This window comes from Pseudonocardia sp. NPDC049154, from assembly GCF_040648315.1.
Taxonomy (GTDB): Bacteria; Actinomycetota; Actinomycetes; order Mycobacteriales; family Pseudonocardiaceae; genus Pseudonocardia.
This window is the reverse complement of the sequence record NZ_JBEZDN010000001.1, coordinates 283,072-340,742: the sequence shown is the minus strand read 5'-3', so window position 1 is coordinate 340,742 and position 57,671 is coordinate 283,072. Positions and strand designations below refer to the sequence as shown.

Sequence of the window (57,671 nt, the reverse complement as noted above, 5' to 3'; positions counted from 1 at the left end):
CCTCCACAGGTTCGGGGGTCCTCACCAGTTCGAGCTCACTGCCCTGTAGCGAAACTCTCGTGCTCGGCCGCCGGCCGACTCCCGCAGCACCGCTGCCGCAGGCGGCCGGCCGGGGCGTTGGCCGGGCACATCCTGCGTTCTTCAATGCTTGGTGTAGATGTCTCCTCCACGGAACTCGATCCGCCCCCTCGGCGATCCGGAGAGGAAATCGACGTGGATCGAAATGACCCTACCGGAATACCAGTTCATCATTTCTGGCAACTCCTTCGTGTACCAGACCGCCTCTCCCAGGAAGCCGACCTCGTCCTGGTAGGACGGTGTGTCGCCGTTGCCGAAGTCGCGCCCGGAGTCCACCAGCCTGACGAGGTCGATGCGAGCATTCTCGTTGCATTCGGCGCGGAGTCCGAACCCGATCACTTGCTCCACGCGTTTTGACAGCCAGCCCGCTGCTGGCACCGGCAGGTGAATCCAATTGTGGGTCCCGGCCTCTTGGATGAGGATGGTGCCTATTGTGTTACGGCGGATCTCCGCCGCTGAGTTCGGCCATTCGAGTACCGCGGCTACCCCGTGAGCAGACCAAATCGCTGTGGCCTTCTTCAATGCTGTCACTGCAACCCGCCTCCTGTGAGCGGTTCCCGTCCCCGTGTGCCGATCGAGCGATGAGGCTGGATTCCTTGTGAATCGGCAACGAGCGGCTCTTCACGCCTGATCCGAGTAGGTCGGCACCATGCATCGCCAATAGATTCTGACGCCCTCGAGTGGACTTCCACTCGCATCCCTGGCTCGGAGGTTGATGTGGACGTCGTCATTGCCGCCAGGTTGGTTGGCGATTCCAACCTTGGCAGTGACGAAGCATGGAATGGAGCGAGGTGTCGCAATGACGTTGAGCGGACTCTCATAGCGAAGCACGGTGCCCCCCGCAACGACCGGCTTGTCAAGGCAATGAAATGCGTTCAAGCTGACCGCCACCAGCCCGTCCACTCCGGTGACGCTGGAACCCGCGACGTCGAGGATGAATCTCGTGGAACACGAACTACCGAAGAAGTTCTGGTTGGTGACCTTACCTTCCTCAGCAAAGTACGCCGCGATCCTCACGCTGACCCGTTCGATGCCGACGTCATCGGCGTCGGAGTCGGTGAGTATATCCCCTGGAATCGCATCCAGGTCCGACGCGAAGCGCTCCACAAGTTCATCACGGTCCACCACGGGTGCCTCCTCGATGCCTGTCGGGAGACGACAATCAACCCCCGACCAGTGGACGGTCAGCGTGGCAATCCCCGGATCGCAGGTCAACATGTTCTCTGCGGCAAATCGGCGCCGAATCGCCGAGCGGTAGATCCAGTCTAGCCGCTCACAAGCCACATCACGTTCATCACTCGGAACGCCGGTCGAGGTCCATTTGGATCTCGAGGTCCCACTCGCGCGCGACGGCGTCTCCTCAATGACGACTTCGGCGGACCGCTCGCCGGTCACGGGTCTGGAGCCCGCCTTTCCGCGCTTCCTTTTACGACCTTGCCGAGCCGACTTCAACGCGTTCAGTACGCCCCGTCGCCCCGCACGACCGTCCCGACGGTCCGGACCAGGATCTTCAGGTCGAGGGCGGGGGACCAGGTGTCGACGTAGCGTGCGTCGAGCGAGATCGACTCGTCCCACGACAGGTCGCTGCGCCCCGATACCTGCCAGAGCCCCGTCATGCCCGGCTTGACCATCAGCCGACGACGGGCGGTGGCGCAGTAGAGGTCGACCTCGCGCTGCAAAGCGGGCCGGGGCCCGACGAGCGCCATGGTGCCGCCGATGACGTTGAACAGGTGGGGGAGCTCGTCGACCGAGTACTTCCGTAGCATCGCCCCGATCCGCGTGATCCGCGGGTCGCGAGCGATCTTGACCAGCGGCCCGGCGGCCTCGTTGGCGGCCTGTGTGGCCCGACAGGGGTAACCGGTGATATTTCGGGGCCCGAGGCGAGGACTACCTTCGCTCCGTAAGGTCGACAACATCAACATGCGGCGCCGAATCCGGATGGTAGAGCTGGCGCGTGAGGTCCTGGACGGCTCGTTGTTGGGCAAGCGTGTGGCGGTGCTCGGGGCGGCATTTAAGCCGGAGAGCGACGACATCCGGGACTCACCGGCGCTGAACGTGGCCGCTCAGCTGCAGCTCCAGGGCGCGAATGTCGTGCTGACGGACCCGGCCGCGATCGAGAACTGCAAGAAGCAGTGGCCGCAGATCGACTACGCCGACACCCCGGAGGAAGCGGCCAAGGGCGCTGACGCGGTGCTGCTGCTGACCGAGTGGAAGCAGTTCCGCGAGCTGGACCCGGTGGCGTTCGGCAAGGTCGTCAGGCAGAAGCGTGTGCTCGACGGGCGCAACGCGCTCGACCGGGACAAGTGGGAAGCCGCGGGGTGGAGCTATCGGGCCCTCGGACGTCGTCATTCCGCCTGAGCTGGATGACGCCAGCGATGCCACCGAGGGGGAACAGCAGCAACGCGCCCTAGCACTCCACGACGGCTCACCCGGCCGTCGCGTCGAGTGCGGAGGCGCAGATGGCCCACCCCTCCGAGTCCTGCCGGCCCGTCCCGAGCCGTCCCCGTGACCTCGGGCGACTCGAGCCCGATCGTCGGCTGCGTTTCGCGCCCGGCGCGACCCTCGCGCGTTGGTGGCGCGAGCTGACCCTGCTAGGCGGGCTCGGCGTGCTCTGGTCCGAGTTCGGGTGGGTCGCGCCCGTCGCCGCCCTCGGAGCCGTCGCGCTGTCCTTCCTCTCCAGGCCGGCGCGCGAGCGGGTGGCGGGGGAGGTGCTCGCGCTCGTCGTGCTGCACCGGGTGCGGGTCGGGTGCGTGTGGGCCGGGTTGGAGAACCGGTCCGGCAACCTCCCTCTGCTGGTCAACGCTCGGCCGTGCGGCGAGGCTGTCGTTGTCACTGCCTTCTGCCGACTGGGGACGAGGCCTGAGGACTTCGCCGCGGCGTCCGAGGTGATCGCGGAGGCGTGCGGGGCGCTGAAGGTGATCGTCGCGCGGGACTCGCCGCGGCGGGAGCGGATGCTGATCGTGGCCGTGCGCCCGCGGTGGGGGTGGCCCGGGAGGTAGATGTCGGGCGATCGCCCGACACCGCGCCCGTCGGACGTCTGTCCACACTCTTTCTGCGGATCGCGAGGGGTTGGGGTCCTCCCCGCCCGTAGGACGGAGTGCGCGGCAAGGCGAACGGTCGGCGCGGGCGGCGCGGTGGACGCCCCGGACACCTGCGGGGAGGCGTCCGTGAACGTGCACGAGCGAGAGCGGGAACCGGAACGGTGGTGCCGATGCCTCCTGTGTCGCATCGGCGACGAGGAGGCGGTCGCGGTGCTGCGGGGGTGCGGGGCGAGCGGGCCGGGCTGGGACGGGGTGGCCGAGCACCTCGCCCGCTACGCCCTGGCCACCCTGCACCAGCAGTTCCTGCGGCACACCCTGGTCACGGAGGCCAACGTCCACCGCAGGCGCGCCGGGCTGCACCCGTTGTGGCTCACGCCGGAGGACGGGGAGATGCTCCGCACCGACGGCGCCCAGCGGACAGAGCTGTTCGACGCCACCGTGGCGCACGCGCTGGCCCGCTTCAAGCGGCACGACGTCGTCGGCGGGCGGTGGCGGCCCGGCGGGCGGGCCGTGCCCGGCTACCTCGTGACCCGGTGCTACTTCGTCCTCGGTGAGCAGCTCACGGCCTGGCGTCGCGGGCGCGACCGGGCCGCGCTGACCTTGGCCGCCGAGGTGCAGAAGGCGCGCGAGCAGGCCCGGCTCACCGAGGTCGACCTCGTCGACGCCCTGCGCGACCAACCCACCGGTCGTCTCGACCCGCTCCTGCGCACCATGCCGGACACCCTGCGCGCTGCCGTCGACCACCGGCTCGCCCACGACGGGGCCGGCTGGGCCGACGCGGCACGCGCGCTGCAGGTCAGCCCCAAGGTCATCGAGAACCAGCTGTACCGCTGGAAGCGGCGGTACGGCCGGCGCAGCAAAGGGGAGAGCTGATGAACGCGTTCGACACCCCCGGTCAGGAGGGCGATGATCGCGTGTTCCCGATCCGGCCGCCGGAGGACGGGGCGTGGGCGGAACGCCACGTCGAGGAGCTGGCCGCGGCCCTCCCCGCCGCGGACGTCGCCGACGTCATGCGGCGCCTCCGCGCCCTCGACGTCCAGGAGGACCTCGACGAGGTCGCCCCGGCCGGGGCCGGGGCCGGCGCCGACTGGCAGCGCGAGCTCGGCGCGCTGCTGGAGTGGACCGGGCGGGACGAGGAGTGGCTGCGCCGCGCGCTCACGGCGAGCGGGCAGGTCGACGAGCCGGTGCACCGGCTGCTGAGCGGCGACGTCACCGTCCGCGTCGGGCTGGCCGAGCGGGTCGTCACCCTGCTCGGCGGGAAATGGGAGGACGACGGCTACCGCGCGCTCTTCGAGGCGGCCCGCGCCGAGAGCACGGGGGAGCCGGGGCCCGCGCGCACGCGGCAGCTCTCCGGGCTCACCGGCGCCGACCCGGTGACCGTCGCGGCCGAGATCGTGCCGCCCGTCGAGGAGCTCCCGGTCCTGCACGGGCGCGGCGAGCTCGTCGACGAGCTGCTGGCCCAGGCGTGGCCGCTCGGCGGGCCGGCGCTCGTCCTGGTCGGCGAGGCCGGTCTCGGCAAGACGACCACGGCCCGCGCGGTGGCCGCGCGCCTCGGCGGGAGCAACCGCGCGATCTGCGTGACCGCCCACGACCTCGACGACGTCTGCGACGGGCTGCGCCGGGTCGCCCGCCTCCTCGGCGCGCCCACCCGCCGGCTCGACCTCGCCCTGCGGCCCGTCGACCCGGCCGTGCGGGCCGAGGCGCTCTGGACCCTGCTCGACGACGCCGACGACCCCTGGGTGGTCCTGCTCGACGACGCCGGACCGGACGCGGTGGGCCACCCGGCCTGGGCCCGGCGCAGCCCCGCCGGAACGGTGCTGGTGACCTCCCGGCACGGCGACGCCGAGAGCTGGGGTGAGCACGTCGTCGTCCACCGTGTGCGGGGGCTCGACCCGCGGTCGGGAGCGAGGATCGTCCTCGATCGGCTCCCCACGCCCGCCCGCAGCGGTTGGGCAGAGCCGGCGCAGCGCCTGTCCTCGCTGCTCGGGGGCCTGCCGCTGGCCCTGCGGGGTGCGGGCGAGGCCGCGGCGTCGGGTGGCACCGCGCGGTTGGAGGAGATGCTCGCCGACCTGGACCTGGGTGCGCTGCCGGGCGGCGACGCCGTCGCGGCCACCTTCGAGGTCTGCCTCGACGCGGTGCCGGGCGGAATCCGGGACCGGGCCGAGGGCCTGCTCGGGGTGCTCGCCCGGTTCCACCCGGACGAGCCCCTGCCCGCGGCCGTCGTGCCCGGGGACCCCGAGGCGCTCGACGCGCTCGTGCGGGTGGGCCTGCTCGACCGTCGTCAGGCGGCCGACGGAACCACCGTGGTGCAGCTGCACCACGGGTTCGCGGAACTGGCCCGCCGGAACGCGCCGTCGCGGTCGCACGCCCACGCCGTCGTCGCGCTGACGGTTGCCGCGGAGGCGCTCGACCCCGGGCTGCCGGGGGACTGGCCTGCGGCGATGCGCCTGCACCCGCACACCGAGGAGCTGCTCGACACGCTGCCGCCCGACGCATCCGACTCTGCGCATGCTGCTGTACTCACCCTCGTCGACAGGGTGGCCGGGCGACTCATCCGTGCGGACGGGAGCCCGCTCGCCCTGGCGCTGCTCGACCAGGCTCTCGCCCTCAGCGAGACCCTCGGCGACGACCATCCCGCTCGGCTCGACGCGCGGCAGACGCGGGCTTGGTCGGTCGCGGCCGTCGAGGACGACCTCGCGCGGGCGGAGGTGCTGATCCGCCGGGTGGTCGCGGCCAAGGTCCGGGTACACGGGCGCGGGCACGCCTCGACGCTCTCGGCCCGGGACCTCCTCGGCTGGGTGCTCGCGGAGCAGCGCGAGCTCGACGCGGCCGCGCGCCGGCTGATCGGGGTGCTCGTGGAGCGGACCGAGCTGCTCGGCCCCCTCCACCGCGACACGCTCGCCACGCGCCACCGGCTGGCCTGGGTGACGGGCATGGCCGGCAACCCGGTCGAGGCGGAGGAGGAGCTGCGCGCGCTCGTGCGGCTGCGGGAGGAGCTGCACGGCACCCGCGCGCACCTCGACGTGCACAACTCGTGCTACCGGCTCGGCTGCCTGCTGGCGCAGGACGCGTTCGGCCCGGCCGGCTTGGAGGAGGCTCACGCGCTGTTCGCCTCGCTCCGCAACGAGTTGGAGGAAACCCTCGGCGCGACGCATTCGATGACGTTGATGGTCCGGGTGCGGGAGGCCTGGGTCGCGATGCGGCAGCTGCGCTTCGACGAAGCCGTCGACGCCTACTCCGACCTTCTCACCGACCAGGAGAAGGTGCTCGGGGTCGACCATCCCCGCACGCTGCGCACCCGGCACACCCTCGCCCGGCTCACCCTGGCGCTCGGCGACGCGCGCAAGGCCGAGGAGGACCTGCGGGGGGTGGTGCGGACGCGGCGGACTGCGCTCGGCCCGGACCACCCGCACACCATGGACAGCCGTCACTATCGTGCGTGGGCGCTGCTCCGCGACGGGCGTGTCCGGGCTGCGGACCGCGAACTCCGGGCGTTGCTCGCGGACCGGCGGCGCGTGATGGGCGAGGACGACAGGGCCACGATCAGCACCCGTTACCTGCTGGCCCGGGTGGTGACCCAGCGAGGCCACCTCACCGACGCTCGGCAGCGCTTCGCCGAACTCGAGCCACACGCGACTGCCCTGTTCGGCCGACAGGACCGGCTCGTCCTGGAGATCCGACACGGAGCCGCCGTCGTCGAGGCGCTCCGCGGACGGCTCGGCTTCGCAGAAGCAGCATTGCGGGACGTCCACACGGTGCGGGACCGGGTGTTCGGTCATGACGATCCGGACACCCTGGCCACGCGCGAACAGCTCGTGTGGCTCGCGGGTACGGCGGGGCGGGTCGACGAGGCTCTCGCCGACTGCGACGCGGTGCTCGCGGACACCGTGCGGGTCCTCGGCGAACGCCATCCGCGCGCACTCGCGCTGGTGCACAAGCGGATCTGGTTGCTGGGCCTCGCGGGACGTCGCGGCGAGGCGTTCGCCGAACGGCATCGCTTCGCCGAGCTCCTCCGGGACACCGGAGTCGGCGCCGGCACGGACCGCGCACGGTGCGCAACCGTGACCGCCTGGCTGCTGAGACTCGACGGGAAGCTCGACGAGGCCGAGCGCGAGTCACAGGCCGCCGTCGAGCTGCAGACCAGCATCATCGGGCCGCACGAGGTCGACACCATGCGCAGCCTCGACGCACTCGGCCTCGTCTATCTCCAGCAACAGCGGCTGCGAGCTGCGGAGACGGTGTTTCGTGACGTTCTCGACCGACGCGTCCGCGAACTGGGGGCCGATCACCTCGACACCCTCGTCGCAAGGGAACACCTCGCCCGGGTCCTCGTCCGCCGCGGAGAGCGCGAGTCAGCCGCCGCCGAGCTGGCGCGAGTCCGGGCAGGCGTACGCGGGGTGGACCCGGAACACCCGCTTGTGAGGAGGTTGCCGCAGGTGGGGTGGGGGAGGTGAGGGGGCCCGCGGCTGCGTGCTCAGCGAGGAGATCGGGAGCGGGCGGTTCGGTCCGAAGCCGGGGTCGCCCTCCACCATCTGATCAACGACACCCTGCTGTAGTGGAAGGTGCCGTCGGCGGGTGTGACGAGCCTGATCGACACCTACTTCCCCACGACGAATTGGCACGCCGCTGGCACGGGCACTCGACGGCAGTCTCGGCCTGTACCCGGCTCAGTACGGCGAACTGCGGCGCGGCACGGGATGCCGACCTGCTCCTGGCGGCGTCGAACCCGATCACCCCACCAACACGGCCCACGGCGAGATTTCCCATTCCCACACCGGCGTAGCGCGCCCCGGCTCCCACACCCTGACCACGTGGTCCCCGCCGCCTTGACTGATCACCCGACCCCCGTCCGTCCAGCCGACGATCTGCGACCCCCAGAACTCCTGCGCGCTGGCCCAGGACTGGGCGGGCGTGCCGCCGTCGAGGGCGTAGGTGAGCACGTGCGTCTCGTCGGAGGAGGCGATCGAGCCGGAGGACGGGGACCAGACGACGTTCGGCTCGTAGGTGTCCCGCGTCAGGAACTGGTCGACGAGTTCGCCGCTGCCCGCGTCGAAGAGCCGGGCGATGTCCCCACCCGACGTGACGATCCGCCGTCCGTCCGGCGACCACGCGACGTCCACCGCATAGGCGGTCTGCCCGGCGAACACCCTGGCAGTGGCGGGATCGGCGTCCCGCCGGATCGTCACCAGCCGAGGGGCCTCGTAGAAGGTGACCGCGAGGCGCTGCCCGTCCGGCGACCAGCTCAGCGCGGTCGCGGCGCTTTTGTGCGGGAACTCGTGCACAGCACCGAGCCCCTGCCGCGAGAGGTCGACGACGATCGCGCCGTCGTAGTAGAGGCAGGCCACCGCCAGGGCGTCGGAGGTCGGTGACCAGGCGATCGTCTCCGTGCCCGTGATGAACAGCGGCTGAGAGCCGACGAGGCGCCCGGAGTCCGCGTCCCACACCCGCAGGGCGCCCGCGTCGTCGACGGCGGCGAGCAGCGCGCCGTCGGGTGACCAGGTGAGCTCGTTGACCCGGAAGGTGCCCTGGAAGCCGGGGAGCCTGCGCACCTCCGCGAGATCCGCCGCGGCCCGGACGACGACGGAGCCGTCGTCACCGCCGACGGCCAGGAACCGTCCGTCGGGGGACCACACCAGACGGTCCGCGGGGGCCTCGCCCGCCGGGTACTCGTACGTCGCCTCGGTGACACCGGTTGTCGCGTTCCAGACGTGGAGGGCCGATGAGGCCCACAGCCCGCCCCGGACCAGCGCTGCGACGCGGCGGCCGTCGGCGGAGGCCGCCACGTGGTCGAGCCGCCCGACGTCGCCCGCCACCTCTTTCGCGAGGCGCAGACCGAACGGGAACAGCAGTGCGACGACGATCGCGGTCACCACGATCCGCCGCCACCGCCGCGTCCGGGGCGGGGGGCGGACGGAGTCGGTCGTGTAGGGATGGAAGGCCGCCTCGAAGCGGGGGATGAGCTCGGTCCGGACCGAGTGGGCGTCGGTCACGGCGACGGCGTGGCGGTAGGTCAGCTCGCGGAGGGTGTCCGGCAGCTCCACAGGGCCGGGGAGTGCGGCCCCGTCGACCAGGACCGGGACGACGTCGAGCGCGGCGCCGAGCGCCGTCTCGACCTCGAGGCGGACCGGGTCGTCCGGCGCCTCGAGGCGGAGTCTGCCGAACTCGTCCGTGACCCGCGTCCAGCTCCTGCCGATGATCACGAAAGCGGCATCGCACCGGGCGATGACGCGCGCGATCTCCCGCCGGAAGTCTCGGCCGGGGTGGATCGTGTGGACGTCCATGAACACGTTCCGGGCGTGGTAGCGCTCGCTGAGCGCCGCGTAGACGGCGGCGGTGGCGGCCGCACTGTCCGAGCGGCGGTAGCTCAGGAAGATCCGCGGGCGCCGACGGAGCTGGACCAGGCTGCCGAGCCACAGCACCACCAGCGCGGTCAGGACACCGACGGCCGCGCCCATTGCCAGGCCCACCATCTCCTCGCCGCGGGACACCGCACCGAAGCCCAGCCCGAGCAGGGCGAGCATCGCCGGGTTCCACGCGAGGACCGCGGTCGGGGTGAACCGTCCCCGCAGCCAGGTGGCCTGGACGACCACGAACAGGCCCGCGCCGGCGAGGAGGAACGAGATCAGCCCCTCGGAGTCGCCGCCGGCCATGCCCTGGAAGAAGAGGTAGTAGAAGACCGCCAGGAAGACGGGGACGACCAGCAGCAGCCGTACGCGCGTCGTCAGCACGCCCGTCCTCCTTGACCAGCCACTGGTTCACGTCGTCGGCCAGCACGGCGTCCGCGCTGGAATGGCTGAGGAACACCCTTGCCACAGCACCTCCCCGGACTGGGGGAACGGCGTTCGACCGAGCGCATCGGCGGATCGACCCAGGTACGGCAACGCCATCCGTACGTCGTCGGCTGACGCCACTCGAACGAGCGTGCCGCGACCCGTTGTGATACCGCGGACACACGATCCGCAGCAGCCTCGGGACGTGCTTCTCGGACGTGCGGTCGCTCAGTCGCTCGTCACGTCGTCGAACGTCAGGAGTCGGACGCCGAAGAAGGCGATGTCGGTCCAGATCTCGGGCGGGAGGAAGCGGCTGCCGTTCGAGCGGCGCACGACCACATGCTCGTCGTTGACGGCGATGGCGTCGGCGGGACCGTCGGGGCTCTACGACGGTCGCCCACCGTGCGCCGCTCAGGAGTTCTACGAGCCCTGCTCGCGCAGAGTCACGTCGAATCCTGAACCCGAAGGCGTGAGGGCGACCGCATAGGTGGCGCCGGCATAGGCGTTCAGGGTGCCTTTCCCGCCGAGGTCCACGATCTTGCCGTTCACGAGTTGCATTGTCACGGACAGTTCGTAATCGACAGGGCCCGAAGGAGCCGTGACCGGTAGCGTGGCCGTGGGCGACGAGGTGTCGACATTGAGCGTGCCGACGTTCCTGCCCTGGGAGAAGACAGTGCAGGCTTCGGCGATCTCCACAGTGGGATCCAGGGTGTTCACGATCTGGAAACTCACGTCGGCGGGACTCGTGGATCCCGATGTCTGTGAGCCGGCTCCGCCACTGCTCGTTCCGGCACTGTTCGCGGCGATCACGACCACCACGACAACCACGAGGACTGCTGCGGCGATGAGGCCCGCCAGCAGCCCCCGACGTCGGCGGGGCGGCGGCGGAGTCGCCGGGAGAGTCGGCCCTGCGGCACCGCCGGCGCCCATGGCCGAAGCCGGGGGCGGTGGGCCGGGTGGCGGGTACTGCGGAGGCGGGGGAGGCGGCGGGTACCGGTGACTTCGCTGCTCGGCACTGCGTCCGCCGTCGGGGGGCGAGGTCTGGTCGCTCATCCTTCGCACCTTCTTCTGTGTGCCGAGTCGGGCTTCGTCAGAAATCTGGATCCTCGATGACGACCCCGAAGTCGGAGGCGTACAAGGTCCAGTCACCGTCGAACCATCTGAACTGGTGGCGTCGTGACGGATCCGGGTACCAGCCCGGAGGTGCGGCGGCCGATTCCTCGCGCGGCGTTCCGGATGGGAGGCGGGCCTGTGGTCCGGGGCCCGACGACTTGTTGTCGATCGGCCCGACGGCCCGCTCCCGCTGCAGCAGCTCCTCGACCGCCTGCCACGTCGAGTAGTAGAGATCGCGGCGCTGCCGCAGGGCCTCGAGCAACTCCAGGGCAGCGTCGTGTTCCCGAAGTCGGGCGAGCGCGACGCGAAGCATCGCGACGAGGGCGAGCTGCTCCTCCACTGTCAGGCTCTGCGCCCGGACCCGATCCGCGAGTCCCGAGAGGTAGGACACCGGGACGGGAGGTGGGCTCGGCGCGGGGTCGGGCAGAGGGGGCGCCGCCGGGAGTGCAGCCAGCGCGCCGGCGAGGTGGAAGCCGGTCAGCGGGCCGACCTGCGTGTAGTCGATGAGCTGGAGTGGCGCGAGGTCAGGCGGAAGCAGGTCTGTCATGATCGGGGCCACCAGGATCGGAAGGAGCGGCTTGCCCAGCTTCCTCGCATACTCTCTTTCCCTGGCTGCCGCTTCCGATTCGAGAAGAGCCGGCGAAACTGCGGCGATCATCAGATCGCACGCACGTATCCGAGCGAGGATCTCGTCCCACCAAGCCTGCCCACCGTCCAACTTGCGATCGATCCAGATCTGGTAGTGGAGAGCCTCCAAGCCTTGTTCGAGAGCGTGAACGGCCTCTTGGTCCGCACGCGCGTACGAGAGGAAGGCCAGACGATTCCTGATCTTCGACTGCTCGGAAGTCGCCCCCGTCGTCATCACGCCTCTCCTCGATCCGCACAGCCGCCTTTCGCGATGTTGCTGATAGCAGCTTCCCTGCTTCGGTCGAGACGTCCGCTTGGGCGCCACCGGACAGCCTCAGGCGATTCCTGTCTCGCCGATAGGGCACCTCGTCCTTCTTGGCGCGGCTGAACCGACCACGTCGTCCCCGGGCGCGGTGGGACCACGAAGCTCCCGGTGGACGGGCGATCGACGACATCCACGCGTCTGACCAGGAGCTTCGTGCGTTCGCTATCCACCGAGGCGAAGGTCGAGCCAGTTGTGCCCCGGCACGACCTCGAAGGTGGCGCGGGCCGGCGCCCGGCCTTCGGCTGCCGCCTCCATCGTGTACCGCCCTGCCACCGGCAGTCCCACCGAGAACGTCCCGTCGGGACCGCTCAGAGCGGCGATGTCGGGGACGGGGACCGGTGCGTCGACCACGTACACCCGGGCGGCGGCGACCGGGTGTCCGTCGTCGTCCCGCACGACACCGGCGACGACCGGCGTCGGTGTCGCCACGGCGCGTTCAGGCCTTCCAGTTGGCGATGTTGGTGGCCACCGGAGACGTGACGCGGGTACCGGAGTTGGTGGTCTGTCCGCCGTAGGCGTGGACGGCGACGCCGTAGCGGCTGCCGTTCACCAGCCGCCACACCGGCGCCCCGCTCTGGCCACCGGCGGTGTCGATGTCGTAGAACACCTTCCGGGGCCCGACGCTGGCCACCTTGTTGGCCTGGAACCACATCGTGCCCGCGGGCTTGTCGCCGGGGTAGCCCGCGATGTTGACCGTGCTCGCCGTGAGGTCGGCATCGTTGAGGACCTGGTAACCGAACCAACCCACGGTACTGCCGAGGTCGGTGTTGAGGATGATGGCTCCGTAGTCGAAGTTCTGGTCGCCGCTGCCGGTCCAGCCCGTCACCGAGCGGAACGAGCTGCTCGTCAGCGTCCCGTACGGCAGGCTCGTACCGTTGCGCCCGGCCATCACCTGGATGCTCTTCACCCAGCCGTCACGGCCCGGCACGCCACTGTTCTTGATGTGGACCACGTGGCCTGCGGTCAACAGGGTGTGCGGGCCGACGAACCAGCCCGTCCCGATCCACATGGAGTTGTCGGCGGCAGTGATGAGCAACGACGCGATGGCCCGCCACGGGTAGACACCGGTGTTCGTGATCTGCGTGCGGTCATCCGGCCCGTGGACGGTCTCCTCGGGCGGGGGAGGCGGGCCGAACGACGCCTCCCCGATGTCGGTGAGGTGGGAGATCGGGAGGCTGAACGCGATCTCCAGATCGTCGGAGAGCGCGACCGGCCGATGGCCGGGTACGTCTTCGATCCCGGTTCCCGCGGCCGCCTGGTACGCGTCGACGCCGGCCGACGACGGCACCGTCAACTCCTCGTCCACTTCGTCGGCAACCTCGGACTGGTTCGACACCGGGGTGTGTGGCCCCGTTGCAACCACGATCTCGTCGTCGAGAATTGACATGTCCCCTCCATTTCGTTGCAGGGTGCCGAGTAGGGTCAGGCGCTTCGTGAGAGTCGGAACGGGTGCTCCGTGATACGTGTTCGCAGGACCGCGCTGCGTCTGCGGACCGGTGCCGTGGCGGAGTGTCACGATTGTCGACGGATCCATCGCCCGAGAACGGCGGAAGACGGCTCCGAGCCTTTCGTGATCGCGAAAAGTTGCGCGATCACCAGGGCGAACGCCGGTGAGGTGCCTGGCGGGTGAGTGTCGGGTTCGTGACCGGCGAGGCGCAATACGTATATGTACGTAGGCGTTCGAACGGCTACGTCGACGTCTCCGCGGCGAATGATTCCGACGTTTCCCGAGACGCCGGGAATACGATCGACAATAGAGCCGGGTTCCTGGTCTCCGTCTTGCGGCGGTCCTTCCCGACCACGCGGAGCTGACTGCGCACCTCTCAGCACCTTCGGGCGGCCAGCCAGGTCGATAGCGACGAGCCGCGAGGAAGCGCCGCACCCGCCAGGTTTTCGTGCTCCAGGACGCCACGACCGGTGCTCGGATCGTGCTGGAGCCCGACCTGCCGGCGCACGCCTACGAGCAACTGCTCGCCTATGACCTGTCATCGGTCCGACGGGGTCCGCTCCACTACGACCGGTACTCGTCCTGGTGGCGCTCGGAGCTCGACGAGGCCGGTCTCTAGATCGGCCGGACGGCGGACCGGCAGCAAGGGGGACCACCTCTCGCCTGCTCCTCAGACCGGCCACAGGTCACCGACGAAGTCCCCGAGGCCGTTGCTGTAACCCTCGGCGTTCGACTGCACCAGAGCCTGGGTGAGGCGTGGAGTCGTGTTCAAGAGGTCCTGGGCGAGGGTCGCGTACCCGCTCTCGAACTCGATCGAGGTCCCCTGGCAGTCCACGCCGATGTCCGTTCCCAGGAGGGTCCACGTGTCTTCGCCCGTCCCCGGGAGGTACCCCCTGAGCAGCTCTGTGTCCGCGTCGCGTGCGGCACCGCATTCGCTCGAGGACAGGCGCAGGAAGGCCGACACCGCCTGGCGGTGCTCGGTCCACGCGGCATCGATCGGCGTGCTCGCGAAGTAGGCCTGGACCACGCTGCTGATGGACGTGCTGCCCGCGGCCCACTCGGTCTTGCTCTCGAAGAGCGCCCGGCCGTAGGCGACGTCGGCCTCGGCGCGGCTGTCGTGGTTCGCCGCCGGGTCACGGAGGCTCCGCCCCTCGGGGAAGCAGGTCGCGAGCCGCGCTGTGCAGTCGGTGATCGCGACGGCCTTCGTCACGGTGGTGTTGATCTGCGAGACCAACTCCTTCTTCAGGGCCAGCTCGCCGGCCCGGTCCGCCCACTGCTTGGTGGCCGCCGGGACGACCAGGCTGGCGATCAGAAAGCCGAGGACCGTGAGCAGGCTGCGCCGGCGAACAAGGGCCGACCAGCGCCTCTGGGCCGGACGGGAAGCGGGCGGGACCGCGCGGTCAGGGTCCGCGGACGGCGCGCCGACCGGACGGGGGGCCGGCACACCAGTGTCGCCGGCCGGTCGGGTTCGCAGGTCCGAAGGGCCAGGCCGATGTGCTCGCGGAGCAGGACCGGTCCGGGAGCCGGCAGGGTCGATGCGAGTGGGCACACCAGCCATGACGCCTCCAAGGGGATTCGAGGGCCGGATGCCTCTGCCCTCCGACCGTCGCTGCACAAGGAGAACTCTGCGGGCCCCGCGCAGTTCGCGGAATCCCGGCGCAAGGCGGTCTTGCTTCGTGGTCGACCTCGTGGTAGCCGAGCACCGCTCGGTAACAGCGTGCTGTCTCTCCGCGAGCATCTCGCCGCAGGTCGTCGACGCGGAGGATCGGACGGAGTGGACGCCGAACACCCGGCGGAGGGCACCCCACCGGCTGCCCCCGAGGCGGGCGCGGGCTCGCGGATCGGGCCGTACCTCCTGGAGACCTTGATCGGTGAGGGCGGCATGGGCACGGTGTATCGGGCCTACGACACCCGACGGCAGCGCACCGTCGCCCTGAAGCTCATGACACCGCAGGTTGCCGCGGACCCCACCTACCGAGCCAGGTTCCGGCGGGAGGCCGAGACCGCGGCGCGGTTGACGAGCCCGCACATCGTGCCGATCCATGACTACGGGGAGATCGACGGTCGGCTCTTCCTGGACATGCAGCTGGTGCCGGGTGAAGACCTCGGCTCCCTGCTCGCCGATGGTCCCCTGCCACCGGAGAGCGCCGTGAACATCGTCGAGCAGCTCGCCTCGGCGCTCGACGACGCCCACGCAGCAGGCCTCGTGCACCGGGACGTGAAGCCGGCCAACGTCCTCGTCGTCCCTCGCCGCGGTTCACGCCGTGACCATGCCTATCTCGGGGACTTCGGGCTCGCGCACGCCGTGGATCGGCCAGCCGGCTCGGTACGGACCCGGACCGGCACCTTCATCGGGACGCTGGACTATGCCGCTCCCGAGCGGATCAGCGGAGAGCCCGTGGACCACCGGGCGGACGTCTACGCGCTGGGTTGCCTGTTCTACGAGATGCTCGCCGGTCGGCGGCCCTTCGTGGAGGAGGACACGCTCGCCCTCGTCACCGCCCACCTCACCGCCGTACCACCCAGGGCCGCCGACGTCGGTGCTGCGGTGGGTCCCGAGGTGGACGCCGTGATCGCGCGGGCGATGGCCAAGGACCCGCGTGACCGCTTCGCCTCGGCCGGCGAGATGGCGGAGGCCGCGAGACGAGCGCTGGCCCAGCCGGCCGGGAAAGCCGAGGCCGTCGCGTCCTCGCCCGCCCGTGCCCGCCGGCGTCGGCCCGCTCGATGGATGTGGATCGCCGTGGCCACGACGGTGGTCCTGGTCGCGACGACCGTGGTGGTGCTCCAGCTCCGTGCCCCACGGGCCGGAGCAGGTGCTCCGGCGCTGCAGGTGCTCCCGACGACGACCGTCGCTCCTCCGCCGCCGCTCGGGTTGTCCTTGGCAGGTCCGACGTCCGTGCCCGTCGGAGAGAAGGGCGTCTATACGCTGGAGGGCGATGTCGGTCGCGTGGTTCGCTGCGAGTGGACGGACCCCAACGGCGAGACCTTCCCGAACTGCAACCCGTTGACCGTCAGCTACCACGCGCCGGGTGAGTACGTCGTGCGCCTCGTCGCGACGACGGACGACGGTCGGTCGCGAACCCTCTCGCTGAACGTGCGGTCCGCGGGCTGATCGCCGGACGTCAAGCCGGTGCTACGTCCTCGACGGGCAGGTAACCGTGGGCGACGAGCGTGTGGAGGATCTCGGGATCGGCGGCCCCGACCGAGGAGTCCGGCATGCCGAGCGCCACGGCCCGCGCCCTGGCGGCGCGGAGGTTGTCCGCGATCGACGAGCGCCCCAGGCGCCCCAGGCTCGCGCTCGCCTGTTTGAGGAGCAGCGGTGGTTGGAGGGAGGGCGGCCAGGCCAGTTGCACGGCGAAGACCGCTCGAAGGACCTCGATCTGACGCTCGGTGAGGGGGAGCGGGAGATCGCTGGTCTCCGTGCTGCCAGCAGTCCGCGGCGGTCGGCGCCGGGGAGGAAGCTGCTCACCCGACTCCAGGAGCACCCAGTGGATCCAGCCGGGGCTGCCGATGAGGCGCACAGCGACCCGGGGCCAACGGATCTCGAGAGCCCGACCCCGGTCCGCCGCCGTCTGCTCGCGCGGCCGGAGCCCGTAGGCATGGACGACGCATCCGTTGCCGTTGAGGAGCTCGATGTGCCACACGCCGTCCGCCACCAGGACCCGCAGGGCCACCCGGGACACGGCTCCGTCCGCGGGATCGAGACCGATGGGCACATCGGCCTCGCGGCCGGCCGTGACGGGGACCCCGGGGGCGACGGGGACCCGGAGCGGCACGTCGACTGACTGCGTGCGCCGGGCGGACACGGGCTCCGAGAACACCCCGATGCTCCAACCCGGCTCCGACGAGGCCCTCACGTTCGGTGATCCCGCACGAGGGTCGTCCGATGCGTGGAGGTCGGAGTCGTCATCGCAGGCAGCGCAGGTCGTCGGGCGCGGACCCGTGCGTCACGGTCGCCCACTCCTCTGCGGTGAGGTCCCGACCGGCGGCGGCGCAGGCTGTGCGGATCCAGCCCTCCGGAGAGACGTCGAGACGTTGGATCTCGCCGTTCGACCCGGGCGAGGCGATGAACAGGGTGGCCCCGTCCGGACCGAATGCGACGGCGCTCATTCGGCTGTCCTGGGAGGGGCCGAGGTCGAGGGCCCCGACCTCGATGCCGCTCAGCGCGTCCGTCAGCAGCACTCGGTCGTCGACGGTGACCTGCGCCAGGAAGGACCCGTTGCCGGCAGGTCGGGTGCGCTCGGCCGCGGCCCCGTTCGCCGGGTACGCGGCGAGCACCTCGTGCCCGGCGGCTTCACGAACCTCGAGGACGCCGTCGGCGCGCCGGACGATCAGATGCGGCCCCGCATACGTCGCATCGACGACGCCCTCGGCGACCTTCGCCGCGCGACCGGTGGCGAGCGCCTCGGCCCAGAGCACGCCGTTCTGCACGAACGCGGCATGTGAGCCGTCTTGGGCGAGGGACGCCGTCGGCCCTGCCAGTGCGTCCGGGTCGGCCCGGAACCCGCCGGGCGCTGCGATCGACGATCGGACCGTTCCGGTCAGTGGCTCGCGGACGAGTACCGCACCGTCGAGGCCGACGTCGTAGACCAGCCCGTCCGGCGCCGGCGCCAGGCCGAGCCGGTCCTCCCGGAGCGGCTGCCAGAGACGGGGCGCGCCGGTCGCCCGGTCGTACGCCGCGACCTCGGTGCCCAAGGAGTAGCGCCGCATCACGACGAGAGCCTGGGCGTCGCCGTCGCTCAGCCAGAGCGCGTCGGTCGACTCGAGCTCGCCGTCGGGCGTCGTGAGCCTCTGCGGGCGGACCCCGGCGCTCTCCGCGTGCACGATGAGGGAGAAGGGCTGGCCGCCGGTCACGAGAGCCCGGCCGTCGTCCCGCACGGCTGCCTTCATGGGCGGGCAGGCGTTGCAGGGCCAGGGAAGCTCGTACTGCGGCCCGATGTGGTGCGACGCGATCCGGTTCGTCCTCGAGAGGTCCAGCGTGAGGACGCGATCGCCTGCGGCGCCGACGAGGAGGTTCGGGCCCACGAACCTCAGCTGCGTGAGCCGGCCGGTCCCCTCGAGCCGCAGGGCCGCGGAAGCGGGGGGTGGCGTGGTGCCGACGTCGGCGATGTACAGGGCTCCGCCGTCGGACACGGCGAGCTTGGTGCCGTCGGGCGCGAGGGCGAGCGAGTCACGCCGGGAACCGGGGACGTGTGCAGTCCGCGTGGGGGACTCGGGGATCTCGCCTTCGGCCGTCTGCCACACCGGGATCTCCTCGCTCCCGTTGCTGAAGGTGAACCACGAGCCGCCGGGCGACAGCGTCTCTGCCTGGGAGTGGTTGCCGATGGATGGCATGAACCCGCGGACGACGCTACCGCCGTCATGCCGTTCCCAGTGCGCGGCGGTGCTGTACATCGACACCTCGGAGTCACCGGTCGCCGTCATCCCGGCCCAGGGCTCGTTCGACGGTTCGGCCCGGACCCCACCGGACTGCGTCTCGGCGGTCACGAGGAACCCCCGCTGCTCCTCGACCCCGTACTCGTTGCCGGTGTGGAACCGCACGACGCGGCCCGAGGGCGAGACAGCTGTCGCGCGCCCGTGGGTTCCCGGCGGGATGTCGACCACGCGGTTCTCATCCCCCACCCGGTACGACGCGCTGCCGGCCGTGATCATGCTGATCACGCGGCCGTCGTCGCTGATGCCCACTCCGGTGACAGGGCCACCCGGCGAGGCCACGGTCTCCTGCTGGCCACCGGCCCAGCGCACGACATCGCCGGACCTGGTCCCGGCCACCACGGCCGAGCCGTCGGCCGAGGCGGCGAGTGCAGTGACCTCACCTCCGGCGTAGTGGACGTTGCTGAGCTGGGACGTGGCCGTCACGGCATGGAACAGGGCTGCCGCTGTGCGCGGGCCGGGCTCCGTGCGGTAAGCCTCCACGGCCAGGAGCTGTGCCGCCGCGAGATCGGTGGACAACGCGGCGGACGACGCCGTCGCGAGCAGCCCGGCGGTCGTCGAACGGGTCTGCTGGTTCAGGAGCACCGACGCGATCAGGGCCGCGGCGAGCAGCGCCGCGCCCGTCGTGCCGGCGATGCCCACATGACGGCGCGTGCGGCGCTGCTGCCGGACGTGCATCCCGATCATGCGGTCCTTCGGGACGTTCCGCATCGTCGCGGCGACGCTCGCGACCGCATCGTCGAGCTTCTCGCCACGGCTCGGCACGCCCCGTAGGTCGATCCAGAACGGTTCCGCGCGGTAGGTGTCGGCGAGGGCGGGCGGAAGGGCGGTGCTGCGGGCGGTGTCCCACGAGCCCGATTCCGCGGACCACACCAGCTCTCCGTCGAGGAGGACGAGAAGCGGCGGGCGATCCGGCTTCTCCTTCTTCCACCAGGAGATCTCCCGCTCGACCCAGGGCGACGCCGCTGCGGCGGGCGAGGCCAGGACCACCAGCCAGCTCGACGCGGCCATCGCCTCGGCGATCGTGTCCCACAGCGCCGGCGCAGCCCCCATGGCCGTCTTGTCCCGGTAGATGTGCAGCCCCCGTGCCTTCCACCAGGGTTTCGCGAAGCGTTCGAGCCGACCCTGCAGCGCCGCGACGACCTCGTCCGTGGCCTCGTCGTGGGCGTAGGAGAAGAAGCCGTCGTAGGTGCTGAGCAAGCCGTGGTCCGACGTCGGCCGGTTGCTCCCGCCTCCGTCACCTGCTGTGCTGCCGGTGCGCGCCACGGGAGACCCCACCACGACGATCGTCTCCAACTCGTGCAGGAACTCGGTGCATCGAGCCGCCCACCAGCGACGTCGGGTCCGGCGGCCGTTGACAGAGAGCATGGCGCACGACGCGGCGGTGACCTACTACGCAGTTCTACGTACCGAGCGTGTTCGTCGGCATGCCCTGGGTGAGAGGTGCCGTTGTGCTGGCCCGAGGCGCTACGGGCGGTGGCGCTCTGAACTCGACGAGGCCGGGCCCAGACCGCGTTCTCGCCCGTTCAGGCGCTGGACTCGACCCTCGCGGCGCCCCACGCAGGTTCGACAAAGGATCTGGATCGGGGCATCGGTACGACCAGGCGGATTCGCATGATCGTCGCAACACCCGAGGTCAGGAGAGAGGCTCTCAGAGGGCGCTGGCGAAGATCTCGGCGCGCTGCGCCAGTCGTGGCGTTTGCGGGGTCGGTGGTTGAGCCGGCCTTCCGCGGCCGCGAGGTCGGCGGCGCTGTAGGCGCTGTAGGTGCGCAGGTCGGTCTTCTTCGGGAAGTACTGGCGCAGCATCCCGTTGGTGTTCTCGTTGGTTGGGCGCAGCCACGGGCTGTCGGGGTAGGCGAAGTAGACGCCCTCGGCAAACAGCTGCGCGAGTTGGTCGTGCTGGCCATCTCCGAGCCCTGGTCCCAGGTCAACGCCAGCCGCACCTGCGCGGGCAGATCGCCCAGGGCAGCAGCGATCCCGAGGCGGCACTGCTCGGCGCCGTGGCCGTCGGGCAGGTGCACCAGACGTACGAAGCCGCTGCGGCGGTCGACCAGGGTGCCGATCGCAGACCCGGCTGGCCGGGCCGACGATGCGGCGAGCATGGCCCGCCCGGACACTCCGAGCACGTCGGAGGCGACCGAGTCGAGTGTGATCCCGGCGTCTTCGAGGGTCTTCTGGATGCGCTGGCACTCGCTGGTGTGGTCCTGAACGAGCCGTTTGCGGTAGCGGGTCAGGTCCCGTCACTGGCGGATCACCGGCGGCGGCACGAAGCTGCCGCGCAGCAGCCCGTGCTCGAGCAGCTCAGCTAGCCACTCGGCGTCGCGGACGTCGGTTTTGCGGCCGGGCAGGATCTTCACGTGGTGGGCGTTGACCAGCATCAACTCTCACCCCTGCCCCTGCTGGCCCCGACCCTGTCCGGCGCGGTCTTCGAGGACGTACCAGACCGGCTTCCAGTATGACCCGGTCGCCTCATCGCGATCTCGGTGAGCCCTCGGCGGCGAACCAGTCGGCCATCGCCTTCCACTGAGGAGGTGAACACGGCGAACGTGCGGGTGTGCTTGTGCCAGCCCCGCCCACCCCGGAACCGGGGTCCGGACACAGGCGACCACCTCGTCCTTGCCGATGCCGATCCGCGAGCACCGCTCCACCAGTACGTCCACCGTCGGCCTCCCCGCCGTCCCCGGACCCATCCAGGCGGGGCCGGCGGGGCAACCGCTCAACGACGCTGTGGAAGTGTGTACCAGATCAACAGTTCGAGGTGCCGGGAAGGCCCCAGGCGTCAGTCTCAGACTCGGGTTCACACGCACCAAGCGCGAACGAGCACAGCCGACCCCGCCCCGATTCTCATCCCTCGAGGCGGCCCGGGGTAGGGCCATAACATCTCAGACCTTGTTGCCCCGGCGGTGAGCGGCAGAAGGAGGTGCCCGCTTGGTCCGCTTCGGGTAACGTCCCGAACCGGACGAACGACTCAAGCCTCGATGAGTGATGGACGCAACGGCCACGGACGCGTACCGGCGCGGATCCGGCCGGATTTCGACGTCCCGGTGCTGCTGATCATGTTCAATCGGCCGGACAAGGTTCGCCGTATGGTCCAACTCCTGCGCGTCGTCCGTCCGCAACGCCTCCTGGTCGCGGCAGATGGTCCTCGCGCGAATGTCCCCGACGACACGATCCGATGTGCGGAGGCCCGGCGTGCGATCGACGACGTCGATTGGCCCTGCGACATCGAGGTACTTTTCCAAGACGCGAATCTCGGCTGCAAGCGCGGCCCTGAGACCGCTATTAGTTGGTTCTTCTCCCGCGTATCCGAAGGGTTGATACTCGAGGACGACTGCCTGCCCTCTGCTGACTTCTTCCCGTTCTGCGCGGAGCTGCTGGAGCGCTACCGCCATGAAGAGCAGGTAATGATGATCAGTGGATTCAACGCGGTTGGGTCCTGGAAGGGCACCGACAAGAGCTACGTGAGCAGCAGAACGTCACCGACATGGGGCTGGGCGACCTGGGCACGAGCGTGGGCCGCCTATGATCCCGCGATGAGCGCGTGGAGTACCCCTGAAGGGCGACGTGCGGTGCGTCGCCGTCTCCCATTCGTCGAATATCTGTTGCTGCGCCGAAGGTTCGATTCCGTTGTCGCCGGAGATCTTCGCGCCTGGGATTTTGCTTGGGCATTCGCCATGCTGTACCGCGGTGGCTTGTCGCTCGTCTCCGTCAGAAACGTGGTGACGAACGTCGGCTTCGGCGTCGACGCCACCCATACCTGGAACCCTTGGTGTGTCGAAGCTCGCGTGCCGATTCTTCCGATTCGTTTTCCACTCGTTCATGTGGATAGAGTTGAACTGTCACCTGCCTTCGAGAGAGCCGCTTACCGGACTCGATGGCCATGGACTCGGCGCATCATGACGTTGCTGCCTTCGCGAGTCGCCGAGCGCATCCGGGCACTCACGTACGCAGGGGTGTCTCGGGGTCTGTTCGCGGCCGCACGCAACCCGGCGAGGACCGGACCGGGAGAATCTCAATCTGTCAGCTAGTGTCCTGCGCCGGGAATTCGGTCAAGACATGCCGCGAGTCGTTCCAGGATTTCGTCGGCGGGTCTCGGTCCAGGCGAACGGGCGCGGGTGGTCGTTCCAGGCCGCGACTCAGGCGCGGAGGTCGCGTTCGAGGACCTGCAGGTTCTTGTGCACGCCGCGGCGGAGCTGCTGGTCGGTGAGCAGCGCGAACCAGCGCTCGACCTGGTTGAGCCAGGAGGAGTAGGTCGGGGTGAAATGCATGTGGGACCGCGGGTGCGTTGCGAGCCAACGCGCCACCACTGGGGCTTTGTGGGTGCTGTAGTTGTCGCAGATCGGGTGCACGTCCAGCTCGGACTGCGTGACAGCCCAGCTTCTCAGCGATCGCGGTGTTCGACAGCGCCTCGGCTGCCGCCTGCACGATATGCTGCGCAACGCCAACGCCTGCGACGACTTCGCCCGCCGCGACCACCGCAGCAATGTCTCGCGCTGCTCGTCGGTCAGGTTCACCTCGGCCACCGGCCGGCCTTTACTCGGCACGACCGGCAGCCTACTGATATCTAGCGAAATTCAGGCGCAGGACACTAGCCTAGTACGCGCCGCGGCTCCGAAGGACGGCGCCGATCGTCTTCCAGAGGATCGTCAGGTCGAGGGCCATGGACCAGTTCTCCACGTAGCGGAGGTCGAGGCGCACCGTCTCCTCCCAGGAGAGGTCGCTGCGGCCACTGACCTGCCAGAGCCCGGTCATGCCGGGGCGGACGAGCAGGCGGCGGCGGGCGACGTCCTCGTAGGTCGCCACCTCGGCCGGCAGCGGCGGCCGGGGGCCGACGAGGGACATGCTGCCGCCCAGGACGTTGAGCAGCTGAGGGAGCTCGTCGAGCGAGTACTTCCGCATCACCACGCCGACCTTCGTGATGCGGGGGTCGCGGGTCATCTTGAAGAGAGGGCCTGCGGCCTCGTTGGAGTCGCTGAGCGCGGCGAGGCGGGCCTCGGCGTCGACGACCATCGACCGGAACTTGACCATCCGGAAGGTGCGGCCGTTGGTGCCGACGCGCTCCTGGCGGAAGAACACGGGGCCGCCGTCCAGCTTCACGGCGACGGCGACCGCGACGAAGACCGGAGCCGCGAGCAGGAGGAGCGCGCCGGCGACGGTGCGGTCCACGACCGTCTTGACGACACGGGCGGATCCCGTGAAGCGGGGCTGGGACAGCTGCAGGAGGGGGAGGCCGTCGACCGCGCCCAGCACGACCGCTGCGCCGGCGACGGCGCGGCCGAGCCGCCTGAACTCCGTGCTGCCGACACCCAGGATCCGCCCGTCCCACGCCCGGGCGAGCGGCATCGCGGCGATCAGCAGCGCGGCGGCGATCGCACCGCAGACCAGCTGGGCACGGTCGGCGGCGTACATGCCGGTCCACCCCGCGAGCACGGCCAGGGTCGTGACTACCAGGACGACGCCGACGTCGCTCATGATCACCAGCGAGCGCAGCCGGCGCTGCCAGCGGACCGGGCTGCCCTCGGGAACGCCGGGCCGCCCCGGCACGGGCCCGATGCCGCGCTGAGCCGGGACAGCGGGGACGCCGGCGGACGCGGCGACCTCGGACGGGTTGAACACGATCTGGAGCCCCCCAGAAAGATCCGTTAGTGCGATCTCGGTCGAGGGGTCGCCGCCACAGCACGGGCTCGCCCATGCGGTGACGCGCAGGGACGGCCGGGACCGAGGGGGAGCGATCCGGCAAAACGTCGATCACCCCGCATGTCGCCCAGCCGAGTGGTCGCGTTACCGAATGTCACGACTTCTGTGAAGCTTCATCAAGTTGGAGTAGATCGGTCCCGGTGGAGCAACCTGCCCACCCGTCCGCTTCCTGCCTGTTCCTGCTGAGGACTTCCTGTGTCTTCCCCGGTCAGCGACGTGAGGCGGCGGCGATCGGAAGGATCTGCATGTCAGGGTCGCGGCCGTGCTCGTGCTCCCCACTCCAACCACCACCGAGTCTCCGCCCCGACGGACCACCGCTCTGCTCGCCCCCGGGGTCTGTCTGCTCGGTGGGCTCTACCTCTGGCGTGGCCTCGCCGTGCCCCATCCTGTCGCCGGGCAGCCCGAAGCCGGGCTGACGACCTGGTTCGGCGTCGACCGGTGGGCGTTCGTCGGGCGGGGGTGGGCGATCACCTCCGCCTCCTTCGCGGCGTCGGCCGGTGTGGCGGTGTGGCGGTGGCCGGAACGGGCCCGGACGCTGGCCGCGGACGTCACTGCAGCAGTGGGGCGGAGGACGACGCGGCTGATCGCCGCGGTCGTGAGCGTCGGGCTGTTCTGGCTGCTCAGCGATCGCACCGAGAACCTCGACGGCTCGCTGCTGCAGGGCAAGTTCGAGGCCTCTCCCGGCGGCTTCGTCACCCACGACGAGATGCTCGAGCTGTTCCTGCACTCCCGGCTCTGGGCCGGCCTGCACGAGCTCTGGAGCTGGGACGTCGCGCAGACCTACCGGCTTGTCTCCTGCCTCGCCGGGGGAGTGGCGGTGCTGATCGCGCTGCGTATCGCTCGTCGCTTCGACCAGCCGTTGCAGGCGTTGGGGCTGCTCGCCGCCGGTGGCTGGGTGATGGTGTTCTTCGGCGACGTCGAGAACTACACGCTCACCGCCGTCGTTGCGTTGGGGTATCTGGCCGCTGCCCTGCGGTTTCTCGACGACGAGGAGGCCCCGCTCTGGCCGCTGGGGCTCCTGCTGGGGCTTGGGGTGCTCTGCCATCTCGAGACGCTGGTACTGGGACCGTCGCTGCTCGTCCTGATCGTGATCGCGGTGCGACGCGGCCGGCGGCTCGACGCCGGCCTGGCCCTCGCCGCCGTGCCCGCGGTGCTCGGGCTGGGGCTGTGGTGGTTCGACCGGCACGGGCTGCCGATCTCGCAGTTGGTGTCCGGCAGCCAGATCTCCGCGCAGGGCGGGGACTGGTCGCGTTTCCTCTTCCCGGACGGGGCCATGGGGTGGTGGCTGCAGCTCCAGCTGGTGCTGCTGCTCGCGCCGGCGGTCGTGCTGCTGCCGGCGTGCCGGTTCGCCGACGTGCGGAGCGTCTTCCTCGCGGTGGCGTCGGCGGGGGCGCTGCTGATGGTGGTCGTGTGGCGGGCGCAGCTGGGGGTGTTCGACGACTGGAACCTCTACGCGATCGCCGCGCCGCCGCTGATCCTGCTGGTCGTCTCGGGTCTGCGGCGGGTGAACGCACCGTGGATGACGGCGTTCGTCGTCCTCGCGGGCACCCAGGCGGTGGCCTGGGTACTGGAGAACCACGCGTAGTCAGGGCCACCGGCTCCGGCGAGACGAGCGTGATCGTGGTCGCCGCGGAGCTCCGGTCGTCGGAGACGTGCGCGAGCACCTCCTCGGGCGGGCGGGCGAGGTCGATCGAGTTCTCGATCACCTGCACGGCGGCCTCCTTCGTCCTCCTGGAGCGAACCGGCCGGCGATCGCCCATCCCCAGGTTTTGCGTAGGGCCGTAACGCTGCGCGACTTTCCCGGATATGACGATCGAGATCGTGAGACGGGAGAGGTATGCGCGAGGATCAACCCACGGTGGTACTCGACGCCGTCCGGAGACGGAGGCGGAGAGGCCGCCGGATCCTGATCGGCCTGCTCGTCGCTCTTCTCGTGCTGATCCTGGCGGCAGCGGCCGCGATCTACCTGCTCACGGAGAAACTGGGCAACAACGTCAGCCGGGTGCCCGACGCGTTCGCCGGCATCCCCGCCGACACGCGCCCCGCGCCGTCGTCGGGCACGAGCTTTCTCCTGATCGGCACGGACACGCGATCAGCCGATCCGACGACCGGCACGGACGCAGCGGCCGGGGTCGACGCGGGCTCGCAGCGCAGCGACGTGATCATGCTGGCCCGGGTGTGCGCCGACGGCAGCACCGCCGCCGTCACCTCGATCCCGCGGGACAGCTGGGTCGACGTCCCCGGGCGCGGCATGAACAAGATCAACGCTGCCTACGCGTTCGGTGGCGCCCCGCTGCTGATCCAGACGGTCGAGAACCTGACCGGGGTGCGTGTCGACCACTTCGGGGTCATCGACTTCGCGGGCTTCCAGGAGATGGTCGACTCGGTCGGCGGGATCGACGTGCGGGTCGCCGCGGCGACCAGCAACGCCGGCGTCGACTTCCACGAAGGCCTCAATCACCTCGACGGGGCGCAGGCCCTGGCCTACGTGCGGCAGCGTTACGACCTGCCCGGCGGCGACCTCGACCGCGCCAAGCGCCAGCAGAACGCGCTCAGGGCGCTGCTGTCCAAGGCCGGCGACGACCTGTCCGACCCGGTCGGCCTCTACAACCTGGTCGACGCGACCAGCCGGACCGTCAGCGTCGACGACACCCTGACCAACGGGGGCCTGCGTGACCTGGCCCTGGACATGAAGGGGTTACGGCCCGGCGGGGTCACGTTCACCAGCACCCCGGTCGCGGGGCTCGGTCGGGAGGGCGCCCAGTCCGTCGTCTACCTCGACGAGCAGGCCGGGCCGCAGCTCTGGGCCGCCTTCCGCAAGGGGACGATGGCCCAGTACGTTGCTGCGCACCCGGCCGAGGCGTTGTCGGGAGCTCCCCACTGAGCGTTCGTTCCGACCGAGCCGAGCAGGCGAACAAGGGCGCTTCCGAAGCTAGCTCGACACTAGACTAGATACTGCCCTCTCTCCCTGAACCATCGCACCGTCTGGACCAGCCCCTTCTCGAGCGGAACGGTGGACGTGAACGCGAGCCGTTGTGTTGCGCGAGTGGTGTCGAAGTAGCGAGCAGGCTGGCCATCGGGCTTGGTCGTGTCCCACCGCACCTCGCCTCTGTAACCGACGGCCGTTTTGACGGCGTCAGCGATCTCACGGATCGCGACTGCCTGGCCCGTACCGATGTTGATCGGTTCGGGGCCGGTCGTCGTGACAACAGCCAGAGCGACCGCCCGGGCGGCGTCGTCGACGTGCAGGAACTCTCGGGTGGCGTGTCCGGAGCCCCAGTTCGTCACCGAGGGGGCACCCAGCCGCTCCGCGTCGATGTAGCGACGAATGATCGCCGGGATCACGTGGCTGCCGGCGCCGAAATTGTCCTCCGGGCCGTAGAGATTGGCCAGCATCAGGACGGTGCTGTTCGTGCCGTACTGCTTCGCATAATTCAGGCAGGCATCGTGCAGCATCCGCTTGGCGATGCCGTAGGGGCCGGTCGCCCCCGTCGGCGGCCCTTCCCAGAGGTCCTCCTCCCGGAGAGGGAGCGGGGCGTCTTGCGGATAGGCGCAGCTGGTCGAGATCATCACCAGCTTGTCCATCCCGGCCAGCCGCCCTTCCTCGAGGAGCATCAGGCCCATCAGGGCGTTCTCGTAGAGGAAACGTCCGGGGTTGTCGACGTTCGCGCCGATACCCCCGACCGCCGCAGCGCAGTGCACCACCACGCGGGGCCTGAGCTCCGCGTAGAGCGCTCGCACACCATGTTGTTCGGTCAGGTCGTAGTCCTTGCTGCCCACCGGATGTACCTCGTGGCCGGCCTCGAGGAGCCGCCGCACGACGTTGCGCCCGAGGAATCCTCGCCCACCCGTGACAACGATGGTCACGACGTCGCTCCCGCGTTGAAGTGGTCGGCGTACCAGGCAACCGTCTCGACGAGTCCCTCCCGGAGATCGACCTCCGGGCTGTAGCCGATCTCCGAGAGCTTCGTGATGTCGGGGCAGCGCCGAGAGGTCCCGCCCGCTCGGAGTGGACCCGGGACAATGCTGATCGGTACGTCGAGGATGTCGGAGATAAGATTGACGAGCTCACGGATCGACACCTCGTGCAAAGTGCCCACGTGGTATATCGCACCGGCTTTGCCCATCTCGCCGGCGATGAAGGCGCCCCGGGCTCCGTCGCGCACATGGCAGAAGGCACGGGTCTCGGTGCCGTCGCCCTGAATCGGCAGCTGAAGGGGGCTCTCGGGGGAGGCAGCCCTCAGTCGGACGATCTTCTCGACGATCTCGGGGATAACATGCTCGAATCCCATGTCGGGCCCATAAAAATTGTGGGGTCGGAAGATCACCGGCTCGACCCCTCGGGGTCCGGCCATGTGCAGTGCGAGGAGTTCGCACGCGATCTTGCCGCCGCCGTAGCTGAACCGTGGGTTGGTGACGTCGGGGATCTTGAGCCATTCCTCCTCGGGTGTCGGCACCACGGAAGGTTCGTTGTAGGTCTCGCTGGTCGAGGCCAGAACCAACCGCCGCACCCCCTCGTCCACGGCAGCGTCGACGACGTTCAGAGTGCCCCGGACGCCAACGTCCAGGACGTCGGCCGGCCGCTCGTAGAAGTAACGCGTTCCGTTGATGTATGCGAGGTGCCATACGACCTCGCAGCCCTCGATGGCGCCCCGCACGTCGGTGTAGCGTCGGATGTCGCCCTCGAGGACGGTGACATGCTCGCCGAACACCGCGAGTCGGGCCGCCCGGCCGCGCGAGTTGTCGTCCAGTACCACGACCTCGTGCCCCGCTGCGACCAATTCGCTACAGAGCGCCGCGCCCACGAACCCCGTTCCGCCGGTGAGCAGTACTCTCACGGGTTCGCCTCCGCCATGTCGATGGCCTTTGCCTGATAGAACATCTGGTTCACCCGACCGACGTTCCAGATGTCGGCGACCCATGCGTCCGGTCTGGTGCGGGCGAGTTCGCGGAGCGCCTCGTGGTAGCCGGTGTGGTTAGTGGCGACGAATACGGCGTCGACGTCTTCAAGGGCCTCGCTGATCGGCCAATTCCGTGCGTCCCGGATGCTCGGCTCCGGGATCGGGTCCGGCAGGTTCTGGTCGCTGATCCGGATCTCGTCGGGAAGCTGGCGGCGAACGTACCGCCACAGCTTGGGAGCAAGACTATCCCGGAGGTCGTCCGTGTCGGCCTTGAACGAGAAGCCCAAAATCGCCACCCGGCTGTCGTGCAGGTCGGTACGCCTGCAAAGATGATCGACCAGGAACGTCGGCATGAACTCGTTCATCTTCCAGGCCGAGAGAAGCATGTCCGGGTAGGGGCTCCATTCGTTGAGCATCCCGAAGTCTTTCCGCAGACAGGTCCCTGCTGTAAGGCCCGGAGCGGCGAGGAACGACCTCGGGTAGCCGTGGTTGGCCAGCTCCCGTGTCTCGTGGATGTTCGCCCCGAAGTTGTCCGCGATCATCGCGAACTGATTGGCCAGGGCGAAATGGACGTACCGAAGGATGTTGTTAAATAGCTTAACGAGCTCCGCTGTGACGTAATCGGTCGTCAGGACCTCGCGGGTGATTCGTCGAAACAGAGCAACGGCACGCGCCTCGCTGGCGGGGTCCTGTGTGCCCACGATCTGCGGCAGCGTGCGGATCTCCTCGTAGGCCTTGCCCTCGGCGATCCGCTCGGGGCAGAAGGCAAGGAAAAAGTCCTCGCCGACGACCAGGTCTGTGTTTCGTCGGATCCACCTCTCGACGAACTCGGTCGTACCGGGCGCCACCGTGCTGCGCAGACAGAGCAGCTGTCCGGGACGGAGGTGCTCCCCGATGCTCTCGAGCACGTCCTGCACCTGCGTGAGATCGGTCTCGATGTGGTTGTGCAGAGGAGTTCCGACGGTGACGACAATTGTCTCTGCTCTGGTCGCCACCGACGGATCGTGAACCACGTGGAACCTACGGCTGGCGATGATCTCGTCGTACCCGGGCTCATGGAAGGGCATGACGCCCTCGTTGACCAGGTCGGCGAGCTCCTTATCGACGTCGAGGCCGACCGCGCTGACCCCGGTTTCGACGAAGGTCAGACCGAGAGGCAGCCCGACTCGGCCCGTACCGACAATGCAGACCTCGTATTTCGATTCTGCGGAGCCGGGGAGGGTGTCGGGTGCCGAAGCGGTGGAGTCGTGGATCGTCATGACTTCCCCCTGGAAGAGTTCCTGGTGCTCGTCGTGCTGAGCCGCTCCTGCGCGGCAGTGGCAGTCGAGTGCCTGTTGTGCGGCCGGGGCGCCGGGGAGTTCGCCAGGTCGAGAAGCCGGCAGCGGAGGTCGGCCCATGTTCCTGCTGCGCGATCACGTGCGCTGATCGCGGTGACGGGTAGTGGCCATGCGACTCCGAGGCCGGGATCGTCGTACCGCACAGCGACGTCCTCCGCCGGGTCGTGTTCACGGTCGATCCGATAGCAGACGTCGGCCCACTCGGTGAGCGCCTGGAATCCATGAAGGAAGCCTGGCGGCACATAGAGCTGGACGAGGTCCTCGTCGTCCAGCCGGATAGCAGCACTCCGTCCGAACTCGACCGACTCCGGCCGCGCGTCGACGAGGACGTCCAGGATCGCTCCCCGGGCACAGCGCACCAGCTTCCCTTCGCCACGCCCCGAGCGTCCGTGCAGTCCTCGAACGGTTCCACGGGATGAGCGGGACTGGCTGTCCTGCAGGAACGCGCCGGCCTCGATGCCGTGGGCCGAAGCAACACGACTGTCGAAAGTACGGGTGAAGAAACCGCGGTCGTCGCGGTGCGGTACCGGTACGAACAAGAGGACCCCGGGCAAGGGGCCGGCCATGAGCTTCACCTTAGTAAAGGGCGACCTGGCGCCAGGGCATCCAGGGCGTGCTTCCCGCCTGGTACAGCGCCTCCAACGCCACCCGCTCCTTCACCGTGTCGGCGGGATGCCAGAAACCGCTGTAGGGGTAGGCAGCGAGTCTGCCCTCCTTGGCGAGCGCTGCGCAGGCGTCGCCCACCAAGTCACCCCCCTCGGGGATGTAGTCGAAGATTTCCGGTCGGAGGATGAGATATCCGCCGTTCTCCTGGATCGCCATATCCTTCAGCGCGGTGATCGACTCCACCCGATTCCCCTCGATCAGGTCGACGACGTGGAAGGCGGCTTGCGGGGGCACTGCGAGGAGTTGCGCAACCGCTGTCGGGTTCGCCTCGAACTGGGACACCATCGCGTCGATCGGAGCGTCGGTGAGCACATCCGCGTAGTTCGCCAGGAACATGGCCTCGTGCTCAAGGTGGGGGCGAACCCTTCGCAACCGCTCGCCGATGGCGGAATCCTGGCCGGTGTCGACGAAGGTGATGCGCCAGTCCGAGATGTCGCTGTCGAGCAGGTGCACCTCGCCGCCTTGAAGGACGAAGTCGTTGGATGCCGCCTCGTCGTAGCGGAGGAAGAAGTCCTTGATCTGTTGGGCGCCGTAGCCCAGGCACAACACGAAGTCCCGGTGGCCGTAGTGGGCGTAGTACCGCATGACGTGCCATAGCAGTGGCCGGGGGCCGACCGGGACCATGGGCTTAGGTGTGCTGGAGCCGCCGTCCCGCATGCGCATGCCGTAGCCGCCGCAGAAGAGCACGACCTTCATCTGATGCCCCCCAACCTCGGTGGTTCGGCGGTCTCTCGACGCGCCGACGCTCGGCTACTCGGGGTGGTCAGCGCGAGCGTTACCCCCGAGCTCGATTGTTTCAGCGCGATCACGCTACGTGCCTGGTTGGATCACCGATCGGTCTAGCAGCCCAGCGCCTTGCCTGGTATAACTCGGTTTTCCGTGACTCGTCGTGACGAGGATGTCCGTTTGCCGCCGAATGGGCTAATTCTGGCGCGCGGCAGACCTTGCCCGCTGGTGACCCCTGTGTAACGCAGCGTGACTGCGGGCCGATGGCGGCCTCGTCGATCTCAGGGGGTAAGCGAATGCAGCAGGCAACGACGAAGGGGCAGGCGATCCCGCTCGGCCTCAGGGTCGGCGAGATCGTCGAGGTGCGCAGCGAGGCGGAGATCCTCGCGACACTCGACGAGCGTGGTGAGCTCGAGGCGCTCCCCTTCATGCCGGAGATGCTCAAGTTCTGCGGGCGGCAGTTTCGGGTCGACAAGCTCGCGGTGAAGGTCTGCGACACGATCGACTGGTCCGGGATGTATCGGATGGAGGGTGCGGTCCACCTCGCGGACACGCGGTGCGACGGCTCGGCACACGGGGGATGCCAGGCCGGCTGCTTCTTGTACTGGAAGGAGGCCTGGCTGAAGCGCGTCGATCCCCCTGATGCCGGCGAGGCGGACATCAGGGAGGTCGCGGGGCGTCTCGGCGCTGGGGAACTTTCGGCCACGACACGACGGGCCGGCGCCCCAGGCGAAGAGGCCTTCGTGTGCCAGGCGACGGAGTTGATGCGAGCGGCGCCCGAATACCTCCCTTACTGGGACCTCCGACAGTATGTCCGGGATGTCCGGTCCGGAAATGCAGGCGCCCTCGCCACAGCCCGAAGCGTCCTCGTCGGGTTCTTCAACAAGTACCAGGATCTCAGCAAGCGCCTCTTGCCCCGGGCCCTGCGTATCCGTGACGGTGTGCGGTACCCCTTCATCCAAGGCGGTCTGGAGCGCACCCCCTCGGGAAGTCTCGACCTCCGCCCGGGCGAACTGGTCCGCATCAAGCCCGTCGAGGAGATAGTTCGCACGCTCGACAAGGACAACAAGAACCGGGGTCTGTCGTTCGACCGAGAGATGTTGAAGTACTGCGGGCGGGAAGCGCGCGTCCTCCGTCGCGTCGAGCGGATCATCGACGAGAAGACCGGCCGGATGGCTCACCTGCGGAACCCGTGCATCGTGCTCGACAACGTTGTCTGTACCAGCGACTTCCACCGCAAGTGCCCTCGGGCGATCTACGCATACTGGCGGGAGATCTGGCTCGAGCGGGCATGACGGTGCCCGTCGACCGTCCCCTCGGCCGTCCCGTGGTAACGCCACCTCGTGACCGAGCGAGTGAGACTCAGCCAGCTCAGAGTGGACTGGCCCCGGGGTCCTGCCGTAATGAGAGGGCACGGGAGGGGAGGTATCCGAGCCATGCCGATGGACGCCGCTGACGTTCCCGTCCTTCTCGTCGTGTTCAACCGCCCCGACATGGTGCGCCGTCTGATCGATGCGCTCCGGGAAGTCAAACCGCGCCACATCTTCGTCGCCGCCGACGGGCCCCGGCTCCGCGTGCCGGACGATGTGCAGCGGTGCGCGGACGCCCGGGCGGCAATCGGCGACATCGACTGGCACTGCGAGGTCGAACTGCAGTTCCAGGAGGCGAACCTGGGCTGCAAGAAGGGGCCCGAGACCGCCATCACCTGGTTCCTGACGCAGGTGCCTCAGGGCATCGTCCTCGAGGACGACTGTATCCCGGCCGCCGAGTTCTTCCCGTTCTGCGCCGAGCTGCTCGAGCGCTACGAGCGGGACGACCAGGTCATGATGATCGGGGGGCACAACCCGATCGTCGATCGGCTGGATCCCGGGCCGAGCTACGTGTTCAGCCGGTCCTCGCCCACGTGGGGTTGGGCTACCTGGCGTCGAGCGTGGCGCCACTACGATCCCGACCTGCAAGCGTGGACGTCGCCAGCGGTGCGTCGGAAGTTGCGCGCCGAGATGCCGGCTGTCGAGTTCAGGATGGCGCGGCGGCGCTTCGACCTGGTCCGCGCAGGTCGCATCGACGCCTGGGATTTCGCATGGACCTTCGCCATGCTGAGCCGGAACGGGGTCTCTGTGATTCCGGCCGGGAACATGATCGATAATGTGGGGTTCGGTCCTGCCGCCACTCACACCAGGAACCCCCGGGCTCCTGATGCAGGTGTCCCGCTCGACCCCGTCAGGTTCCCGCTGGACCATCCCGAAGCACGCGTGCCGTCCGTGAAGTTCGACTCGGCCCTATTAGCTCATCGTTTTCCCCTGCAGAGGCGAATCCTGACCCTCCTGCCAGTCGGCCTTGCTGGTCGGATCCGGGCGATCGGGTATCGGTTCGTACGTGGGAGCCACCGCGGACACGCCGGCCGTCCTGCTCCCGACCCGGACGACGGGCACGTCGCCCCGTGCAATCGTTCAGTGACGAGAGGATGACCGTGGGATCCCAGTCCGAGGCGTGGCGCTCGTCCGACACCCGTGAGATCAGTACTGATGTGTGCGTCGTCGGCGGTGGACCGGCAGGGATCACCATCGCAAGGGAGCTCGGCCACTCGCGGCTCCGTGTCTGCCTGATCGAGAGCGGCGCAGCGGACATCGATTCTCGAATTCAGCGGCAGAGCCGGGGCACCGTCTCCGGGTACCCGCTCCAGCGGCTGCACGACTCGCGCGTCCGCGTGGTCGGCGGCACGCTGCGGCACCCGAAGCTGGGCAACGAAGGTTGGGCAGTCCGGCCGCTCGATCCGGTCGACTTCGAGAAGCGACCGAGCCTGCCGTTGTCCGGCTGGCCCTTCACCCGCGATCAACTCGAGTCGTCCTACGCTCGAGCCCAAGCCGCAGCCGGTCTCGACACCTACGACTACGAGCCTGAGCCGTGGTCGGATCCTGCGCGGACGCCTGTGCTCGGGCTCGAGGGCTGCGGGGTCGACACGACCGTGTTCCACTTCGCCCAACCACTCTTCCAGCACGCTGTTCCCGAGCTGACCCGCTCACCGAACGTCCAGGTGTTCACGCGCACCCGAGTTGTGGGAATGATCGCCGCGGCGGCCGGCGGAGCGGTCGACGGCGTTCGCGTACTGCGTGACGACGGCTCACGCCTGGCCGTCCGGGCCCGCGTGGTCGTGCTCGCCGCAGGTGGTATCGAGAATGCGCGGCTTCTCCTTCTGGGAGACGACGGGCGCAGCATCGGCAACGACCACGACCTGGTGGGGAGGTTCTTCGGCGAGCGCCTCTCGGCACACTGTGGGCACGTCGTGGTGACGCGGCCCGAGATCCTGGGGACACTGGGGTTCTACACCCCGCATCAAGTTCGGCACACGTTGCTTCGGGGGGCCCTGAGGCTGACCGACGAGAAGCAACGGGAGTTGGGGCTGCGCAACTGTACCTTTCAGATCCAGCCTCGTCCCGCCCTCGTCACGACGGAAGCGCTCCGCTCTGTTGCGACGCTGCGCAAAGCCGTCCGGCGGCAGCCGATGATGCAGGGTGCTGGAGCGCACCTCGGATCGGTGGTCACCGGGATCGGGAACGTCCTTCACTCCGTTGCGCGCGGCGGCCTTCGGGAGCGGACACTGACCATCCGCTGTCAGGCGGAGCACGCGCCCCACCGCGACTCGCGAGTCAGCCTCGGTGTCGATCGCGACGACCTCGGTCTTCCGACCGTGGACGTGCACTGGCGCTTCGATGACTCCGATGTCGACTCCATCCGGACCTCGTTGGCGATCGTGGGGTCTGCCCTGCAGGCACGGGGACTCGGCCGAGTGCAATCCACGCTGGACAACACGCGCCGCCCGACCTTGGTGGAAGGGATGCACCACCACATGGGTACGACCCGAATGAACGCCGACCCGAGTCTCGGCGTGGTGGACGCCGCCTGCCGAGTGCACTCCACGCGCAACCTCTATGTCGCAGGAAGTTCGGTCTTCCCGACCTATGGCGCGTCGAACCCCACCCTCACCATCATCGCGCTGGCGTTCCGGCTGGCCGATCACCTCAGCGCCACGCTCGGTGCGGCGCAACCCTCCACTGTGAGCGCATCGTGACGATCAAGGACTACCTCCGGATTCTGCGCGCGCGCTGGGCGATCGTGGCCTTCGCGGTCGCTGTCTGCCTGGTCGCCGCCCTGGCGACCTATGCGGTACGGCCGACGGAGTACACCGCTCGAATGTCGATGTACGTGTCCGCGACGGGAGCGGAGGACGCCGCGTCGGCAGCCTACGGAGCACAGCTGTCTCTGCAGCGCGTCAAGTCGTACGTCATCCTCCTCGGTAGTCGCCGTATCGCCGAGCAGGTCGTCGCGCGGCTCGACCTTCCGGACTCACCGGACGACCTGTCGAAGCGGATCACGGCATCGACCCCGGTTGACTCGCAGGTCATCGACCTCGAGGTCGTCGACCGGTCCCCTGACCGCGCTGCCATCATCGCCAACACGGTGTACGACGAGTTCGTCCAGGTCTCGGCCGAGCTCACCCGGAACTCCCAGCTCGGGCAGTCGACCGTCGCTCTGCGCATGGTGGAACCTGCACCGCCACCGAGGTCTCCGTCCTCGACCGGGCTGGGCCTGACGCTCGCGCTGGGGCTGCTCGCGGGCCTGATCATCGGTGTAGCCGCCGCCTTCGTCCGGAACACGCTCGACACCTCGATCCGGACGCGCGAGAGCCTCGCCGCTGCCTCCGGCGCGCGAGTGCTCGGGACGGTTACCTATGACGTCCGGCGCCGTCGCGCGCCGACGACGGACGATGAGGCGCAGCCGGATGAGGCGCAGCCGTCGGGTCTGCCCCGATCGTCCTCGGAGGATCTGCGCAAGCTCCGGACCAACCTGCGCTTCGGCTCGCAGCGGCAGGCGCCCAAGGTCGTGGTCGTCGCGAGTGCACTGACGGGTGAGGGCAAGACGACGCTCGTCGTGGACCTGGCCGCGACCCTGGCCGCCGGTGGCCTCCGGGTCCTCCTCGTCGACGGTGACCTCCGACGGCCGATGATCGCCGAGCGGCTCGGGCTCGCCACGTCGCCCGGTGTGGCAGAGGTGCTGTCCGGGAAGGTGCGGGTCGGCGACGCCATCCAGCGTCCGTGGGAGGATACAGTGCACTTTCTGTCCGCGGGCGCAGCGATGGCGAACCCGAGTGACGTCCTCACCGCCGAGCCGCTGGAGACGGTGTTCGCGGAGCTTCGAGGGAAGTACGACGCCGTGCTGGTGGATTCGCCGGCGCTTGACCCGTATACCGACGCAGCTGTCCTCGCCGCCGCCGGCGACGGCGCCGTCCTGGTCTGTCGGTCGGGTGTCGGCACGCACGCCGCCCTTGCGTCGGCAGCCGAGGGTCTGCGGGCGGTGTCTGCGCCGATCCTCGGCGCCGTGCTGGTCGTCATCCGGGATACGCGCTTCCGGCTACCGTCGGGCCGCGGCCTCGGGGCCGTTCCGTGGACGCAGTTGTACCGCCCGCAGCACAACGCAGCGGATCCCGAAGCGGAAGCCGCCGAACGAAGCGAGACGGCGGAAACGAACGGCTCGAGGAACTCCCTTCCCGTACAGCGTGGGTGACGGAGAAGCCATGTCGGTCCTACCGGTCCCGTCATCCACGATCCTGACCGCCTCCGGCCCGACGCCGCTGCCACGGCGCGGCGCCGTGCCGATGGTGGCCGCCGTCGCGATGGTTGCCGTGGGGACAGGTGTGATCGTCGGAACCGACGCGACGCTCTTCCTGCTCGTTGCTGCGATCGCTCTCGTAGCGGGGTTGTGCTTCGTCGGGCCGAAATGTCGGCTCGTGATCGCGGTGACAGGTGCCCTCGTGGTGTTCCAGTCGACCCTGAGCCTGCTGAAGTACGCCTATCTCGGCCTGGCTGTGCTGTGCTTCGCGTTGAGCCTCCGGGGGGTGTGCGGCGCGAGTGGCGCCCTTCGCCGCGAGTACCGACCGTTCATCCTGGCCAGTTTCGCGCTGGCCGCCTACCTCGCATTCTCCTACCTGGTCGCCCGCGCGAACGGTGCCTCCTTCGAGCTCTGGTTCCGCGACGCTCTCCCGTACTTCCTGCTGACGGTGCTCCCGGTGATCGGAATCGCCGCCGGCGAGCGCATCACCCGGAGATGGAACGACGTCTGGATGGTCCTGCTGGGCGTCGTCGTCAGCGTGGGCGTCACCTCCGAGTGGTTGGCCAGGCGCGAAGTATCGGCCCTGCCCTTCGGACGATTCGTCCTGTCGAGCGCCGTGATCGTCGCTCTATGCTTCGCCTACGCCGTGACGATGGCCGGTCTTCCCCGGCGGCGAGGCCGGGTCGGCTGGGTCGTCGTGGCGACGATCATCCTCGTCGTCATGCTCCTTTCCGGAACACGGACCAACATCGTCCTCCTCGCCGCAGTAGTGGGGGTCGTCGGACTGGCCAAGCCTTCGGCGGTGTCGCCGCGCAGGATGGCAAGTCTCGTCCTGTGCATCCTTCTCGCCTTTGTGACCGTGGCACCGTTGATCGCGCATGTCGTCGTATCCGATCCGACCTTCTTCAGCGATCGGATCCGCTCTGCCGAGGCCGTCCTCACCGGTGAGGCCGCGAGCGACGGCAGCTTCGGCGAGCGACAGCAGGCGTACGAGTGGACGGCCGAAGCTTTCGCCGACCATCCCATCCTCGGCACTGGGCCCGGGCACCTGTACCCGGCTCCCGAGAAACTGACGTTCAACCTGGACGCTCCCGGGATCGTGCCGGCGAAGTTCGGGCTGGCGGGGATGTTCTTCATCGCGGCCTTCCTGCTCGCGGCTGTCGTTGCTGTTCGGCGAATACGGGCACAGTACGGAGGTTTTCCCGCATTCACCGCCGCGCGTGGATGGATGTGTGTGCTCGTCGTGCTTATTCCCTTCGGCCCGTGGCTGGAGGACAAGGGTTTCGCCATCGCCCTCGCGATCTTGTTCGCCGGCGTCGTGTCGGAAACGCGGGGGCCGACGCCCTCACGCTCCGAAACCGCCAAGTTGCGAACCGAAACGGTATAAACATGCCGCTGTCTCGAATGGAGCAATGCTGTTACGCTGGAGCTATCGGGTGCGAGGTGATCGGGGCAGTGATGCGCTCCATGGTGGATCGGAGGCCGCTCGATGCAGCCTGGTCGTGACTCAGCGTACTTGTCTCGGATCCGCCTGAACGGCAACGACGACGTGCCGGCAGTGGCCGTCTGCATACCGCTCTACAACAAGGAGGGGTTCGTCTACGAGACCATCCGGAGTGTCCTCGGGCAAACTTTCAGTGACTTCGAGTTGGTCATACAGGATAACGCCAGCCAGGACGGCTCCCTTGGCGTCGCGCGATCGTTCGATGACCCGCGGATCCGTGTTTTGGAGAGCGTCGAAACGATTCCCGCAACGGCGAACTTCAACAGGGTCGTGTCGGCGTCGCGCGCTCCATTCATCAAGGTGTTGCCCGCGGACGATCTCCTTCGGCCGGATTGCCTGGCGCGCCAGTGGGACGTCCTGGCCAACGACCCGGGGCTGGCGATGGTCAGCGCCAGGCACGACGTCATCGATGGCGAGGGCGAGGTTGTTGCGCGCGACAGGACCCTCCGACATCAGGATCTCATCGGGAAGCAGGGCCGGTCCGTCGTCCTTCGGAGGGTCGTCCGCCACGGCGGGAACCCGATCGGCAATCCCGGGAACGTGCTGTTCCGGCGCCGTGCCTTCGCCGACGCCGGCGGGTTCCCCGAGCACGAAGACTTCTTCTCCGTCGATGTGAGCCTTTGGCTCAGGCTGCTGGAGCACGGCGATTTCGTCGGGATACCTGACACCCTCTGCAGCTTCCGCATCGAGGCGGGTACCGACACGCTCGCGCTCGGCCGGGAGGCCGCCTGTATCCAGCGCCGATTCATCGAGGACCTGCGGCGCTCGAACCGCAGTGTCGTACGGCGTAGCGACGTCATGCGTGGAGAACTACGCCGACCCGTGACCGCGGCGCGCCACCGCGTGCTGTCGGCTGTCGGGGCCCCGAAGAACAGCCCGACACGCCGACTCGCGACACGCCTGCTGGCCCTGGCCCGCAAGCCTCCGGAGGCGCGACATCGCAATGCGTCCCGGACTGTGTCTGCGGAGCCGGCACCACAGATGATGCGCCGAGGCCGCTGCGAGTCGTCGTGAGAGTAGAGGAACCGATGACACCGCCGACTCCGGCCCCGCCACCGCCGCGGCTCTCCTCCGGAGAGTCCCGCGACGGTGCTGTCGAGTTCGACCGTCCCCGCATCGTCGCCGATCCCCGAGAATGGGAAGGGCCCGCGCCGAAGGTGCGGCCCGTCGCGGGGGTCCGGTCGGCGAAACGGATCAAGGCCTGGATGCTCGTCCTTCCCGTCGACCTCCTCGCCCTGAGTGCGCCGGCGATCTGGGTCCCGCAGCACGCGAAGGGCGTCCTCTCCATGGCGGCACTGTCCCTGCTGCTCCTGACCGGTGGAGGCCGTTATCGGGCGCGTCTCCACGTCAGCGTGCTCGACGAATTGCCGATCATCCTCGGCCGGCTGCTCGCGGCTGGCGCGATCGTTGCCACGGTCTTCGCTCTGCGCCACGAGCAGGCCGAGGTCACTGGTTTCCTGGTGTCGGCCGTCGTCGGGATCGGGCTGGTCGTGGCCGGACGAGTCGTGACCAATCAGCTCATCCTTCTGGGGCGGCGGCGGCGTGTCGTCGCACATCGAACCGTCATCGTCGGCGGCGGGATGCTCGGAGCAGAGCTCGCCGGACTTCTCACCCGGTATCCGCAATACGGTCTCTTTCCCGTCGGGTTCGTCGATGAGCAGGAGGGCTGCCCGGCCGGCTCCGTCAGTCACCGGTTGGGCGGGGTGGGCGACCTCGCTAGAGTCGTCCGGTCCACTGCATCGGACGTCGTGATCGTCGCAGACGACGACACGTCCGAGTCGCGGCTCCTCGACGTGCTACGCCATCCGGACTGCGCTCGATGCGACCTCATGATCGTCCCCCGCCTGCACCAGTTCTGCCGCCATGTCGGTGTCGGCGACCACATCGGCTCGATTCCCGTGACCCGGATCTTGCCGCCGCGTCTCGACGGGACGGCGGCCCTGGTGAAGCGGGGTTTCGACATCCTCCTCAGCGCGACGGCACTCGTTGTCTGTACGCCACTGCTCCTCGCCTGTGCCCTCGCGGTGCGACTCGAAGGAGGTAGGGGTGTGCTCTTCAGTCAGGAGCGGGTGGGGCGGGCTGGTGAGCGGTTCACCTGCTACAAATTCAGGACAATGAAGCCAGCCTCCGGAGAGGAGGCCGCTACGCGCTGGTCCATCGCAAACGACGGGCGAGTGGGTACCGTCGGCAGGATTCTGCGTCGCACCGGACTGGACGAACTCCCTCAGTTCTGGAACGTGCTTCGGGGCGATATGACTCTCATCGGGCCGCGTCCGGAGCGGCCGCATTTCGTCACGAAATTTTCGGAAGAGGTTCCGATCTATGGACACCGACACCGGGTGCGAACCGGGCTGACCGGGCTGGCTCAGGTCAGCGGACTGCGCGGCGACGTTCCCATCGCTGACCGAGCGAGGTTCGACAACTATTACATTGAGAACTGGTCGCTGTGGCTGGACCTGAAGATCCTCCTGCGCACCGTCGCCGAGGTCGTGTTCGCCCGTGGCCGCTGAGCAGATCGCCCGACCGGTGTTCCAAGACGCCACATCACGTCGACTCGAGGTGCTCGTCATCGGCATGCACTACGCGCCCGAGTCCACTGGTAACGCTCCCTACACGACAGGCATGGCTCGTGGGTTGGCGTCCGCGGGGCACTCCGTCCGCGTCATCACCGGATATCCCCACTACCCGGAGTGGAAGGTCAGGACGGGCTACACGGGCCTGCGGACACAGCACCGGGACGGCGACATCGCTGTGCAACGCGTCCGTCACCCGGTACCTGCGGTCCCGACCGCATCGCGACGCGTCCTGATGGACCTTGTCTTCTCGGTGCACGCCGCCGTGCTTCGAGGCCCTCGACCCGACGTTGTGATAGCAGTCAGCCCCGTCCTGCTCTCGGTCGCTGCCGGAATCCGCTGGCGCTCGGCGGGAAGGACCGCGCTGGGTGTCGTCACCCAGGACCTGTACTGCCACGCGCTCGCCGAGACGGGATTGGCCTCCCCGGCCTGGGCACAGATGGGCGCGCAGCTAGAGCGCGCGCTCCTGAGCCGAGCCGACGGCGTCGCGGTCATCCACGAGAACTTCGCACGCGACCTCGTCGAACTCGGCATCGCGTCGGAGCGGCTCTCAATCATCCGGAACTGGTCGCACGTCCGGACCTCGACGGCCGACCCTGCAGCGACCCGGAAGCGGTTGGGCTGGGCGCCGTGGGAAATCATCGCTCTGCACGCCGGAAACATGGGGGTCAAGCAGGGGCTCGGCAATGTCGTCGACGCCGCTCGTCTCGCGTCCAGCTCGCCGGGAGGCGTCCGCTATGTCTTGCTCGGAGCGGGCGGCGAACGCCGCCACCTCGAGGAGGCAGCGATGGGTGTCGAGAGCCTCGACTTCATGGACCCGCTGCCGGACGGCCAGTTCGAGGACGCCCTCGCCGCCGCCGACGTCCTGGTGCTCAATGAGGCGCCATCCGTCGCCGCGATGTCAGTACCAAGCAAACTCACGTCCTACTTCGCCTCCGGTCGGCCGATCGTCGCGGCCACCGCGTCGCACAGCGCAGCCAGCGCCGAGATCTCGCGCTCGGGGGCGGGTGTCAGGGTGGACCCCGGGAGCCCCGACGCGCTCCACGCCGCCGTGTGGCGGCTGGGACGGGACGCCCCTCGGGGGCGTGCCATGGGCATGAGAGGCCTCGCCTACATGAGGGCAAACCTCTCGCCGGACGCCGCCGCGGCTGCCTACTGTGCTTGGGTCGAGAGCCTGGCGGCGACACGGACCGGGGTCGGTGGCCCCCGGCCTTCGCGTGGGGGAGGACCGTGATGACGCGCACCTGCCCTCCGTGGCCGTCGGTGCCGCATGACGACGGCTTGTCGCGCTCACCCGAGGCCGGGTCGTGACCGGTGCGGGTCTCCGGACCGGCAAGGTCCTGGTCGGGCGGATCGGTTCGGTGGCGGGGTCCCTGGTCGTCGGCCAGGTCCTCGTCGGCCTCACGTACGTGGCGGCGGCCCGGCAGATGGAGCCGGCCGAGCTCGGGCTCGTGGCCACCTGCTACGCCATCGCGACGGTTGCGTCGACGATCTTCGATGTAGGCCTCACCGGCTACACGATCCGGGAGGTCGGCGGCGGTGATCTGACCTTCCTCCGGGCGCGGCAACTCGTGACCGCCAAGCGACGGCTGGTGCTGCTCCTCGTCGTACCGACGGTGGCAGCAAGTCTGCTGATCATGCGTCAGCCGATCGACGGGCTCGTACTTGGGGTCGTCGGCTGGGCCGTGTGGGAGGCCCAGACCGCGAACGCGCTTCTGCGGATGCAGGAGAAGTTCACCAAAGCGGTGTCTGCCCAGCTCATCGGCCGGGCAGTCGGGTTGGCCGTCGTCCTCGGCCTCCTCGTCGTGCTGCCAGCGCAGCGCGCCCTCGCGATCGGCCTCGTGACAAGCTTCGCGCTGGAGGCCGCGATCGACTACTCGATACTGCGGCGGAACCGGCACGGTGCCTCGTCGCAGGCCGATCTGCTGTCGGTGCACAGGCGCTCCTACTCCTTCGGGATCGTCTCGCTGGCAGGTATCGGTCAGCAGCTCGACACGCCGGCGGTGACACTCGGGGCGGGGCCCGGGGCAGGCGGCATCTACGCCGGCGCGGGTCGGTTGCTCGGGCCACTGCTCTTTCTGTCGTGGTCGATGGCGCTTGTCGGCGCGCCCTGGCTGGCCCGCGCCCGGAACGATCCGGCCGAGCTGCGTCGCGAGGAGCGGCGGATCGGCCTGACCGCGCTGGGACTGTGCGTCGGGCCGCTCGTGGCCGCTGCTGTCGGGCCGACGATCATTCCGTGGATCCTCGGTGATCAGTTCGCAATGTCGGGCACGACCTTCGCGGTGCTGGCGATCGGCGCCGCTCTGTCGACCCTCAACCAGGGATTGGCGCTGGTACTGCAGAACCGTAAGGCCGAGCACTTCGTCGGCGTGACCATCACGGTCGGTCTCGTGACCGGTCTCGTGGTCACTTACGTAGCAGCGGTGCTCGGCGGCGCGGTCTGGGCGGCCGTGGGCTTCGTCGTGAGCCAGATCTACATCCTCACGCGTCTCGCGATTCGTGTGTTCGGGCCGAGTCGGGTGCCGCGCCATGTCGAAGGGACTGAAGAGTGAGGTCGTCCGACGAGTCGTCATCCCGTGACCTCGTCTGCGTGCTCGAGACGGACCCGACCGGGCACCGCCTCCGGTACGTGAAACATCTCGTCACCGCTACCGGGCCGGACCGTTGTGTCCTGCTCACGACCCGTGAGGCGGTGGAGTCGAACGAGTACGCCACGCACCTCCGACCGACGGGAACCAGGTTCGTGGCACTTCCGCAGGCAGCCTCTCGACGGGAGGTCCTCGACTCGGCCCTGAGGTGGGCGACCGCCGCCTCGGCGCGGCTGCTCGTCGTGCCGGACGGGGACAAGTACGTGGTTCCCCTCCTGCGGCGAAGACCCATCCTGCGGCGTACCCGGCCCGAGATCCGGCTGCTGCTGATGAGAACGGCGACCATCGGGGGGCCCGAGCGGCTGCGCCTGACGACGGCCGTCAAGCCGCTGCTCGTCCAGATGCTTCGGCGCCTGCCCGGTGTGCGGGTGCTGTTCCTGACCGACGCCCTGGGGGTGATCGAGCGTCGCCGCGGCTACCCGGGTCTGCCGCCGGTGCGGGACCCCGTGCCTCGGTCGGAGGCGGATGCACCCCAGCTACCGGAGTGGCTACCGCCGGAGGGGCCCGACACGGTCGTGGGTGTGTTCGGCGTCGTCAGTGCCAGGAAGAACCTACCGCTCCTGGTGCAGGCGGTCGCCGAGCTCCCGCACGTGGTCCTCGTCGTGGCCGGCCATCTCGCGCCGGACGTGCGGCGGTTCGTCGAGACCGATCCCACGGCTGTCATCCTGTGCGCCGAGAACCGGATGACGCTGGTCGACCGCTTCCTGGATCCGGACGAGTACGGTGCCGGGCTGTCCGCCGTGGATGTCGTCGCACTCCTGCACGACAACGACTCGCCGAGTGGCGTCCTCGGCGAGGCCTGCACACGGGGTACACCAGTGCTGGTGCCGCAGGGAGGATGGCTCGAGCGGGTGGTCGAAGCGACCGGCGTCGGCGCCGCTGTGCCGATGACGGTCGCCGGGGTGTGCGTCGGGATGACCCGGATCATGGAGGACCGGCAGGAGTACGTCGAGGCGGCGCGGGCCTGGTCTGCGACCGTCGGGACGGACGACTTCAGGAACCGGCTCCTCGGCCCGTGAACTGCGACGCGGCGATCCGCCGGGCACTCTGTCGGAGCGGCTAGGCTCGGAACGTGCCTACTCGGCGACCCAGGCGTCACGGACGGGTGTCGCAGCGCCGCTGGCCGCGTCGCCTTCTCCGCTACGGAGCGATTGCGATCGCAGGTCTCGTCGTCTGTGGGCTCGCGCTCTTCGCCCTCCGGCCCGAGAGCCGTCCGCCGGGCCCACAGCCGCCGGCGGGCCACGCCTCAGCGTGCACCAACAGCGACGGGACCGCCTGCCCCGCTTCGTACTTCACCGGCCCGCTCGGCGACGACAATCTGGTTCCAGGGCGGACGGGTGCGTTCCTCATCGAGTACTACGCCGGTGTCGGGGTCGAGTGGCCGCAGGTACAGATGGCCATCCGTCAACGCCAGCAGGACCTCGAGCGGACGTTCGATGGCATCCAGATCGAGTACGGCAACAACGGCTACTGGGACGGCGTCTACGGGATCTACGATCCAGAGGATTTCTCGCCGCGCCGTGAGCAGTGGATCATCGATAATGGTTCGTTCCCGGTCGTGAGCTGGACCCCGGGTTACACGATCAGTCAGATGAACAGCGGCGCCGCGGACGAGATCTTGCGCAAGGCAGCGCGGTACTTCGCCTCCTTCGCGCCACACCGAATCATGCTCCGGCCGTTCGTCGAGTTCAACTGGCCCTCCTCGGTGACGAGTGCGGTACCCGGGCCCGAAAACGGCGGCGTGAACAGTTGCGGCGATCCATTCGTACAGGCCTGGCGGCACATGGTCGACGTCTTCCGCGACAACGGAGCGACAAATGTCGGCTTCTGGTTCACTCCGGAGGAGGGTGCGGATCGCGAATGCGCCGTGGATTCGTATCCTGGTGACACCTATGTCGACTGGGTCGGTTCGGATCGATACAATAGGTGCCTAGTGAACGACGAATCATGTTACTCGAGCCCGTTGCGGCCCGGGCCGGCCACGTTCTCAGACCTCTTCGGATATCGCGGAACGTGTGCCGACGAGAAGCCGTGCAAAACAAATCTGCACGACACCTTCGGTCCGCGGAAGCCTTTTGTTGTGGGCGAGGTGGGGACCGTCTACGACGTGCACGACTCTCGCTTCAAAGGCGACTTCTATCGGACGCTGCCGGTGGACGCCAGGGAGCTTCGGTATCTTCGAGGTGTGGCGTTCTTCGACGCCGACGTGAGCGCGATCGAAGGCGCTGACGCGAACTGGCGGGTGGATTTTCCACTGTCCGACCCGGACCCGTATCAAGGCTTCGCCTCGATGGCGAGGGACGCCTGGTTCTCCACGCAGCATGGCTAGGTCGAGGTCACGTGCCACATCCTGACGGTGAGCATGATGCGGCGGTCGGGCAGACTTGCGGTACAGGAGACCGATCGCGTGCCGAGGAGACACGAGTTGATGCCCAGGAGACGCGCGACAGGGCGTCCGGCGGGCTCACGGGAGAGTCGCGGCCGAGGGTGATGACGACCGTCCTGACGTGGATCGGGGTGTGGTGCGCAACCGCCCTCGTGGTGGGCATCGTGCTCGGTCTCGGCCTGCGCCGGCTCGCGCAACGCGATCCGGGGGAGAGCGAGTTCGAACAACGGGCGCCGGCGGCGTCGAACCGGGCACAGACCTCACCAGCGGCCGTCCACTGCCGTCACGACCCGGCGGGCGTATGCGAGACGTGTGCCGGTCGGCCTGAGCAGGGCGAGCACTAGACGGCCCCGTCGAGAGCAGGTAACGCGGATGCCGCGGCGCGCGAACCAGCATCCGACTCCGCGATGCTCATCCGACCTGGCCCGGCACCGCGGTGAACCGGGACGAGGCCCGTCCCGAGGTCGCGCGGACGTCCAGCTCACCGGGGAGAAGATGACCAACACCTTTCCCGATCAGTCGGCTCGAACCGGCGTACGGGTCCTGTCGGCCGGGAGCGCACCTGCGACCGTGTCTCGGCTGCGTCGCTCCGCCGAACTCAACGAGCGCCTCCATCGCCTGATCCCGGGAGGCGCGCATACGTACGCCAAGGGCGATGACCAGTTCCCGCACGGTCTGGCACCGGTGATCTCCCGCGGGAACGGCGCACATGTCTGGGACGTCGACGGCAACCGCTACACAGAATATGGTTCAGGCCTGCGCTCGGTGCTACTCGGCCACGCGCATCCTCGAGTCCTGAGCGCGGTACGAGCGCAGCTCGACCACGGGGCGAACTTCGTTCGGCCGAGCGTCATCGAGGCGGAGGCGGCCGAGCGCTTCCTGGCGACGGTGCCGACAGCGGATATGGTCAAGTTCACGAAGAACGGCTCGGATGCGACCACGGCAGCTGTGCGGCTCGCGCGGGCCCACACAGGGCGCTCCGTCGTCGCGATCTGCCGGGACCAGCCGTTCTTCTCCACTGACGACTGGTTCATCGGGACGACGGCGATGACGGCGGGCATTCCGGCGCAGTCCACGTTGTCATTCCCCTACGGGGACTTGTCCGCCCTGTCGGATCTGCTCGACCTGCACGGTTCCGAGATCGCCTGCCTGATCATGGAGGCGGCCACGGTTACCGAGCCGCCATCAGGCTATCTGGAGGGCGTGCGAGCGCTGGCCGATCACCACGGTTGCCTACTCGTCCTGGACGAGATGATCACCGGCTTCCGGTGGGCGATTTCCGGGGCACAAGGCCTGTACGGAATCGTGCCCGATCTATCCACTTTCGGTAAGGCTCTGGGGAACGGCTTCGCCGTCTCTGCGCTCGCGGGTCGACGCGAGATCATGGAGCGCGGCGGACTTCGCTCTCCTGACGAACGTGTCTTCCTGCTGTCCACCACCCATGGGGCCGAGACGCACGCGCTTGCGGCAGCGATGGCGGTCATGGACGCCTGCGTGGAGGAGGGCGTGATCGCTCGCCTCCACCAGCTCGGAGATCGACTTCGCGCGGGGGTTCACGAGGTGGCGGCCGCGGCAGGGGTCGGCGAACAGGTCGTGGTCCGCGGGCGTGCCAGCAACCTCGTCTTCGCCACGTTGGACCACCACGGCAATCCGTCGCAGGAGTTCCGGACGCTCTTCCTGCGCGAACTGCTGCTCGGCGGGGTGTTGGCGCCATCGTTCGTTGTCAGTGCCGCTCTCACCGATGCAGATGTGGATCGGACGGTCGAGGTCGTCGCCAACGCCTGTGCCGTGTACAGAGACGCGCTTGAGGCCGGCGAGCCCGAGAAGTACGCGGGAAGACCGGTCAAGCCGGTCTTCCGACGCTTTGTCTGAGGACACGCTCGTGCTTCACGCTGCCAGGTCCTCGGCCACCACCCAGCGACCGCCTGCCGCCTCGATCTGCGGCATTGACCGTCTGACCTCGTCGAGGAGATCCGGAACGAACAGGACGACCGTGTCCGGCCTCGACTCGATCAGCGTCGAGGGCGAAACGATCGCGATCCCGCTGCCGGGCATCCGCCGACCCTCCTTCGCGGGGGAGGCGTCGCCGACCATCGTGAGCAGGTCGGGCCCAATGCCGGCACGGCACAGGAGCGCGACGGCCCGGGAGGCCGCGCTGTAGCCCACGACTTGCCGGCCCATATCCCTCTCCCGGCGCAGGAAAGTGCTCAGCGACTCGGACGAGGTAAAGTACGCGAGCTGCAGGCTACGAGCACGCTGCGGGTCGAGTACCCCGACACGGATCTCGTCCTGAACGATGTCCTGCACCGAGCGATCTGGCGCGCCGGCGCGCGTGGCTCCGAGCAGCACGGTTCCCCCGTAGAGGGGATAGCGACGGGCAGTGACAGGGTCGAGGCCGACCGAGCGCAGCATGCCTATCAGTGCGGAGGTGGAGTAGTAAGCGAAGTGGCCGTGGCGCAGAGCGTTCCACTGGCCACGGCGGAGGATCGTCGCGAACGAGTGGTACTGGAAGAAGAGGGTGCCGTCCGGAGCGAGGCTCTCCACCCGTCGGCGTAACGCTGCGGCCTGATCCGGCTCATGCATCATCCCGATGTTGTCGATCACGATGTCTGCCGGCTCCCCGGCAGCCGCGACCTGGAGTCCGTGTCCCCGCAGGAGGCCCTCCCACCTGCCGCCGTGAGGACTGCCGAACTCGCGCATCGATCGTGCACCCGTGAGGAAGCCGGCCGTGGAGAGCGCCCTGACCGCCTCTTCGGCCTGCCACGCCAGTGCCTCTGGTTCCTGCCCGAGGGGCTCCTCCGCAGTCGTCGAGTCTTCGGCGAGCTGTGCCAGGCGACAGTGTTCACACAGCCAGAGGGACAGTGGATGAAGGACGTCGGGGCCGGGGTCGGAGATGAGTGGGAAGGAGTCGCTGGCGGGTTGACAACCGGCGTCGAGGACGACCTCACCGGTGGTGTGGCGGCAGAAGCGGCAATTCATCCCGTGCTCCTCAACAGCGAGCGGTCTCGGGAGTCTCGGCCTCCATCCGGTCATCGTTACGGCCCGAACCATGCGGATCGAGCAGCACGGGCGAGTCGCAGCTGCCCCTGTGCGCCCTCGGAGTGATCACTTCCTCGCGCCTCAGTTCACGAGGCCGAGCTGCGTCAGCATCTCCATCTGGTCGAAGTAGAGGGTGTGGCCCGTGATCGTGCCGTTCTCGAGCAGGTAGACCCCGCAGAAGGGGACGCGCACCGGCTTGCCGGTGGGGTCGATCATCTGCCCGTCGGGGGTCGGGAGGGGGCCGGTGTGGGTGCCCTCGAAGACCGCTTCGAGGAGGACCTGACCGGCCTGGCCGAAGAGCCGGCGCTCGACGACGCTGTTGTCGGGGAAACCGTCCTGATAGCCGCCCCAGAACATCCGGGCGCCGTCGAGATCTTCGAGGTGCACGCCGCCAGGAACGTCGAAGACCGACTTGTCCGAGTAGTGCGCGAGCCAGTCATCGAGGTTCCGGTTGTTCCAGGCCTCGAACTCGTTTCGGACCAGTTGCAGGTCGTCCATCGTCCTCACCTCGTGTCGCAGGGGCGACCAGGGTGCTCCTCGGTGGCCGGCCCGTCGCTGCGCAGAAGTGCGTACCGGCCGGGGTAACGGCGCGCTCACACTCAGCGAGCATGCGCACGGAGAGGAGACGGCGTGCTCACGGACATCACGGGGCTGATCGGGGTGCTGGTGTGGCCGGCGCTGGTGCTCGGCGTGGTCGTGCTGTTCCGGAAGCCGCTCACCACCCTGCTGTCCGGGTCGCTGACGGTGAAGGGGCCGGGCGGGCTGGAGATCTCGGCGTCGAGCAGGCAGCAGGCTGCAACTGCGCTCACCCAGGCCACGGCGGCGAAGGGTGCGCCGCCGATGGACCAGAAGGCCGCGCTGGACCACGTCGACGCCGCCGCACGGACGTTGCAGGACGTCGGTGGCCGGGCCCGGCTGCTGTGGGTCGACGACCACCCCAGCACCAACCGGCACGAGGCGACGGCGATGGAGGCCGTGGGCATCGACGTCGAGCTCAGCCCGTCGACCGAGGACGCCCTCGAGCGCATCCAGCGCAACCGGTACGACGTGATCGTCTCCGACATGGAACGCCTGCAGCAGCCGCAGGCCGGCTACGACCTGCTGCAGAAGCTGCGGTCGACGGGCGTGCACACCCCGTTCATCGTCTACGCCCGGACCGGGCGGCCCGAGCACTTCGACGAGGCGGTGCGGCACGGGGCCGAGGGGTGGGCGGACACGCCCGTGCAGCTCATGCAGATGGTGCTCGCCGCAGTGCGGCGGGAGCGGGGCTGAGGTCAGAAGCGGTCGTAGGCCTGGGGGACGACGCCGTCGACCGACGCGCGGGGCGCGGGCACGGTGCGGACCGAGGAACGTCGCTCGGCGAAGAGCGCCTTGATCATCCGTGAGTTCTCGGCCAGCGAGTTGGTCGGGTACGGCTGGTGCCACGGCGCCGCCCGGATGCCCGGGACCTCGCACACCGCCAGTCCCTCCTGGGCCGCACGCGCGGCGAGGAGGAGCTCGAAGCCCGCGGCGTGCCGGGTGAGGTCCGGGAGCCCGAGCCGGGGCAGGGCCGAGCGGCGGAGGGCGGTCGCGCCGCACCACGGATCCGTGACGCGCGTGCCGAGACGGGCGGAGGCGACGGCAGCGAGCGCGGCGTCGGCCACGGAGCGCCGGGCGGGGCGCGAGCCCCTGGCCAGGTCGGCGTCGTCGAGGGCCATGACCATTCGCGGGAGCTCGCTCGGGCAGGTGGACCCGTCGGCCTCGAGCAGGACGAGTGCGTCGCCGCGCGCGGCGTGCAGGCCCGCGACCATGCTGGTCCCGCGGCTCCACCCCTGTGTGACGACCCGGGAGTCCGGCCGGACGCGGCGGACGGCGTCGAGGGTGTCGTCGACCGAACCGCCGTCGGACACCACCACCTCGTACCCGGGGTCCAGCTCCGTGAGGAGGCGTTCGACGTTCCGGCGCTCGTTGAGCGTCGGGACGACCACCGAGACCGCCGGCCGCGCAGTGCCCGAACCGTGCATGTGGCCACTCCCCACGTCGGTGCACCCGTCCACCCACGGGCGCGCGGGCGGTGACGTCGCACCGGCCCGTGTCGGACTATCGGCACCTGAGGACGACGCGTTACACATGATGTGGATCCGTCAAGCGACGAACCTCGCGGACCGGATTACCGGGCCGAATGTGCTCCTGCGTGCAGCAGCCGGCCATCACATCTCCTTCAACCCCGTCACGCGCTTGACCAGCGTCTCCGCGCGCAGCCGGGCCTCGTGACCGACGCGGGCGGGCAGGCGTCGGGCGCGGAGCTCGTGGGTGTGGTGGAGGGTGGCGCCGAGCTTGGTCTTGAACGCCGCGAGCGCCGATTCCGGGTGGGCGCCGCCCATGTCGTACCACCGGCGCCCCTGGTCGCAGGCCTCCTCGACGGCGAGGCGGTGCAGCAGGTCGTTGGCCCGCAGGGGTGTCGCCAGGCCCTTGTCCATCGCGCCGCGCCAGTACTTCGCGTGACCGCCCGTGCTGAGCACGATGATCGCCGCGACCGGTTGCCCGTCGCGCCGCGCGACCCACGTCGCGCAGTCCTTGCCGAACGCGGCGGCGACGAGCGCGACCTGGTCCGGCGTGGAGCTGACCCGGCTCATCCGCCATCGGCTCAGCCAGACCGGTTCGCCCTCGGTCGTCGCGCGGCGCCGCACCGAGCGCTCGTGCAACTCGTCGTAGACATGGGCGAGCCGGCCGGTCCGGTCGACTTCCACCTCGACCCCGAGCTTCTCGGCCTTGCGCACGGCCGTCCGGGCCGTGCCACGGAAGCGGCTCTTCCAGACCTCGTCGAACCCGCGCGCGAGGTCCAGCAGGTAGCTGCTCCCGGCCGTGACGACGTACCCGGCGTCGGACGCCGTCGAGAGCCAGACCGGGTCGGCGTCCGGCCGTAGCGTCACCTCGGTCGTCAGGGTTCCGCGGCGCGCGGCCTCGCGCCAGACGAACGCGGCCTCGTCGGGCGTGACCCGGCCGTCCGTGCTGATAGGACCGCCCGTACCCCACACCTGCGGCCAACTCGACACCGCCGTGGCTGCCGACGGCAGCCGGCGCCGCCGGACCAACGGGAGCACGACCTCGCGGCCGGACGCGAAGGCGTAGTGCACGCTCGCGTCGGAGAACCGCCCGTCGCCCAGAACGGCCTCGCGCCAGGGCAGAGACTGCCCGACGACGGCCGCCTCGTCGGTCTCCAGCACCGACTGCCAGAGCGGGCTCGACACGGGCGAAGTGACCCGCACCGTCACGAGAACGCCTCGGTGAGCGCGCCGACCAGGCGCTCGACGTCCGCGTCGTGCAGGTCGCCCATCGTCGAGATCCGGAAGATCGATTTGGCGAGCTCGCCCTGCCCCGCGTAGATGACGAACCCGTCGTCCTTGAGCCCGTCGTGCAGGTCGGGATACGTGACGGAGTCCGGCAGCCGGTACGAGCGCAGGACGACCGAGCTCCTTCCGGCCGGCAGCAGCGGCGCGACGCCGACGGCGCGCAGGCCCTCGCCGACAGCGTCGGCGTAGCGGGCGTAGCGGGCGTGCCGCTCCCGCCACCCGCCCTCCGACCGCAGCTCGTCGAGCGCCGCCACCAGCGCGTACAGGCTCTGCACGGCCGGGGTGAACGGTGTGTTCCGCTGGTCCTGCAACCGCGCGAGGCGCACGAGGTCGAGGTAGTACGCCCGCTGGGTGGCCGTGGCGAGCGCCGCGCGGCGGACCACGGCGAACGCGACGCCGGGAACCCCGTGCAGGCACTTGTTGGCCGTGCCCCCGACCGCGTCGATCGGCAGACCGAAGTCGATCTCCTCGCCGCCGAAGCTGCTGACCCCGTCGACGAGCAGCCGCACGCCGTGCTCCCGGCAGACCGCGCCGACCGCGGCGAGGTCGGTGAGCCGCCCGGTCGTGGTCTCGTGGTGGACGACGGCGACGTGCGTGAACTCGGGCGAGGCCGCCAGCCGGGCGTCGAGCGCCGCGAGGTCGGGCCCGTCGAGCCAGTCCCCACTCAGCGTCTCGTGCGCGATGCCGTGACACCCGGCGATCGCGGCCATGCGCTCGCCGTAGACGCCGTTCTCCAGCACGAGCAGCCGGCCGTCCGCCGGCACCACGGACGCGACCATGCTCTCCACCGCCGCCGTTCCCGAGCCGGTGAGCAGCACGGCGGCCCACTCGGCGGGCTCGAGGTCGTAGACGGACAGCAGCCCGGCGCGCGCTGCGTCCTGCAGGTCGAAGAACTCTGGCTCGCGGTGGCAGAGGTCCGGGCCGAGCAGGCTCTCCCGCACGCGCGGCGAGAGCGTGACGGGCCCGGGATTGAGCAGGAACACGATCACACCTCGGAGAGGGTCAGGTGGGGGAGCACGTCCGTGTGGGCGCGCTCGACGTCGTGCGGGAAGTCGATCTCGGTCCACGGGGCGCCGGTCACGTCGACCGCGGCGAACGGGTGCTCGCCCGCCCGCAGCAGGTCCCGGACGGCGTCCTCGTGCGGCAGGTCGGCACCGCCGTCCGCCACGCTCGCGCGGACGATCCGGGCCAGCCCCGCGGCGGCGGCCTCGCCGAGCCGGAAGAACCCGACCGACTCCCCGGCGTCGTCGTGGGTCAGGCCGAGATCCGGTCGTTTGGCCAGGTCGACGGGCACCCCGTCACGCAGGAGCACCTTGACCGGCTCCTCACCGGGCTCGAAGTCGCGGTCGACGAGCAGGGCGTTCGACGACGGCGCGTCCACGAGAGGCGCGAGCACCCGCGCGTCGCACAGCACGTCGGCGTCCATGAGCAGGACGGACCCGCCTGCGATGAGCTGCGGGCCCACCACGTCGACGGTGAGAATGCTGCCCAACTCCCACCGCTCGTTGACGACGAGCGTGGGCCGGGCAGGAAGGTCGAGTCGGTCGAGCTCGCGCTCGATCTCCTCGTGCGCGTAGCCGGTCGCGACCACCACGTCCCTGACCCCGCAGGCGTGCAACTCACGGAGCTGCCGCTCGAGCAGGGTCATGCCGCCGAACCGCAACAGGCACTTCGGGCCCGGGCGTGCGTCGACGTCGAGCCGGCGGCCCCGTCCGGCGGCCAGGATCACCGCCCGCATCACGTCGTGGGGCTCAGTCGTCGTCACGCGGACCTCCAGGGGCGCGGCTGCGGGTGCGGGCCGCCATCACGAACAGCACCACGGTCGAGAGGACCAGCAGCCCGGCCGCGGTCCAGGCGTAGAGGATCAGCTCGTGCCGGGTGAGCACGAGCACGCAGACGACCGCGACCACGGGGGCCGACACCGCGCGGACCGTCACCAGCAGCCCGCTGGCCCCGGACGTCAGCATGGTCAGCGTGGCGGCCCGGCCCAACGCGGACGCCGCTGCGTACACCGCGACCGCCAGCGCGACCGGCGCCCCGATCGCCCAGGAGTCCCCGACCACGGCTTGGCCCACCGACACCGGCAGGAAGGTCAGCGCGAGCCCGATCACGAGGGCGAGCACGGCCACGCCGCCGAACCGGCGGGCGGCCCACCAGAGCTTGCCCGCGGGCGTCAGCGTGAGGTCGCGCATCCTCGGCAGCACGGTCATGCTCAGCGCGATGGCCAGCGTGCTGATCGGGCCGAGGGCCGACTGGGCGAGACGCAGGCCGCCGAGCGCCTGCGTGGACAGGAACACCGCGGTGAGCAGGGTGAGGAGCTGGTCGAGCCCGGTCGAGATCACGTAGTCGCCCGCGAGGTGGGCGCTGACCCGGCGCGGCCACGGCCGGTGCCAGCTCGTCCAGCGCGAGGACCAGGGCGGGAGGACCGCGAGACAGGCTGCCCACGGGCCGGCGCCCAGGCCGAGCACGGTGACCAGCGGGCCGAGGTCCAGGGCCAGGGCCAGGGCGACCCAACCGACCGTGACCACCGCCGCGACGAGGTCACCGGGCAGCAGCCGCAGGTAGGCCGAGCGCCCCTGGTAGTGCATCCGGACGGCATCCCAGTACAGGCACCCCGGCAGGACGAGGCCGGTGCCCAGGACGACGGTGCGCAACTCCCCGGAGAGGAACAGGGCTCCGACGACCCCGACGGCCAGCGCACCCGTCCCGAAGAGCAGCGCCAGCCGCCGAGCCTCCGCGACCGGCCGCGTGGGGTCGACCGTCCGGTCCGCGACGATGGGGGTGAGGACGGTGGCCTGGGCGACGCCGACGCAGAACAGCACGGCCAGCTGCCCCGAGGCAAACAGGCCGAACGCGGCGGGCGGCAGAGAGCGGGAGGCGAGCACGACGACGGCCAGGCTCGTGAGAGCGACGACGGCCTGGTTGGGTGCGGCGGTCCGCGCCAGCCGGGCGATCGGGCGGGGCAGGCGCGCGAGGACGTTCGGAGCGGGGGCCTCCGGCATCACGGGGCCGGTGCCCCCGCGGACGGCTCCGCGACCCGCTCGGCGAGGTGGGACATCAGGCGGCGGGCGACCTCGGGGGGCGTGACGGTCGGGCGCGGCAGGTCCTTCGGCGTCCCGGCCGCGATCCGGAGCCGGGCGAACCGCGGCCCGTCGACCGCGGACGCGTCGAGCAGCGCGTCGACCAGGCCCGGATCGTCGCCCTCCAGCGCCACGGGGTAGCCGCAGGCCGCGGCGACGCCGGCGAACGACACGTTCGGCGAGACGGTGGCCTGGCCGCCCGTCGACTCGTGCGCGCCGTTGTCCAGCAGCAGGTGGGTGAGGTTGGGCGGGCCGTACGTGCCGAGCGTGGCGAACGCGCTCATGCGCATCAGCGCCGCACCGTCGCCGTCGACCGCGACCACGTGCACGTCGGGCCGGGCCAAGGCCAGGCCGAGGGCGAGCAGCGCGACGCATCCCATCGAACCGACCATGTAGAGCTGGTTGGGGCGGTCGGCGAGCGCGTAGAGCTCGCGGCCGCAGTAGCCGGTGGAGGCGAGCACGACGGTCGACCCCTCGGGAGTGCGCTCGACGACCCGCTGCAGGGCCTCCCGCCGGGAGGGCAGGGCGCCGGCGGGGGCCAGAGATGCGGGCGCGGCGCCCACGGGTGCGCTCGGCGGGCGCACCCCCTCGCGCAACGCGTACGGGCCGACCGTCCCCTTGTGCATCACCAGCGCATAGGGGCGCCCGGTGCCGTCCATGTGCGCCACGGCCGAGTCGAGCGCCGGGCCGACGGCCGCCTCCTCGGACGGGAAGTCCGCCCAGGGGATCTCCATCGTCTCGAGCATCTGCGGTGTGATCCGGCCCATCAGCTCGTGCTGCGGCTCGTCGGGGCTGCCGGGCTCGCCGCGCCAGGTCACGATCAGCAGCTGGGGGAGGCGGAAGGTCCAGGTCAGCGAGGTCAACGGGCTGACGGCGTTGCCGAGCCCGGAGTTCTGCAGCATCGTCACCGCGCGCCCGCCGCCGAGGGTGACCCCGGCGGAGATCGCCACGGCGTCGCCCTCGTTGGCCGCGGACAGGTACTGCAGGCGGTCGGCCTGCAGCACGTAGTTGATGAACGGGGTGAGATACGAGCAGGGCACGCCGGTGTACCGGGCGAACCCGCGTGCCCGGGCCTCGTCGACGAAGGTCTCGGCGGCGATCACGCTGTGCTCCCGTCGGGGTCGGGACTCACGGCCGGGCGAACTCGCCGGCGCGGTCGAAGTCGTAGAGGTCGTTGATGCCGCGCCAGTGGCCGTGGATGTACAGGACCTCGACTGTCCCACCGTCGTCGACGAGCGCATTGAGCAGGTCCGGCAGGTCCAGCCGGTCGAAGTCCGGCCGCTCCGCCAGGCGCTCCATCATCCGGGTCAGCCGGCCGACGCCGTCGCCGCGCACGGCCAG

General features: G+C 69.6%; 46 protein-coding genes and 4 pseudogenes (1 of these 50 running past the window's edge). 22 read left to right on the top strand and 28 right to left on the bottom strand.

Annotated elements, in window-relative coordinates:
- Positions 1–141: 141 nt before the first annotated feature.
- The 3 genes and pseudogenes from AB0B41_RS01635 to AB0B41_RS01625 form a co-directional block, all read right to left on the bottom strand.
- Positions 142–609 carry a hypothetical protein gene (locus tag AB0B41_RS01635; protein WP_358197732.1) on the bottom strand — a complete coding sequence of 156 codons (468 nt, stop codon included), beginning with the start codon at positions 607–609 and terminating at the stop codon, positions 142–144.
- Between the two features lie 90 nt (positions 610–699).
- Positions 700–1,473: a hypothetical protein gene (locus tag AB0B41_RS01630; RefSeq protein ID WP_358197730.1), complete on the bottom strand. Its 774-nt coding sequence runs from the start codon at positions 1,471–1,473 to the stop codon at positions 700–702.
- 62 nt (positions 1,474–1,535) lie between these two features.
- A pseudogene (locus AB0B41_RS01625) lies at positions 1,536–1,907 on the bottom strand (sugar transferase); the annotation flags it as partial.
- A 109-nt stretch (positions 1,908–2,016) separates the two neighbouring features.
- Here AB0B41_RS01625 and AB0B41_RS01620 point away from each other — a divergent pair.
- The 4 genes from AB0B41_RS01620 (at position 2,017) to AB0B41_RS01605 (ending at position 7,573) form a co-directional block, all read left to right on the top strand.
- The gene (locus AB0B41_RS01620; RefSeq protein ID WP_358197728.1) at positions 2,017–2,436 is read left to right on the top strand and encodes a UDP binding domain-containing protein; all 420 of its coding nucleotides are present in this window, start codon (positions 2,017–2,019) and stop codon (positions 2,434–2,436) included.
- A gap of 101 nt (positions 2,437–2,537) precedes the next feature.
- Positions 2,538–3,077, top strand: a complete 540-nt coding sequence (locus tag AB0B41_RS01615; protein ID WP_358197726.1) for a hypothetical protein — start codon at positions 2,538–2,540, stop codon at positions 3,075–3,077.
- A gap of 252 nt (positions 3,078–3,329) precedes the next feature.
- Positions 3,330–3,992, top strand: a complete 663-nt coding sequence (locus AB0B41_RS01610; RefSeq protein WP_358197724.1) for a hypothetical protein — start codon at positions 3,330–3,332, stop codon at positions 3,990–3,992.
- Positions 3,992–7,573, top strand: a complete 3,582-nt coding sequence (locus AB0B41_RS01605) for a tetratricopeptide repeat protein (RefSeq protein ID WP_358197722.1) — start codon at positions 3,992–3,994, stop codon at positions 7,571–7,573. The genes AB0B41_RS01610 and AB0B41_RS01605 overlap by 1 nt, the downstream gene beginning before the upstream one ends.
- Positions 7,574–7,849: 276 nt before the next feature.
- Here the strand turns inward: AB0B41_RS01605 and AB0B41_RS01600 are convergent, their stop codons facing one another.
- The 5 genes from AB0B41_RS01600 to AB0B41_RS01580 form a co-directional block, all read right to left on the bottom strand.
- Positions 7,850–9,847 carry a TIR domain-containing protein gene (locus AB0B41_RS01600; RefSeq protein ID WP_358197720.1) on the bottom strand — a complete coding sequence of 666 codons (1,998 nt, stop codon included), beginning with the start codon at positions 9,845–9,847 and terminating at the stop codon, positions 7,850–7,852.
- A 462-nt stretch (positions 9,848–10,309) separates the two neighbouring features.
- Entirely contained in the window at positions 10,310–10,717 is a 408-nt protein-coding gene (locus AB0B41_RS01595; protein WP_358197718.1) for a hypothetical protein, read from the bottom strand.
- A gap of 262 nt (positions 10,718–10,979) precedes the next feature.
- Positions 10,980–11,864: a TIR domain-containing protein gene (locus tag AB0B41_RS01590; RefSeq protein WP_358197715.1), complete on the bottom strand. Its 885-nt coding sequence runs from the start codon at positions 11,862–11,864 to the stop codon at positions 10,980–10,982.
- Between the two features lie 252 nt (positions 11,865–12,116).
- Positions 12,117–12,383, bottom strand: a complete 267-nt coding sequence (locus AB0B41_RS01585) for a carboxypeptidase-like regulatory domain-containing protein (protein WP_358197713.1) — start codon at positions 12,381–12,383, stop codon at positions 12,117–12,119.
- Positions 12,384–12,390: 7 nt separating this feature from the next.
- Entirely contained in the window at positions 12,391–13,488 is a 1,098-nt protein-coding gene (locus tag AB0B41_RS01580) for a trypsin-like peptidase domain-containing protein (RefSeq protein ID WP_358197711.1), read from the bottom strand.
- A 361-nt stretch (positions 13,489–13,849) separates the two neighbouring features.
- On the opposite strand from AB0B41_RS01580, the gene AB0B41_RS01575 reads away from it, so the two are divergent.
- On the top strand, positions 13,850–14,020 hold the full coding sequence (locus AB0B41_RS01575; protein ID WP_358197709.1) for a hypothetical protein: 171 nt from the start codon (positions 13,850–13,852) through the stop codon (positions 14,018–14,020).
- A 51-nt stretch (positions 14,021–14,071) separates the two neighbouring features.
- Here AB0B41_RS01575 and AB0B41_RS01570 read toward each other — a convergent pair whose 3' ends face one another.
- Entirely contained in the window at positions 14,072–14,845 is a 774-nt protein-coding gene (locus tag AB0B41_RS01570) for a hypothetical protein (protein WP_358197708.1), read from the bottom strand.
- A gap of 330 nt (positions 14,846–15,175) precedes the next feature.
- Here AB0B41_RS01570 and AB0B41_RS01565 point away from each other — a divergent pair, with 330 nt between their 5' ends.
- Positions 15,176–16,513, top strand: coding sequence for a protein kinase (locus AB0B41_RS01565; protein ID WP_358197706.1), 1,338 nt, complete (start codon positions 15,176–15,178; stop codon positions 16,511–16,513).
- 10 nt (positions 16,514–16,523) lie between these two features.
- Here the strand turns inward: AB0B41_RS01565 and AB0B41_RS01560 are convergent, their stop codons facing one another.
- From AB0B41_RS01560 to AB0B41_RS01550, 3 genes and pseudogenes are all read right to left on the bottom strand, one after another.
- Positions 16,524–17,084: a hypothetical protein gene (locus tag AB0B41_RS01560; protein ID WP_358197704.1), complete on the bottom strand. Its 561-nt coding sequence runs from the start codon at positions 17,082–17,084 to the stop codon at positions 16,524–16,526.
- 223 nt (positions 17,085–17,307) lie between these two features.
- Positions 17,308–20,034, bottom strand: coding sequence for a TIR domain-containing protein (locus AB0B41_RS01555; RefSeq protein WP_358197702.1), 2,727 nt, complete (start codon positions 20,032–20,034; stop codon positions 17,308–17,310).
- 896 nt (positions 20,035–20,930) lie between these two features.
- Positions 20,931–21,305: pseudogene (locus AB0B41_RS01550) on the bottom strand (transposase); the annotation flags it as partial.
- Between the two features lie 507 nt (positions 21,306–21,812).
- Here AB0B41_RS01550 and AB0B41_RS01545 point away from each other — a divergent pair.
- Positions 21,813–22,862 (top strand): hypothetical protein, encoded by a 1,050-nt coding sequence (locus AB0B41_RS01545; RefSeq protein ID WP_358197700.1) that lies wholly within the window; start codon positions 21,813–21,815, stop codon positions 22,860–22,862.
- 108 nt (positions 22,863–22,970) lie between these two features.
- On the opposite strand, the gene AB0B41_RS01540 is transcribed toward AB0B41_RS01545, so the two are convergent.
- Positions 22,971–23,138, bottom strand: coding sequence for a transposase (locus AB0B41_RS01540; RefSeq protein WP_358197785.1), 168 nt, complete (start codon positions 23,136–23,138; stop codon positions 22,971–22,973).
- Positions 23,139–23,427: 289 nt separating this feature from the next.
- A pseudogene (locus tag AB0B41_RS01535) lies at positions 23,428–24,102 on the bottom strand (sugar transferase); the annotation flags it as partial.
- 691 nt (positions 24,103–24,793) lie between these two features.
- Between AB0B41_RS01535 and AB0B41_RS01530 the strand changes: the two are divergent.
- Both AB0B41_RS01530 and AB0B41_RS01525 read left to right on the top strand, forming a co-directional pair.
- Positions 24,794–26,116, top strand: a complete 1,323-nt coding sequence (locus AB0B41_RS01530; RefSeq protein ID WP_358197697.1) for a hypothetical protein — start codon at positions 24,794–24,796, stop codon at positions 26,114–26,116.
- 273 nt (positions 26,117–26,389) lie between these two features.
- Positions 26,390–27,415 carry an LCP family protein gene (locus AB0B41_RS01525; RefSeq protein WP_358197695.1) on the top strand — a complete coding sequence of 342 codons (1,026 nt, stop codon included), beginning with the start codon at positions 26,390–26,392 and terminating at the stop codon, positions 27,413–27,415.
- A gap of 59 nt (positions 27,416–27,474) precedes the next feature.
- Here AB0B41_RS01525 and AB0B41_RS01520 read toward each other — a convergent pair whose 3' ends face one another.
- From AB0B41_RS01520 to AB0B41_RS01500, 5 genes and pseudogenes are all read right to left on the bottom strand, one after another.
- Positions 27,475–28,398 carry an NAD-dependent epimerase/dehydratase family protein gene (locus AB0B41_RS01520; RefSeq protein WP_358197693.1) on the bottom strand — a complete coding sequence of 308 codons (924 nt, stop codon included), beginning with the start codon at positions 28,396–28,398 and terminating at the stop codon, positions 27,475–27,477.
- A complete protein-coding gene (locus tag AB0B41_RS01515; protein ID WP_358197690.1) occupies positions 28,395–29,369 on the bottom strand; it encodes an NAD-dependent epimerase/dehydratase family protein in 975 nt (324 codons plus the stop codon). The genes AB0B41_RS01520 and AB0B41_RS01515 overlap by 4 nt, the downstream gene beginning before the upstream one ends.
- Entirely contained in the window at positions 29,366–30,691 is a 1,326-nt protein-coding gene (locus tag AB0B41_RS01510) for a nucleotide sugar dehydrogenase (RefSeq protein ID WP_358197688.1), read from the bottom strand. Before AB0B41_RS01510 ends, AB0B41_RS01515 begins: the two co-directional genes overlap by 4 nt.
- A gap of 125 nt (positions 30,692–30,816) precedes the next feature.
- Positions 30,817–31,335: pseudogene (gene rfbC / locus AB0B41_RS01505) on the bottom strand (dTDP-4-dehydrorhamnose 3,5-epimerase); the annotation flags it as partial.
- Positions 31,336–31,345: 10 nt separating this feature from the next.
- Positions 31,346–32,131: a glucose-1-phosphate cytidylyltransferase gene (locus tag AB0B41_RS01500; protein WP_358197686.1), complete on the bottom strand. Its 786-nt coding sequence runs from the start codon at positions 32,129–32,131 to the stop codon at positions 31,346–31,348.
- A 326-nt stretch (positions 32,132–32,457) separates the two neighbouring features.
- Here AB0B41_RS01500 and AB0B41_RS01495 point away from each other — a divergent pair, with 326 nt between their 5' ends.
- The 12 genes from AB0B41_RS01495 (at position 32,458) to AB0B41_RS01440 (ending at position 48,751) form a co-directional block, all read left to right on the top strand.
- Positions 32,458–33,456 carry a hypothetical protein gene (locus tag AB0B41_RS01495; RefSeq protein ID WP_358197684.1) on the top strand — a complete coding sequence of 333 codons (999 nt, stop codon included), beginning with the start codon at positions 32,458–32,460 and terminating at the stop codon, positions 33,454–33,456.
- 141 nt (positions 33,457–33,597) lie between these two features.
- Positions 33,598–34,629 carry a hypothetical protein gene (locus tag AB0B41_RS01490; protein ID WP_358197681.1) on the top strand — a complete coding sequence of 344 codons (1,032 nt, stop codon included), beginning with the start codon at positions 33,598–33,600 and terminating at the stop codon, positions 34,627–34,629.
- Entirely contained in the window at positions 34,626–36,230 is a 1,605-nt protein-coding gene (locus AB0B41_RS01485) for a GMC family oxidoreductase (protein ID WP_358197679.1), read from the top strand. Before AB0B41_RS01490 ends, AB0B41_RS01485 begins: the two co-directional genes overlap by 4 nt.
- Positions 36,227–37,723: a polysaccharide biosynthesis tyrosine autokinase gene (locus tag AB0B41_RS01480; protein ID WP_358197677.1), complete on the top strand. Its 1,497-nt coding sequence runs from the start codon at positions 36,227–36,229 to the stop codon at positions 37,721–37,723. The genes AB0B41_RS01485 and AB0B41_RS01480 overlap by 4 nt, the downstream gene beginning before the upstream one ends.
- Positions 37,724–37,733: 10 nt before the next feature.
- Positions 37,734–39,155: an O-antigen ligase family protein gene (locus AB0B41_RS01475; protein ID WP_358197673.1), complete on the top strand. Its 1,422-nt coding sequence runs from the start codon at positions 37,734–37,736 to the stop codon at positions 39,153–39,155.
- Between the two features lie 162 nt (positions 39,156–39,317).
- Positions 39,318–40,286 (top strand): glycosyltransferase, encoded by a 969-nt coding sequence (locus AB0B41_RS01470; RefSeq protein ID WP_358197671.1) that lies wholly within the window; start codon positions 39,318–39,320, stop codon positions 40,284–40,286.
- 14 nt (positions 40,287–40,300) lie between these two features.
- Positions 40,301–41,782 carry a sugar transferase gene (locus AB0B41_RS01465; RefSeq protein WP_358197669.1) on the top strand — a complete coding sequence of 494 codons (1,482 nt, stop codon included), beginning with the start codon at positions 40,301–40,303 and terminating at the stop codon, positions 41,780–41,782.
- Positions 41,772–43,079 (top strand): glycosyltransferase, encoded by a 1,308-nt coding sequence (locus AB0B41_RS01460; RefSeq protein WP_358197667.1) that lies wholly within the window; start codon positions 41,772–41,774, stop codon positions 43,077–43,079. The genes AB0B41_RS01465 and AB0B41_RS01460 overlap by 11 nt, the downstream gene beginning before the upstream one ends.
- 73 nt (positions 43,080–43,152) lie before the next feature.
- Complete coding sequence (locus AB0B41_RS01455) at positions 43,153–44,397, top strand: oligosaccharide flippase family protein (RefSeq protein ID WP_358197664.1); 1,245 nt, start codon at positions 43,153–43,155, stop codon at positions 44,395–44,397.
- A 191-nt stretch (positions 44,398–44,588) separates the two neighbouring features.
- Positions 44,589–45,512, top strand: coding sequence for a hypothetical protein (locus AB0B41_RS01450; RefSeq protein ID WP_358197662.1), 924 nt, complete (start codon positions 44,589–44,591; stop codon positions 45,510–45,512).
- An 86-nt stretch (positions 45,513–45,598) separates the two neighbouring features.
- Positions 45,599–46,822 (top strand): glycosyl hydrolase, encoded by a 1,224-nt coding sequence (locus tag AB0B41_RS01445; protein WP_358197660.1) that lies wholly within the window; start codon positions 45,599–45,601, stop codon positions 46,820–46,822.
- A gap of 552 nt (positions 46,823–47,374) precedes the next feature.
- On the top strand, positions 47,375–48,751 hold the full coding sequence (locus AB0B41_RS01440; RefSeq protein ID WP_358197658.1) for a glutamate-1-semialdehyde 2,1-aminomutase: 1,377 nt from the start codon (positions 47,375–47,377) through the stop codon (positions 48,749–48,751).
- 15 nt (positions 48,752–48,766) lie between these two features.
- Here the strand turns inward: AB0B41_RS01440 and AB0B41_RS01435 are convergent, their stop codons facing one another.
- Both AB0B41_RS01435 and AB0B41_RS01430 read right to left on the bottom strand, forming a co-directional pair.
- A complete protein-coding gene (locus AB0B41_RS01435; RefSeq protein ID WP_358197656.1) occupies positions 48,767–49,858 on the bottom strand; it encodes a methyltransferase domain-containing protein in 1,092 nt (363 codons plus the stop codon).
- A gap of 141 nt (positions 49,859–49,999) precedes the next feature.
- Positions 50,000–50,416 (bottom strand): ester cyclase, encoded by a 417-nt coding sequence (locus AB0B41_RS01430; RefSeq protein WP_358197654.1) that lies wholly within the window; start codon positions 50,414–50,416, stop codon positions 50,000–50,002.
- Positions 50,417–50,548: 132 nt separating this feature from the next.
- Between AB0B41_RS01430 and AB0B41_RS01425 the strand changes: the two genes are divergently transcribed.
- On the top strand, positions 50,549–51,190 hold the full coding sequence (locus AB0B41_RS01425; RefSeq protein WP_358197652.1) for a response regulator: 642 nt from the start codon (positions 50,549–50,551) through the stop codon (positions 51,188–51,190).
- A 2-nt stretch (positions 51,191–51,192) separates the two neighbouring features.
- Here AB0B41_RS01425 and AB0B41_RS01420 read toward each other — a convergent pair whose 3' ends face one another.
- From AB0B41_RS01420 to aepX, 7 genes are all read right to left on the bottom strand, one after another.
- Positions 51,193–51,921, bottom strand: coding sequence for a glycosyltransferase family 2 protein (locus AB0B41_RS01420; RefSeq protein ID WP_358197649.1), 729 nt, complete (start codon positions 51,919–51,921; stop codon positions 51,193–51,195).
- A 186-nt stretch (positions 51,922–52,107) separates the two neighbouring features.
- The gene (locus tag AB0B41_RS01415) at positions 52,108–53,148 is read right to left on the bottom strand and encodes a GNAT family N-acetyltransferase (protein ID WP_358197647.1); all 1,041 of its coding nucleotides are present in this window, start codon (positions 53,146–53,148) and stop codon (positions 52,108–52,110) included.
- Positions 53,149–53,168: 20 nt separating this feature from the next.
- A complete protein-coding gene (locus AB0B41_RS01410) occupies positions 53,169–54,233 on the bottom strand; it encodes a 2-aminoethylphosphonate aminotransferase (protein WP_358197645.1) in 1,065 nt (354 codons plus the stop codon).
- Between the two features lie 2 nt (positions 54,234–54,235).
- Positions 54,236–55,015: a phosphocholine cytidylyltransferase family protein gene (locus AB0B41_RS01405; RefSeq protein WP_358197643.1), complete on the bottom strand. Its 780-nt coding sequence runs from the start codon at positions 55,013–55,015 to the stop codon at positions 54,236–54,238.
- Positions 55,002–56,252, bottom strand: a complete 1,251-nt coding sequence (locus AB0B41_RS01400) for a hypothetical protein (protein WP_358197640.1) — start codon at positions 56,250–56,252, stop codon at positions 55,002–55,004. The genes AB0B41_RS01405 and AB0B41_RS01400 overlap by 14 nt, the downstream gene beginning before the upstream one ends.
- Positions 56,252–57,433, bottom strand: a complete 1,182-nt coding sequence (gene aepY, locus AB0B41_RS01395; RefSeq protein WP_358197638.1) for a phosphonopyruvate decarboxylase — start codon at positions 57,431–57,433, stop codon at positions 56,252–56,254. Before aepY ends, AB0B41_RS01400 begins: the two co-directional genes overlap by 1 nt.
- Before the next feature lie 25 nt (positions 57,434–57,458).
- Positions 57,459–57,671: the 3' portion of a phosphoenolpyruvate mutase gene (gene aepX, locus AB0B41_RS01390; RefSeq protein WP_358197635.1), read on the bottom strand. 1,464 nt of this gene lie beyond the right edge of the window; 213 of the gene's 1,677 nt are visible here — the last part of the coding sequence; the start codon falls outside the window, past its right edge — the gene reads right to left on this strand; the stop codon is at positions 57,459–57,461.

Coding starts and splice junctions, on each gene's coding strand:
- AB0B41_RS01490 (WP_358197681.1), top strand. CDS start 33,598: ATGCCGATGGACGCCGCTGACGTTCCCGTCCTTCTCGTCGTGTTCAAC.
- AB0B41_RS01620 (WP_358197728.1), top strand. CDS start 2,017: ATGGTAGAGCTGGCGCGTGAGGTCCTGGACGGCTCGTTGTTGGGCAAG.
- AB0B41_RS01485 (WP_358197679.1), top strand. CDS start 34,626: ATGACCGTGGGATCCCAGTCCGAGGCGTGGCGCTCGTCCGACACCCGT.
- AB0B41_RS01420 (WP_358197649.1), bottom strand. CDS start 51,921: ATGCACGGTTCGGGCACTGCGCGGCCGGCGGTCTCGGTGGTCGTCCCG.
- AB0B41_RS01495 (WP_358197684.1), top strand. CDS start 32,458: ATGCAGCAGGCAACGACGAAGGGGCAGGCGATCCCGCTCGGCCTCAGG.
- AB0B41_RS01440 (WP_358197658.1), top strand. CDS start 47,375: ATGACCAACACCTTTCCCGATCAGTCGGCTCGAACCGGCGTACGGGTC.
- AB0B41_RS01430 (WP_358197654.1), bottom strand. CDS start 50,416: ATGGACGACCTGCAACTGGTCCGAAACGAGTTCGAGGCCTGGAACAAC.
- AB0B41_RS01545 (WP_358197700.1), top strand. CDS start 21,813: ATGAGTGATGGACGCAACGGCCACGGACGCGTACCGGCGCGGATCCGG.
- AB0B41_RS01400 (WP_358197640.1), bottom strand. CDS start 56,252: ATGCCGGAGGCCCCCGCTCCGAACGTCCTCGCGCGCCTGCCCCGCCCG.
- AB0B41_RS01590 (WP_358197715.1), bottom strand. CDS start 11,864: ATGACGACGGGGGCGACTTCCGAGCAGTCGAAGATCAGGAATCGTCTG.
- AB0B41_RS01615 (WP_358197726.1), top strand. CDS start 2,538: ATGGCCCACCCCTCCGAGTCCTGCCGGCCCGTCCCGAGCCGTCCCCGT.
- AB0B41_RS01465 (WP_358197669.1), top strand. CDS start 40,301: ATGACACCGCCGACTCCGGCCCCGCCACCGCCGCGGCTCTCCTCCGGA.
- AB0B41_RS01435 (WP_358197656.1), bottom strand. CDS start 49,858: ATGAATTGCCGCTTCTGCCGCCACACCACCGGTGAGGTCGTCCTCGAC.
- AB0B41_RS01580 (WP_358197711.1), bottom strand. CDS start 13,488: ATGGATCCGTCGACAATCGTGACACTCCGCCACGGCACCGGTCCGCAG.
- AB0B41_RS01500 (WP_358197686.1), bottom strand. CDS start 32,131: ATGAAGGTCGTGCTCTTCTGCGGCGGCTACGGCATGCGCATGCGGGAC.
- AB0B41_RS01510 (WP_358197688.1), bottom strand. CDS start 30,691: ATGACGATCCACGACTCCACCGCTTCGGCACCCGACACCCTCCCCGGC.
- AB0B41_RS01605 (WP_358197722.1), top strand. CDS start 3,992: ATGAACGCGTTCGACACCCCCGGTCAGGAGGGCGATGATCGCGTGTTC.
- AB0B41_RS01475 (WP_358197673.1), top strand. CDS start 37,734: ATGTCGGTCCTACCGGTCCCGTCATCCACGATCCTGACCGCCTCCGGC.